General features: G+C 62.1%; 57 protein-coding genes and 1 pseudogene (2 of these 58 only partly in view). 32 read left to right on the top strand and 26 right to left on the bottom strand.

Annotated elements, in window-relative coordinates; genetic code table 11:
- Positions 1-947 carry the 3' portion of an aliphatic amidase gene (locus CWE01_RS16310; RefSeq protein WP_100941561.1) on the top strand. 97 nt of this gene lie to the left of the window's left edge, so the window shows 947 of its 1,044 coding nt (coding positions 98-1,044); its start codon lies beyond the left edge, outside the window; it ends in the stop codon at positions 945-947.
- Between the two features lie 3 nt (positions 948-950).
- Complete coding sequence (locus CWE01_RS16305; RefSeq protein WP_256579367.1) at positions 951-1,964, top strand: AAA family ATPase; 1,014 nt, start codon at positions 951-953, stop codon at positions 1,962-1,964.
- Here the strand turns inward: CWE01_RS16305 and CWE01_RS16300 are convergent.
- Positions 1,961-3,115 (bottom strand): GGDEF domain-containing protein, encoded by a 1,155-nt coding sequence (locus CWE01_RS16300; RefSeq protein ID WP_100941560.1) that lies wholly within the window; start codon positions 3,113-3,115, stop codon positions 1,961-1,963. The genes CWE01_RS16305 and CWE01_RS16300 overlap by 4 nt on opposite strands.
- 343 nt (positions 3,116-3,458) lie before the next feature.
- Between CWE01_RS16300 and CWE01_RS16295 the strand changes: the two genes are divergently transcribed.
- From CWE01_RS16295 to CWE01_RS16275, 5 genes and pseudogenes are all read left to right on the top strand, one after another.
- Positions 3,459-4,073 (top strand): hypothetical protein, encoded by a 615-nt coding sequence (locus tag CWE01_RS16295; RefSeq protein WP_157815227.1) that lies wholly within the window; start codon positions 3,459-3,461, stop codon positions 4,071-4,073.
- The gene (locus CWE01_RS16290) at positions 3,967-4,914 is read left to right on the top strand and encodes a DUF6883 domain-containing protein (RefSeq protein WP_177410484.1); all 948 of its coding nucleotides are present in this window, start codon (positions 3,967-3,969) and stop codon (positions 4,912-4,914) included. The genes CWE01_RS16295 and CWE01_RS16290 overlap by 107 nt, the downstream gene beginning before the upstream one ends.
- A 10-nt stretch (positions 4,915-4,924) precedes the next feature.
- Complete coding sequence (locus CWE01_RS16285; protein WP_100941583.1) at positions 4,925-5,125, top strand: DUF4926 domain-containing protein; 201 nt, start codon at positions 4,925-4,927, stop codon at positions 5,123-5,125.
- A 177-nt stretch (positions 5,126-5,302) separates the two neighbouring features.
- Positions 5,303-5,755: a hypothetical protein gene (locus CWE01_RS16280; protein ID WP_100941557.1), complete on the top strand. Its 453-nt coding sequence runs from the start codon at positions 5,303-5,305 to the stop codon at positions 5,753-5,755.
- Between the two features lie 174 nt (positions 5,756-5,929).
- A pseudogene (locus CWE01_RS16275) lies at positions 5,930-6,485 on the top strand (DUF1016 N-terminal domain-containing protein).
- A 339-nt stretch (positions 6,486-6,824) separates the two neighbouring features.
- Here the strand turns inward: CWE01_RS16275 and CWE01_RS16265 are convergent.
- From CWE01_RS16265 to CWE01_RS16225, 9 genes are all read right to left on the bottom strand, one after another.
- The gene (locus tag CWE01_RS16265; protein WP_177410483.1) at positions 6,825-7,583 is read right to left on the bottom strand and encodes a helix-turn-helix transcriptional regulator; all 759 of its coding nucleotides are present in this window, start codon (positions 7,581-7,583) and stop codon (positions 6,825-6,827) included.
- Positions 7,584-7,811: 228 nt separating this feature from the next.
- Positions 7,812-8,339: an inorganic diphosphatase gene (gene ppa / locus CWE01_RS16260; protein ID WP_100941554.1), complete on the bottom strand. Its 528-nt coding sequence runs from the start codon at positions 8,337-8,339 to the stop codon at positions 7,812-7,814.
- 198 nt (positions 8,340-8,537) lie between these two features.
- On the bottom strand, positions 8,538-9,377 hold the full coding sequence (locus tag CWE01_RS16255; protein ID WP_100941553.1) for a zinc-dependent peptidase: 840 nt from the start codon (positions 9,375-9,377) through the stop codon (positions 8,538-8,540).
- Between the two features lie 4 nt (positions 9,378-9,381).
- Positions 9,382-10,038 carry a DedA family protein gene (locus CWE01_RS16250; RefSeq protein ID WP_100941552.1) on the bottom strand — a complete coding sequence of 219 codons (657 nt, stop codon included), beginning with the start codon at positions 10,036-10,038 and terminating at the stop codon, positions 9,382-9,384.
- Positions 10,039-10,322: 284 nt separating this feature from the next.
- Positions 10,323-10,781, bottom strand: coding sequence for an N-acetyltransferase (locus tag CWE01_RS16245; RefSeq protein WP_100941551.1), 459 nt, complete (start codon positions 10,779-10,781; stop codon positions 10,323-10,325).
- Between the two features lie 103 nt (positions 10,782-10,884).
- Positions 10,885-11,715, bottom strand: coding sequence for an ethanolamine ammonia-lyase subunit EutC (eutC, locus tag CWE01_RS16240; protein WP_100941550.1), 831 nt, complete (start codon positions 11,713-11,715; stop codon positions 10,885-10,887).
- Entirely contained in the window at positions 11,712-13,106 is a 1,395-nt protein-coding gene (locus CWE01_RS16235; RefSeq protein ID WP_100941549.1) for an ethanolamine ammonia-lyase subunit EutB, read from the bottom strand. The genes eutC and CWE01_RS16235 overlap by 4 nt, the downstream gene beginning before the upstream one ends.
- Before the next feature lie 93 nt (positions 13,107-13,199).
- Positions 13,200-14,570, bottom strand: coding sequence for an ethanolamine permease (eat, locus tag CWE01_RS16230; protein ID WP_100941548.1), 1,371 nt, complete (start codon positions 14,568-14,570; stop codon positions 13,200-13,202).
- 246 nt (positions 14,571-14,816) lie between these two features.
- Positions 14,817-16,337: an aldehyde dehydrogenase family protein gene (locus CWE01_RS16225; protein WP_100941547.1), complete on the bottom strand. Its 1,521-nt coding sequence runs from the start codon at positions 16,335-16,337 to the stop codon at positions 14,817-14,819.
- 401 nt (positions 16,338-16,738) lie between these two features.
- Between CWE01_RS16225 and CWE01_RS16220 the strand changes: the two genes are divergently transcribed.
- From CWE01_RS16220 to CWE01_RS16205, 4 genes are all read left to right on the top strand, one after another.
- Positions 16,739-18,655: a sigma-54-dependent Fis family transcriptional regulator gene (locus tag CWE01_RS16220; RefSeq protein WP_100941546.1), complete on the top strand. Its 1,917-nt coding sequence runs from the start codon at positions 16,739-16,741 to the stop codon at positions 18,653-18,655.
- A 211-nt stretch (positions 18,656-18,866) separates the two neighbouring features.
- Positions 18,867-20,216, top strand: coding sequence for a UDP-N-acetylmuramate:L-alanyl-gamma-D-glutamyl-meso-diaminopimelate ligase (gene mpl, locus CWE01_RS16215; protein WP_100941545.1), 1,350 nt, complete (start codon positions 18,867-18,869; stop codon positions 20,214-20,216).
- Complete coding sequence (ubiX, locus tag CWE01_RS16210) at positions 20,213-20,845, top strand: flavin prenyltransferase UbiX (RefSeq protein WP_100941544.1); 633 nt, start codon at positions 20,213-20,215, stop codon at positions 20,843-20,845. Before mpl ends, ubiX begins: the two co-directional genes overlap by 4 nt.
- Positions 20,838-21,125: a YceK/YidQ family lipoprotein gene (locus CWE01_RS16205; protein WP_100941543.1), complete on the top strand. Its 288-nt coding sequence runs from the start codon at positions 20,838-20,840 to the stop codon at positions 21,123-21,125. The genes ubiX and CWE01_RS16205 overlap by 8 nt, the downstream gene beginning before the upstream one ends.
- Before the next feature lie 189 nt (positions 21,126-21,314).
- Here CWE01_RS16205 and CWE01_RS16200 read toward each other — a convergent pair whose 3' ends face one another.
- The 3 genes from CWE01_RS16200 to CWE01_RS16190 form a co-directional block, all read right to left on the bottom strand.
- Complete coding sequence (locus CWE01_RS16200) at positions 21,315-21,956, bottom strand: NAD(P)H-binding protein (protein ID WP_100941542.1); 642 nt, start codon at positions 21,954-21,956, stop codon at positions 21,315-21,317.
- 27 nt (positions 21,957-21,983) lie between these two features.
- Positions 21,984-23,702 carry a C13 family peptidase gene (locus CWE01_RS16195; RefSeq protein WP_100941541.1) on the bottom strand — a complete coding sequence of 573 codons (1,719 nt, stop codon included), beginning with the start codon at positions 23,700-23,702 and terminating at the stop codon, positions 21,984-21,986.
- A gap of 102 nt (positions 23,703-23,804) precedes the next feature.
- The gene (locus tag CWE01_RS16190; RefSeq protein ID WP_100941540.1) at positions 23,805-24,260 is read right to left on the bottom strand and encodes a MaoC family dehydratase; all 456 of its coding nucleotides are present in this window, start codon (positions 24,258-24,260) and stop codon (positions 23,805-23,807) included.
- Between the two features lie 163 nt (positions 24,261-24,423).
- Here CWE01_RS16190 and CWE01_RS16185 point away from each other — a divergent pair, with 163 nt between their 5' ends.
- The 5 genes from CWE01_RS16185 to CWE01_RS16165 all read left to right on the top strand — a co-directional run bounded on the left by CWE01_RS16185 (position 24,424) and on the right by CWE01_RS16165 (position 26,818).
- A complete protein-coding gene (locus CWE01_RS16185) occupies positions 24,424-24,786 on the top strand; it encodes a CidA/LrgA family protein (RefSeq protein WP_100941539.1) in 363 nt (120 codons plus the stop codon).
- Positions 24,783-25,499 (top strand): LrgB family protein, encoded by a 717-nt coding sequence (locus CWE01_RS16180; RefSeq protein WP_100941538.1) that lies wholly within the window; start codon positions 24,783-24,785, stop codon positions 25,497-25,499. The genes CWE01_RS16185 and CWE01_RS16180 overlap by 4 nt, the downstream gene beginning before the upstream one ends.
- Before the next feature lie 10 nt (positions 25,500-25,509).
- Positions 25,510-26,100, top strand: a complete 591-nt coding sequence (locus CWE01_RS16175) for an LON peptidase substrate-binding domain-containing protein (RefSeq protein ID WP_100941537.1) — start codon at positions 25,510-25,512, stop codon at positions 26,098-26,100.
- Positions 26,101-26,282: 182 nt separating this feature from the next.
- Positions 26,283-26,495 (top strand): cold-shock protein, encoded by a 213-nt coding sequence (locus CWE01_RS16170; RefSeq protein ID WP_100941536.1) that lies wholly within the window; start codon positions 26,283-26,285, stop codon positions 26,493-26,495.
- 101 nt (positions 26,496-26,596) lie between these two features.
- Positions 26,597-26,818, top strand: coding sequence for a cold shock domain-containing protein (locus CWE01_RS16165; protein WP_100941535.1), 222 nt, complete (start codon positions 26,597-26,599; stop codon positions 26,816-26,818).
- Between the two features lie 5 nt (positions 26,819-26,823).
- Here the strand turns inward: CWE01_RS16165 and CWE01_RS16160 are convergent, their stop codons facing one another.
- The gene (locus CWE01_RS16160; RefSeq protein ID WP_100941534.1) at positions 26,824-28,140 is read right to left on the bottom strand and encodes a bifunctional DedA family/phosphatase PAP2 family protein; all 1,317 of its coding nucleotides are present in this window, start codon (positions 28,138-28,140) and stop codon (positions 26,824-26,826) included.
- A gap of 15 nt (positions 28,141-28,155) precedes the next feature.
- Positions 28,156-28,842, bottom strand: a complete 687-nt coding sequence (locus CWE01_RS16155; protein WP_100941533.1) for a DNA-3-methyladenine glycosylase — start codon at positions 28,840-28,842, stop codon at positions 28,156-28,158.
- A 180-nt stretch (positions 28,843-29,022) separates the two neighbouring features.
- Here CWE01_RS16155 and CWE01_RS16150 point away from each other — a divergent pair, with 180 nt between their 5' ends.
- The 13 genes from CWE01_RS16150 to CWE01_RS16090 all read left to right on the top strand — a co-directional run bounded on the left by CWE01_RS16150 (position 29,023) and on the right by CWE01_RS16090 (position 41,473).
- On the top strand, positions 29,023-30,294 hold the full coding sequence (locus tag CWE01_RS16150; protein ID WP_100941532.1) for a glutamate-5-semialdehyde dehydrogenase: 1,272 nt from the start codon (positions 29,023-29,025) through the stop codon (positions 30,292-30,294).
- A gap of 4 nt (positions 30,295-30,298) precedes the next feature.
- Complete coding sequence (nadD, locus tag CWE01_RS16145; RefSeq protein WP_100941531.1) at positions 30,299-30,985, top strand: nicotinate-nucleotide adenylyltransferase; 687 nt, start codon at positions 30,299-30,301, stop codon at positions 30,983-30,985.
- Between the two features lie 70 nt (positions 30,986-31,055).
- Complete coding sequence (rsfS, locus tag CWE01_RS16140) at positions 31,056-31,550, top strand: ribosome silencing factor (protein WP_100941530.1); 495 nt, start codon at positions 31,056-31,058, stop codon at positions 31,548-31,550.
- A gap of 9 nt (positions 31,551-31,559) precedes the next feature.
- The gene (rlmH, locus tag CWE01_RS16135; RefSeq protein ID WP_040071182.1) at positions 31,560-32,027 is read left to right on the top strand and encodes a 23S rRNA (pseudouridine(1915)-N(3))-methyltransferase RlmH; all 468 of its coding nucleotides are present in this window, start codon (positions 31,560-31,562) and stop codon (positions 32,025-32,027) included.
- 9 nt (positions 32,028-32,036) lie between these two features.
- The gene (mrdA, locus tag CWE01_RS16130) at positions 32,037-33,923 is read left to right on the top strand and encodes a penicillin-binding protein 2 (RefSeq protein ID WP_100941529.1); all 1,887 of its coding nucleotides are present in this window, start codon (positions 32,037-32,039) and stop codon (positions 33,921-33,923) included.
- A 38-nt stretch (positions 33,924-33,961) separates the two neighbouring features.
- Complete coding sequence (gene rodA / locus CWE01_RS16125; protein WP_177099602.1) at positions 33,962-35,065, top strand: rod shape-determining protein RodA; 1,104 nt, start codon at positions 33,962-33,964, stop codon at positions 35,063-35,065.
- Between the two features lie 17 nt (positions 35,066-35,082).
- Positions 35,083-36,093, top strand: a complete 1,011-nt coding sequence (gene mltB, locus CWE01_RS16120) for a lytic murein transglycosylase B (protein ID WP_100941527.1) — start codon at positions 35,083-35,085, stop codon at positions 36,091-36,093.
- Entirely contained in the window at positions 36,093-37,115 is a 1,023-nt protein-coding gene (locus tag CWE01_RS16115) for a septal ring lytic transglycosylase RlpA family protein (RefSeq protein ID WP_100941526.1), read from the top strand. The genes mltB and CWE01_RS16115 overlap by 1 nt, the downstream gene beginning before the upstream one ends.
- Positions 37,116-37,297: 182 nt before the next feature.
- Positions 37,298-38,461 (top strand): D-alanyl-D-alanine carboxypeptidase family protein, encoded by a 1,164-nt coding sequence (locus CWE01_RS16110; protein ID WP_100941525.1) that lies wholly within the window; start codon positions 37,298-37,300, stop codon positions 38,459-38,461.
- 99 nt (positions 38,462-38,560) lie between these two features.
- Complete coding sequence (locus tag CWE01_RS16105; RefSeq protein ID WP_100941582.1) at positions 38,561-38,836, top strand: DUF493 domain-containing protein; 276 nt, start codon at positions 38,561-38,563, stop codon at positions 38,834-38,836.
- Positions 38,836-39,486 (top strand): lipoyl(octanoyl) transferase LipB, encoded by a 651-nt coding sequence (gene lipB / locus CWE01_RS16100; protein ID WP_100941524.1) that lies wholly within the window; start codon positions 38,836-38,838, stop codon positions 39,484-39,486. The genes CWE01_RS16105 and lipB overlap by 1 nt, the downstream gene beginning before the upstream one ends.
- A gap of 1 nt (position 39,487) precedes the next feature.
- Positions 39,488-40,513, top strand: coding sequence for a lipoyl synthase (lipA, locus tag CWE01_RS16095; protein ID WP_100941523.1), 1,026 nt, complete (start codon positions 39,488-39,490; stop codon positions 40,511-40,513).
- 3 nt (positions 40,514-40,516) lie between these two features.
- A complete protein-coding gene (locus CWE01_RS16090; protein ID WP_100941522.1) occupies positions 40,517-41,473 on the top strand; it encodes an LD-carboxypeptidase in 957 nt (318 codons plus the stop codon).
- 116 nt (positions 41,474-41,589) lie between these two features.
- Here the strand turns inward: CWE01_RS16090 and CWE01_RS16085 are convergent, their stop codons facing one another.
- The 5 genes from CWE01_RS16085 to leuS form a co-directional block, all read right to left on the bottom strand.
- On the bottom strand, positions 41,590-42,906 hold the full coding sequence (locus CWE01_RS16085) for a lytic murein transglycosylase (protein ID WP_100941521.1): 1,317 nt from the start codon (positions 42,904-42,906) through the stop codon (positions 41,590-41,592).
- A gap of 79 nt (positions 42,907-42,985) precedes the next feature.
- The gene (arfA, locus tag CWE01_RS16080; protein WP_100941520.1) at positions 42,986-43,147 is read right to left on the bottom strand and encodes an alternative ribosome rescue factor ArfA; all 162 of its coding nucleotides are present in this window, start codon (positions 43,145-43,147) and stop codon (positions 42,986-42,988) included.
- A gap of 78 nt (positions 43,148-43,225) precedes the next feature.
- Positions 43,226-44,263: a DNA polymerase III subunit delta gene (gene holA, locus CWE01_RS16075; RefSeq protein WP_100941519.1), complete on the bottom strand. Its 1,038-nt coding sequence runs from the start codon at positions 44,261-44,263 to the stop codon at positions 43,226-43,228.
- 40 nt (positions 44,264-44,303) lie between these two features.
- Positions 44,304-44,909: an LPS assembly lipoprotein LptE gene (gene lptE / locus CWE01_RS16070; protein ID WP_100941581.1), complete on the bottom strand. Its 606-nt coding sequence runs from the start codon at positions 44,907-44,909 to the stop codon at positions 44,304-44,306.
- Positions 44,910-45,001: 92 nt separating this feature from the next.
- Complete coding sequence (gene leuS / locus CWE01_RS16065; protein WP_100941518.1) at positions 45,002-47,608, bottom strand: leucine--tRNA ligase; 2,607 nt, start codon at positions 47,606-47,608, stop codon at positions 45,002-45,004.
- A gap of 223 nt (positions 47,609-47,831) precedes the next feature.
- Here leuS and CWE01_RS16060 point away from each other — a divergent pair, with 223 nt between their 5' ends.
- Both CWE01_RS16060 and CWE01_RS16055 read left to right on the top strand, forming a co-directional pair.
- Complete coding sequence (locus tag CWE01_RS16060; protein ID WP_100941517.1) at positions 47,832-48,149, top strand: hypothetical protein; 318 nt, start codon at positions 47,832-47,834, stop codon at positions 48,147-48,149.
- A gap of 121 nt (positions 48,150-48,270) precedes the next feature.
- A complete protein-coding gene (locus CWE01_RS16055; protein WP_100941516.1) occupies positions 48,271-49,032 on the top strand; it encodes a YdcF family protein in 762 nt (253 codons plus the stop codon).
- Between the two features lie 118 nt (positions 49,033-49,150).
- On the opposite strand, the gene lnt is transcribed toward CWE01_RS16055, so the two are convergent.
- The 5 genes from lnt to miaB all read right to left on the bottom strand — a co-directional run bounded on the left by lnt (position 49,151) and on the right by miaB (position 54,411).
- Positions 49,151-50,674: an apolipoprotein N-acyltransferase gene (gene lnt, locus CWE01_RS16050; RefSeq protein ID WP_100941515.1), complete on the bottom strand. Its 1,524-nt coding sequence runs from the start codon at positions 50,672-50,674 to the stop codon at positions 49,151-49,153.
- Between the two features lie 8 nt (positions 50,675-50,682).
- Entirely contained in the window at positions 50,683-51,522 is an 840-nt protein-coding gene (locus CWE01_RS16045) for an HlyC/CorC family transporter (protein ID WP_100941514.1), read from the bottom strand.
- Between the two features lie 34 nt (positions 51,523-51,556).
- Complete coding sequence (gene ybeY, locus CWE01_RS16040; protein ID WP_100941513.1) at positions 51,557-52,015, bottom strand: rRNA maturation RNase YbeY; 459 nt, start codon at positions 52,013-52,015, stop codon at positions 51,557-51,559.
- Positions 52,008-53,009, bottom strand: a complete 1,002-nt coding sequence (locus CWE01_RS16035; protein ID WP_100941512.1) for a PhoH family protein — start codon at positions 53,007-53,009, stop codon at positions 52,008-52,010. Before CWE01_RS16035 ends, ybeY begins: the two co-directional genes overlap by 8 nt.
- A 73-nt stretch (positions 53,010-53,082) precedes the next feature.
- A complete protein-coding gene (gene miaB, locus CWE01_RS16030) occupies positions 53,083-54,411 on the bottom strand; it encodes a tRNA (N6-isopentenyl adenosine(37)-C2)-methylthiotransferase MiaB (RefSeq protein WP_100941511.1) in 1,329 nt (442 codons plus the stop codon).
- A gap of 133 nt (positions 54,412-54,544) precedes the next feature.
- Between miaB and CWE01_RS16025 the strand changes: the two genes are divergently transcribed.
- Positions 54,545-54,871, top strand: coding sequence for a DUF1820 family protein (locus CWE01_RS16025; RefSeq protein WP_064052965.1), 327 nt, complete (start codon positions 54,545-54,547; stop codon positions 54,869-54,871).
- Positions 54,872-54,962: 91 nt separating this feature from the next.
- Here the strand turns inward: CWE01_RS16025 and CWE01_RS16020 are convergent, their stop codons facing one another.
- Positions 54,963-55,441, bottom strand: partial view of a tetratricopeptide repeat protein gene (locus CWE01_RS16020; protein WP_100941510.1) — the 3' portion only. It continues 70 nt past the right edge of the window; the window shows 479 of its 549 coding nt (coding positions 71-549); its start codon lies beyond the right edge, outside the window — the gene reads right to left on this strand; the stop codon is at positions 54,963-54,965.

Genomic DNA, 55,441 nt, shown 5'->3' with positions numbered 1-55,441 from the left:
ACAATGCCCGCAAGATCGCCGAGGTGATCAAGGGCATGAAGCAGGGGCTGCCCGGGATGGATCTGGTGGTGTTCCCCGAGTACAGCACCATGGGCATCCTCTATGACCATGACGAGATGATGGCCACCGCCGCGACCATTCCCGGCGAAGAGACCGCGATCTTTTCCGCGGCCTGTCGCGAGGCCAATACCTGGGGCGTGTTTTCCCTGACCGGCGAACGCCACGAGCAACACCCGTACAAGGCGCCCTACAACACCCTGGTGCTGATCGACAATCAGGGGCAGATCGTCCAGCGCTATCGCAAGTGCATTCCCTGGTGTCCTATCGAAGGCTGGTACCCCGGCGACCGCACCTATGTCTGCGACGGCCCCAAGGGCATGAAGATCAGCCTGATCATCTGCGACGACGGCAACTACCCGGAGATCTGGCGCGACTGCGCGATGAAGGGGGCGGAGCTGATCGTCCGCTGCCAGGGCTATATGTACCCGGCCAAGGAGCAGCAGGTGCAGATGTCCAAGAGCATGGCCTGGGCCAATAACTGCTATGTCGCGGTGGCCAACGCCGCGGGTTTCGACGGGGTGTATTCGTACTTCGGGCACTCGGCGATCATCGGTTTCGACGGCCGGACCCTGGGCGAGTGTGGCGAGGAGGAAATGGGCATCCAGTACGCCCAACTGTCGATCTCGCAGATCCGTGATGCGCGGGCCAACGACCAGTCGCAGAACCATCTGTTCAAGCTGCTGCACCGTGGCTACACCGGCATCTACGATTCCGGCGATGGTGACAAGGGTATCGCCGACTGCCCGTTCGAGTTCTACCGCACCTGGGTCCTGGATGCGGAGAAGGCCCGGGAGAATGTAGAGAACATCACCCGGCGCACGGTGGGCGTGGCGGACTGCCCGGTGGGGCAATTGCCCCACGGCGGTAAAGAAAAGACCGCGGGCTGAAACATGTCATCGATCCAGCAGGTCCCCGCGCCGGGGCCGCCCGAGGTGCGCCCGCTGACCTCGCGGTTCGTCTTCGAACCGCAGCAGGTGATGGCGCTGCTGCACAAGCGCATCGTCGGCCAGGACGCGGCGCTGGCGGCGGTGGAGGCGCAGCTCAAGGTGCTCAAGGCGGACATCGGCGACCGCGAGCGGCCGCTTGGGGTCAACCTGTTCATGGGCCCGACCGGCGTCGGCAAGACCGAGATCGTCCGTCTGCTGGCCCAGGCCATTCATGGTCGTAGCGATGCGATGTGCCGCATCGATATGCAGACCCTGGCCCAGGAGCATTACGCAGCGGCGCTGACCGGGGCGCCGCCGGGTTATGTGGGCAGCAAGGAAGGCGTCAGCCTGTTCGACAGTGAGTTGATCGAGGGCACTTACAGTCGTCCGGGCATCGTCCTGTTTGATGAGCTGGAAAAGGCCAGCGACGAGGTGTTGCGCAGCCTGTTGGGGATTCTGGAAAGTGGCAGGCTGACCCTGGCGGGCGGCAGCCGTACTTTGGATTTTCGTAACAGCCTGATCTTCATGACCAGCAACATCGGGGCGCGCCAGGCCAACGCTCGACGGCAGCGTTTGAGTGGGGGCTGGAGACGTTTGCTGGGCTGGTTCGCCGAGGCTGAATCACGGCTGCTGGAGCGGGCGTTGCACAGCCGTTTCGAGCCGGAATTCCTCAACCGGATCGATCGTATCCTGGTGTTCGAACGCATCGAGGGTCGCTGGCTCGACGCACTGTTGGATATCGAACTGAGCAAACTCAATCAGCGCCTGGGGCCGCATCGCCAACTGTGGGTGGACGAGTCGGCCCGTGCCTGGTTGGGACGCGATCACGATCCGCGCTTCGGTGCCCGCGACCTGGTGCGCAGGGTGCGGGTCGAGCTGGAACCGGCGATTGCCGATTGCCTGCTGGCCTGGGCCGACGCCGGGCAGATGACGGCGACAGTGCAGGGGCAGCGATTGGTGGTGTTGCCGCAGGGCTAGCTTTCAGCAATCTCTACTCGATTGCGGCCTTTCCCCTTGGCCGCGTAAAGCGCCTCATCCGCCACCGACAGCAACCGCGAGAGTTCGTACCCGGATTCCCCTGTGGTGACCAGCCCGATACTCACGCTGAGAAATCCGGGTTCCAGTAGCGTCAGCCCGGCAAACCCGGCGCGAATCCGCTCCGCCACTTCAAGCGCGCTGGTTTCGTCGCTATTACCCAGCACGCAGGCAAACTCCTCCCCACCAATACGCCCGAAGACATCCGCCGGGCGCAGGATGTGCGTCGTCACCCGGCTGAAGGCGATCAACGCCTGGTCGCCCACGGCATGGCCGAAGGTGTCGTTCAGGCGCTTGAAGTGGTCCAGGTCGCAGAGCAGCAGTGCCGCTGTCGTGCCTTGACGCCCACAGTCGGCCAGCAGCTTTTCGCCTTTGTGCATGAATGACCGCCGGTTGCCGACGCCGGTCAGGGGGTCGCTGTAGGCCGCGGCCTTGAGCTGGCGTTCGGCGCGCTCCTTGACCATGGTCAGGGTCACGTAGCCGATCCCGACCACATAAAGCATGGATTCGAACAGCATGAAGGAGAAAAACGGCACGCCTTCGCCACTGCCCACAAGCGCCTGGTCCAGGCCCATGCCAGCATCGACAAAGATCCTCACGCAGTAGAACAGGGTGTTCAGCGCCGTCAGGGTCAGGGCGGGCAGGTAGGAGGCTTCGAGGCTGTGGCGACTGCGCCAGAACTCCAGCAGGGTCAGCCCACCGTAGCAGGCCGCGAGAGCCGAGTAGGCGGCCACCCGCAATGTCAGCGACTCCAGGAAGTCTGGCAGCGGGCACAGCGCCAGCCAGACCAGTGCGCCTGCGAGCATGCCCGGAACCGAGGGCGCGCGTCCGGCAAACACCCGCATGGCGGTCCAGTTCATCGCCGCGCTCAGCAACAGGACCACGTTGCCGATTATCAGCGGCACAAAGTCGACGCCCAGGCCGCGCAAGCTCACCAGCAGGACGCCGAGGGACGCCAGCAACATCATGCTGCCCAGGTAGGCGAGGCAGCGTTCGCGGGTTTCACGCATCCAGGCGTGCAGGCTCAGCAACCCCATCAGGCAGAAGATGAAGACCGAGACCAGCAGCAGGGTGGGGATGTGCAGGAGCGTCATGTTCGGGCAAGCCTGTTCAGCCAGCCACCGGAAATAGCCCGGGGCGGCGGCGGTGGGTGCCAGGGAACACCGCGAGGTGGAGAGCAGGACTTGGCACGTTAGTGAGCTGCTTGGGCAATCACTCGGCGGGATTGTAGCGGTATCTCGGTGGGGCTGCCTGCTTGTTGAGTGGGTCTTAAGGTTGGATTCCTACAGTTGGCGTTGAGTTGTCTGGCACGCAATGCGGTCACTTCCTTTTGGCCCCGACCGTAAGCTTCGACGACTGGGCCGGATAGCTGATTTTCTGTTTTTGTCGGTCCCTCTCAAGGAGTGAACGACCGTTGAAACAGGGATCTCGTTAACCGTGGGCCATTACGATTCCAGGGGCAATTATTCGCCCACGCCCGGCCCGTGTATTCCTTTGCCGTCGCGTAATACTGAGCGTCGCGCGCCGCCCCCAGAGCCTTATAACGGCGACTTCTACAGCCAGGCAAAGCGGACCATTGAGCGCCAGATTCCGACCAGCACCTGCCATATCGGTTTGAAGTTCATCTGGGATAACGGCGAAGGCTCGGGGTGTGATTTGCCTTGCGTGCTGACCCCGGCCGGCGGCGAGCCCATTCGGACACGGTTGGATGAGTACAGCCGGTTTGTCGGCAGCATTCCCGATGGGGCTTATCAGGCGCAGATGCTGGCGGAGGTCGACACCGAAGGGATGGTGATCCGCAGCCGTGCCGAGGTGCAGGCCGCGTTGGAGGCGATTCTCGAGGCAGAACGTGCCGAAGCGGCGGCGTTGGCGGCCATTCAGGATGAGCACAGTTTTGCCGCCAACGCGTTTTATACCCATTTAGCGATAGGCAAGGGCGCGCTTTATGGCGCTTGGCGCTTGGGGGTTGGTCGAGAGCGTCAAGGAATATGGCGATCTGATCAATCCCTTCGTTACCTTTTCCAATTTTGTGGTGGCGGCTTGGAACGCTGATGCCTCCAATGGCGGCAGTTGGATCGCCTCCTTTCGCAACGGCTTTTCCCAGGAGCAGCATCGCGAACTGGTAGAGGCCCTGGGCTTCGACCCAAGCAAGATCACCCGTGAACAATTGGCCGAAAGCTACGAAACGGCGTGCTTCGTGATGGAGGACGGGCCGAGCCGGGACCTGCTGGCGCGATTTGCCGTCGACTATGTAAAAGCCCAGAACCGCGAAGAGATCGCCGAGTTCAGCGGCGCGGTGGTCTTCGAGATTGTGCTGATCGGGCTCTTGGTCATGCACAGCGGTGGTGCCGGTTTAGCGGCGAAAGGCGCGGCGTCGGTGCGCAACCTGGCATTGACGCAACGTCTGGGCACTGGACTGAAACGGCTCGGCCAAGGCCTCAAGAACGCTAGAATCAAAAAGGCGGGAAGGGCCGAAGGGAAGGGGGCTGGGGCGCAGGTTGTTGAGCTTGAGCGCCCAAAGGCGCTCAAGCCTAAAGTTGGCGTAGCGCCAATAAGCGCGGGTGTTCTACGAGGTGCTAGCCGAGCAATTATTGATAAAAGAAAACTGACAAGCTATGCATTGAATCCAGTTCATCCGACGGGTGGTAATAAAGCTCGTGTATTTGAGTCGGCTCTCGGCTTCACAGTGGAGCATGCAGACGATTTACTGAAACAGCTAAAGAAAGGTGTTTTGATGCAGGAGTCAATTGTTGGCAAGGTTGATAGTCATGGCTCTCGTTTTACAGTGGATATTTCAGTTGTTGGTCCAAAAAGAAATGGAGTTGTTCGCACTGGGTGGATTTATGTAGATGGGGCGGATGCTCCGACATTAACTACTCTTTTTGTACGGTGAGGTCGAGTTCGTGCTGAAGTTATTGGATGTTGTTAAGCTTCTTGTGGATTATCCAGAGCATGGTTTGCTCAGAGGGGCAGTAGGGACCGTGATTTATGAGTTTCCAGCGTCGGAGTTAGTGTATGAAATTGAGTTTTCAAATGATAAAGGGGAAACCATTGTTCAGATTGCGTTGCGTTCTGAAGACGTTGCCCTGTACTTAGAACCCTGATTGAGTGGCGGACTGGTAGGGTGCCAAACAAGTCATTCGATTTGCGGAGCCTTAGGGCGGTGTTGATGCCCTTGTAAAGTATCTTCTACCTATCGCTGTAGGGTGTAAATATACGAGTGAGAAACTCTTGTGGGGTCTAAAGGGGTCTTTAAAGTTAAAGTTGGAGATGGCTCTTGGGTGAATGATGATCAAGGTTGTGCTCAAGGCTATTCGGGTTTTCTGGCGGACAATGGAGGGCGAAGCCTCTCGAAATTCGAATATCTTTATATGGTGATGAAGACGAACACCATAAGTAGTGATTTTTATTTGTTTTTTACCAAGCTGTTTCATCCGACTATTGCTGTAAAAGGGGAGAGCTATTTTATAGAGGAAAACTTTGATAGTGATCGCTATCAAGAGTGCATTGCTCAGGGGCAGGCAAGCTCAGAAATCGCCGGCTGGCTGAATTTAGTGGAAATTACTGCTTTCTTCGAGGACATGTCCTATGAGGAGGCTGGCGCATTGGCAAGCGTTGTCAGTGATTGTTGGAATGCCACGCTGGTTCGGGAATTTCCCGAGTCGGGGTTTATTTCAAAAGTTCTATTCGAGGAGGAGTTGGGTGAGGTTTATGTCACTTTGTGTAAGGCCTGAATCTGGAGTCATGAAGAGGACGGTAAACGCAGAGAAGTCTGAATCGAAAAAACACGAGAAAAAGACATTGGCGATACTCCTGTTAGCCTGAGCACGCCACCTGAAGGTTACAGCGACTGACTGGTCGACCTCAAAGGCTGCATCCACAACGTCTAGCAGCTCGCCGCGCTGACAGTGAACCGTGAGCTGGTTCTGCTCTACTGGCAGATCGGCCACGATATTTTGACCCGTCAGGCAGAGCAGGGCTGGGGTACCAAGGTTATTGAGCGCCTGGCGCAAGATTTACACGCAGTTCTCTCCCGATATGAAGGGTTTTTCACCACGCAATCTCAAATACATGCGCGCGTTTGCCGAGGCGTGGCCGGACGCGGAATTTGTGCAACAGGCTGCTGCACAATTGCCCTGGGGCCACAATCTGGTGCTGCTGGACAAGCTGCCCAGTCCCGGAACCCGCCGCTGGTATGTCGCCAAGGCCATCGAACACAACTGGTCGCGCAACATTCTGGTGATGCAGGTCGAGAGTGGTCTGCTGGAACGCAGTGGCAAGGCGGTCAGTAACTTCAAGAGTCTCCCGCCCAAACCGCATTCCGACCTGGTCCGTGAGTCGCTGAAGGACCCTTACCGTTTCGACTTCCTCGGCCTGACCGTCGATGCGCAGGAGCGTGAAATCGAGCAGATCGAGCGCGAGCTGGCCGGTGATGACGCCTCCATGGAAGAGGGCTCGCAATGACCCGGCGCAATCGAAACCCTCGATCCAGCGAGCTCGCAGCGGCTTTCAGAAAATAAGACAGCTTTCCAACAGGCATTAAAAAGCCGGCTTGTGGCCGGCTTCTCGGGGACGGGTTTGGCTTATTTTTGGTAAGCCTCGCTCGCCTTCAAAATGTACATCCAGAATAAATCTGGTTGTGGGACGCCGCGCAGTTGTCTCGCGCCGCGTCGTGGGCAATCTGGCCTGCTGGAAGCAGGACGCTGCCCAAATGTGCCGCGCAGAATACCGGCATTTACGACAGATTCCCAGCGAAAACCTCACTCCAGAGCTGTCGTTTTCAGACAAGAAGTGTCTTGTCCCCTATTTTGAGGGCACCGGCGGCCGTCGTTTGTTTAACGTCGACCACCAGAACACCCAACCCAGTATCTGGATGTTCTGCTCGTCGATCTGTTCCGCCGTGAACACTTCGTCCGGGTACTCGGCGCTGTTGTGGCTGCGCAGCCGCAAGGCCCCCGCCGGCAGGCGATAGACATACTTCACCCGCAACATGCCGTCGTGCTCCAGCGCGTAGATCTCGCCATCCACCACCTGGGTCAGGCTGCGATCGACGGCAATGGTGGAGCCGTCCTGGATCTTTTCCGCCATGCCAGTGCCGGTCATGGGCGCGCAAATCGCCTGGTCCGGCTCGACGCCCATGGCCTGCAGGATGCGATAGGGCAGGCGTACCTTGCGCCCGGGGATGATCGCAACCTGGGTCAGGCTCGATCCTGGGGCCGTCGGCGTCTCCTTGTACAGCGGCACCTGCACATCGTTGCGCTCGGTCGCTGCCAGATCGTCACGGGACGAGTAGGGCTCCCTGTCATGGAGCGTCATCCCTTCGTGTTCACCTTGCGCCTCGTTGGCCGAACCGCCGGGGTGCTTGGGGCCGTCGCCGGTGCGCAGCCAGCGGCTGTTGACGCACAACAGCTCGGCTATCTCGTCCAGTCGCGCCATGGGAATGCCGCGCTTGAACCAGTTATTGACGTGCTGCGGCGTCACTTGCCGGTTGGCAGCGAAGTCCGAAGCAGATAGGTGGCACTCCCGCAGGAGGGCCCTTAAGCGATCACCTGATGTATTCATGAACACAGAGTTTACTGGCGTGCTACACCTGTTTAAATAAACGAGGTGTTCAAAAATTGTCCCCGCCAGCACACGAACTGATTGGGTTTGTTCAGAATTCCTACACTCAAATAGCTGAATCTGAATCGTCGTGTTTACCCATTAAAGCTCTTGTTTGTTTATTGGTAAACAGGCACAAAAAAACCCCGGCAAGCCGGGGTCTTTCAATTCGCGCCAGGGCGCGGCGGATCAGCCCTTGTAAGCGGCGACCGACTTCATGATTTCGGCACGGGCGGCTTCGGCATCGCCCCAACCTTCGATCTTCACCCACTTGCCCTTTTCGAGATCCTTGTAGTTCTCGAAGAAGTGCTTGATCTGCTCCAGCAGCAGCGGTGGCAGGTCAGTGTATTCCTTCACGTCGACGTACAGCTGGGACAGCTTGTCGTGCGGGACCGCGAGGACCTTGGCGTCGCCGCCGCCGTCGTCGGTCATGTGCAGGATGCCGACCGGACGGGCACGGATGACCGAGCCTGGGGTGACCGGGTACGGGGTCACGACCAGCACGTCGAGGGGATCGCCGTCGTCAGCCAGGGTGTTGGGGATGAAACCGTAGTTGGCCGGGTAGAACATCGGGGTGGCCATGAAACGGTCAACGAACAGGCAATCGCTGTCTTTGTCGATTTCGTATTTGATCGGCGCGTGGTTGGCCGGAATCTCGATCGCGACGTAGATGTCGTTCGGCAGGTCTTTGCCAGCCGGAATCTTGCTATAGCTCATTGGGCGATGCCCCCGTTGGTTGATCAGAAAACTTGGCCGGTTTGACCAAAAAGTGGCGGGGATTATAGGCATATTCCGGGGGCGATGCCACGGTCGGCGGGACGTGTGGAATACCACCTTGGTCGGGGGCTGCTGGGTAGTGTGAGGTCCCGAAGCCCTGTGGTGTGCTGACGACTGCTATCGCCAGCAAGCCGGCTCCTACAGGTGCGGTGTGGCGTCGGGGCCTTGTGCTTCGGGCTGGTAGCGCGGGTCGTGGGCCTGCAGATGTTGCAGCCGCGCCAGTGGGTCCTGGCGGTAGAACGCGCGCAATTGCTCGTACACCTGCGGGTAGGCGGTGGCCAGGATATCCGGGGCACTGAAGAAATATTCGCTGGTCACCGCGAAGAATTCCGCCGGGTTTTCCGCTGCATAAGGATCGATCGCGGTGTCGGCGTCGGGGTTGCGGTCCAACTGGCGGTTGAGGTCGTCGTAGGCATGTTGCATGACCTTGGCCCAATCGCCCACGCGCATGTCGCCGTGCAACGGTGGCAGGCCGTTGGCGCTGCCGCTGAGCATGTCGAGCTTGTGCGCCAGCTCGTGGATCACCAGGTTGTAGCCTTCCCAGCCACCGCTGGCCTGTACCCCGGGCCACGCGAGGATGATCGGGCCCTGTTGCCAGGCTTCGCCGCTGTGCTCGGCATCCCATTCGTGTTCCACGCCGCTGGCGTCGCGATGGCGCTGGGGGCTGAGGAAGTCGTCCGGGTAGAGGACGATTTCATGGAAACCCTGGTACCAGTTCAAGTCCCCCAGGTGCAGCAGCGGCAGTTGCGCCTGGGCCGCCAGCAGCAGGCGGCTTTCCTGGTCCAGTTCCACGCCTGGCAAGGCGCTCAGGTGCTTGTCGTCGAGGAACAGCACGCTGTGCTCCCGCAGCCAGCGATCCTCGGCGGCGCTCAGGCCGTCGAGGAAGCTCAGGTGTTCACGGACCCGTTGCCAGGTTTCATCGGTAACCGGATGGCGGGCCAGGGTTCGCCGGCGACGCCAGGCACTCAGCGACCACACGGGATCAGTGGGTGCCGGCTTTGGACGTGGTGTTGCCGAAGCGGCTACGGACCACGCCGACGATCATCGGCAACAGCGACAGCAGGATGATGCCGATCACCAGCAGCGACAGGTTTTTCTTGATGAACGGCACGTTGCCGAAGAAGTAACCCAGGGTCACCAGGCCGCCGACCCAGAGAATGGTGCCGAGGATGCTGAACATGAAGAAACGCGGGTAAGGCATTTTGCCAACGCCGGCGACGAACGGTGCGAAAGTCCGCAGGATCGGCAGGAAGCGCGCCAGGGTCACGGTCTTGCCGCCATGGCGGTCATAGAAGTCGTGGGTCTTCTGCAGATAGTCGCGGCGGAAGATCTTCGAGTTCGGATTGCTGAAGAGTTTCTCGCCCGCCGTTCGGCCGATGATGTAGTTGGTGCTGTCGCCGAGAATCGCCGCCAGCATCAGCAGGCCGCCCAGCAGCACCGGGTCCATGCCGCCGCCCGCGGCCACCGCGCCGGCGATGAACAGCAGCGAATCGCCCGGCAGGAACGGCATCACCACCAGGCCGGTTTCGCAGAAGATCACCAGGAACAGGATGGCGTAGATCCAGGGCCCGTAGTTGTTCACCAGCATGTCGAGGTAGACATCGAGATGCAGGACTATGTCGATCGGGTTGAAATCCATGGGTGGCACCTGTGTGGACGGTCCGACTCGGCGGACCCGTGCAAGGAAAATAGATATGCGCAGTTAACTACAAGGAATGTAGTTTTTTCGTACATTCCGTGGGAAAGCGGGATTATAAGAGTTGGAGAGATTTCTGCCTGCTGAGTTTGTAGCGGGGGATGTCGGGCGAAGGTTATGCACACGTCTGTGAGAGCGCCGGTCGACGCTCGACTGCCAGTGATTGCGATGTGATATTCACTACCGCTATCGCTGGCAAGCCAGCGCCTACAGGGCGCGTCTGGTGATCACTTTTCGTCGATCGGCAACACGTAGTTCTTGAATTCGCTGTCTTCGCGAAAGCCAATGGATTCGTAGGTTTTCTGCGCCACCAGGTTGTCGCTGCTGGTGGATACGCGCAGACGAACGGCGTGGGTGTCACGGGCCATTTTCTTCGCCGCGCGCATCAAATTGTCGGCCACCAGCTGGCGACGGGCGTCCTCGGCGACGTAGATATCGTTGAGAATCCATACCCGCTTGAGCGAGAGCGAAGAAAAGCTTGGGTACAGCTGGCAGAAACCGAGCACCTTTTTGTCGTCATCGTCGGCCAACGCCAGGTAAATCACCGACTCTTTGCGGCGTAGGCGTTTTTCCAGAAAGCTGCGGGACGAATCAGGGAAGGGCAGTGCGCCGTAGAATTCACGGTATTTGACGAACAGGGGCGTCAGCAGGTCCAGATGTTCCAGGGTCGCTTGAGTAATCCGCATAGATCAGGCCTCAACTTCGTGGATATGACGGCAAACGGTTCACTCGGGCAGCCGCAGCGTCGATGCTGCCCAAAGCGCGGGAAAAGCGCAATCCGGATGACGGTCAGTCTTGGGGCGGGCCCAGTAGGAAGTTGCCGTTCGAATGGACATCCGAATCACTCTCCAGCGTTTGCACTTGAGCCTCGTCCTTGAGATTGACCCCCGATAATTGTCGGCGGCAGGCTTCTTTCATCAGGTACAACAATTTGTGCGCGGCCATGCCGTAGCTCATGCCCTCCAGGCGTACGTTGGAGATGCAGTTGCGGTAGGCGTCGGTCAGGCCGACCTTGGGATTATAGGTGAAATACAAACCCAGGCTGTCCGGCGAGCTCAGGCCCGGGCGTTCGCCGATCAGGATCACCACCATTTTCGCCCCCAGCAGTTCGCCGACCTCATCGGCAACCGCCACGCGGCCCTGTTCCACCAGGACGACCGGCGACCGTGACCAGCCTTCGGCCTCTATCTGTTCTTCCAGGCGGGTCAGGAACGGCACCGTGTGGCGATGTACAGCGAGTGCCGACAGGCCGTCGGCGACGACAATGGCCAGGTCGACTCCGCCGGGGTAAGCCTGCGCATGCTCGCGTAGCTGCTGGGCCGACGCGCTGTTGAGCTTGCGGCCCAGGTCCGGGCGTTGCAGGTAGCTGTGGCGGTCATCGGCGGCGCTGTGCAGCAGCAGGGTTTCCTGACCGCGTTCGGCGAGCTGGGCACTCAAACCCGCGTGGTCGAACGGCAAGTGCACCGCATCGCGGGCCTGGGCGTGGGCGAACTGAAAATCCAGTTGCGCGCTAGTGGGCAGGCTGGTGCCGGTGCGTCCCAGGGCGATACGCGCCGGGGTCAGGCGGCGCAGTTGCAGCCAGGGGTTGTCGTTGTCGATCTCTTTGGCCATGTCGTTCATCCGAGCTGCGCCAGTGCCTGGCGAAACGCCGGGGGCAGGCTGTTGCCAAAGTGCACCTTGCCATCGGCCTGGGTAAAGATGCCCATCTTCGCCAGCCACTGTTCGAACTCCGGCGCGGGCTTCAGGCCCAGGGTCTGGCGGGCATACAAGGCATCGTGGAACGAGGTGGTCTGGTAGTTGAGCATGATGTCGTCGGAGCCGGGGATACCCATGATGAAGTTGATCCCGGCCACCCCCAGCAGGGTCAGCAGGGTGTCCATATCGTCCTGGTCGGCTTCGGCGTGGTTGGTATAGCAGATGTCGCAGCCCATGGGCACGCCCAGCAGCTTGCCGCAGAAGTGATCTTCGAGGCCGGCGCGGATGATCTGCTTGCCGTTGTAGAGGTATTCCGGGCCGATAAAGCCGACCACGGTGTTGACCAGGAAAGGTTTGAAATGCCGGGCCACGGCGTAGGCGCGGGTTTCGCAGGTCTGCTGGTCGACGCCGAAGTGGGCGTTGGCCGACAGGGCACTGCCCTGGCCGGTCTCGAAATACATCAGGTTTTGCCCGAGGGTCCCGCGATTCAGGCTCAGGCCGGCGTCGTAGCCTTCCTGCAGGACGCTCAGGCTGATGCCGAAACTGGCGTTGGCCGCTTCGGTGCCGGCAATCGACTGGAACACCAGGTCCAGGGGAACGCCGCGGTTGATCGCCTCGATGGAGGTGGTGACGTGGGTCAGCACGCAGGCCTGGGTGGGGATTTCGTAGCGCTTGATCACTGCGTCGAGCATGTTCAGCAGGTCGCAGATCGAGGTCAGGCTGTCGGTGGCCGGGTTGATCCCGATCATCGCGTCGCCGTTGCCGTAGAGCAGGCCGTCGAGGACGCTGGCGGCGATGCCGGCCGGATCGTCGGTGGGGTGGTTGGGTTGCAGGCGGGTCGACAGGCGACCGCGCAGGCCCAGGGTGCCGCGGAATTTGGTCACCACGCGAATCTTCTGGGCGACAAGTATCAGATCCTGCACACGCATGATCTTCGACACGGCGGCGGCCATTTCCGGGGTCAGGCCCGGGGCCAGGGCGCGCAGGCTCTGTTCGTCGGCGGCGTCGCTGAGCAGCCAGTCGCGCAGGCCGCCGACGGTCAGGTGGCTGACGACGGCGAAGGCCTGTTTGTCGTGGGTGTCGACGATCAGCCGGGTGACTTCGTCGGATTCGTAGGGGATGAGCATCTCCTCGAGGAAATGCTTGAGGGGAATATTGGCCAGGGCCATCTGGGCCGCGACCCGTTCGCCGTCATTGAGGGCGGCGACCCCGGCCAGGAAATCACCGGAGCGGGCGGGGCTGGCCTTGGCCATGACATCCTTGAGGCTGTCGAAGCGATAGGTCTGGGCGCCGACGGAATGGGCGAATGTGGCCATGGGGCGGGGTCCTCCTGAACCTTTGCAGGCGATGAATGTAGCCGGTGTTCATATGTACAGCGTCGGGGCGCGGGACGCCCCGCGCTGGTGCAATCAGTTACCCGTGAGCATAGCGTCCGCCGGCGCGTCCAGGCGCTGGCTGGCGGTCAATTGGAAGTAGATGAAACCTACCACCATGAAACCGAGGAAAATCAGGCCGATCAGCGTGTTGAACCAGGCCATTGCAATCAGGCACACCACCGCCAGGACCAGCGCGATACCCGGGACGATCGGGTAGCCCGGGGCGCGGAAGCTGCGTTCCAGGTTCGGCTCGGTTTTACGCAGTTTGAACAGGCTCAGCATACTGATGATGTACATCACGATGGCGCCGAATACCGACATGGTGATCATCGCCGCCGTCAAACTCATGCCCTGCAGGTTGACCAGGCCGTCGCTGTAGATCGCCGCGATGCCGACTACGCCGCCGGCCAGGATGGCCCGGTGCGGGGTCTGGAAACGTGACAGCTTGGCCAGCGAACGTGGCAGGTAACCGGCCCGGGCCAGGGCGAAGAACTGCCGCGAGTAGCCGAGGATGATGCCGTGGAAACTCGCCACCAGGCCGAACAGGCCGATCCACACCAGCATGTGCATCCAGCTGGAGTTGTTGCCGACCACGGCTTTCATTGCCTGGGGCAACGGGTCGTTGATGTTCGACAGCTGGCGCCAGTCGCCGACGCCGCCGGCCATCACCATCACGCCGAGGGCCAGGAATACCAGGGTCAGGATGCCGCCGACATAGGCTTTGGGAATGGTGCGCTTGGGGTCCTTGGCTTCTTCGGCGGCCATGGCCGCGCCTTCGATGGCCAGGAAGAACCAGATCGCAAAGGGGATCGCGGCAAAGATGCCGGGGATCGAGTCGATGCTGAAGTTGGTCGAGCCGGACCAGCCGTTGAGCACGAAATTGCTGAAACTGAAGCCCGGCGCGACCACGCCCATGAACACCAGCAACTCGGCGACCGCGAGCACCGTCACCACCAGTTCGAAGGTGGCGGCGATGCTGACGCCAAGGATGTTCAGGCCCATGAACACCACATAGGCGCCGACGGCGGCCAGGCGCGGGTCGAGGTCCGGGTACTGGACGTTGAGGTAGGCGCCGATGGCCATGGCAATGGCCGGTGGAGCGAAGACGAATTCGATCAGGGTGGCGATCCCGGCGATCAGTCCGCCGCGTTCGCCAAAGGCCCGACGGCTGTAGGCAAAGGGCCCACCAGCGTGGGGAATCGCGGTGGTCAGTTCGGTGAAGCTGAAGATGAAGCAGGTGTACATGGTCGCCACCAGCAGGGTGGTGACGAGAAAGCCCAGGGTACCGGCGGTGCCCCAGCCATAGCTCCAGCCGAAGTATTCGCCGGAGATCACCAGGCCCACGGCAATGCCCCATAGATGCAGCGTGCCGAGGGTGGGTTTGAGTGCTGTTTGGGTTGTCATAAGTCCTCGCTTGTCATTTTTATTGTTGGGTTGTTGGACTTGCGGGTGTCGATTTTCTGTACAGCGTGCACGCAAAGCCCGTGCCAGAGCGGCCAGGCGTTGTTTTTGGGGTGTCAGTGGGGGCCTCTTCGCGGCGGTTCGGCGCCCCGACAAGCCCTGCTCCTACAGGATTTGTGTTGTAACGCCGTAGTGCATACGACGCATAACTGTAGGAGCAGGGCTTCCCCGCGAAGGCGGCCTCAGGGTTTAGAAGAACCCAAGCGGATTGATGTCATAGCTCACCAGCAGGTTCTTGGTCTGCTGGTAATGATCGAGCATCATTTTGTGGGTTTCGCGACCCACGCCGGACTTCTTGTAACCGCCGAACGCCGCATGCGCCGGGTACAGGTGGTAGCAGTTGGTCCAGACGCGACCGGCCTTGATCGCCCGGCCCACGCGGTAGGCGCGGTTGATATCACGGGTCCACAGGCCCGCACCCAGGCCGAACTCGGTGTCGTTGGCAATCGCCAGGGCTTCGGCTTCGTCCTTGAAGGTGGTGATGCTCACCACCGGGCCAAAGATTTCTTCCTGGAACACGCGCATCTTGTTGGTGCCCTTGAGCAGGGTCGGCTGGATGTAATAGCCGGTGGCCAGATCGCCCTCGAGTTTTTGCACCTGGCCGCCGGTCAGCAACTGCGCACCTTCCTGCTTGGCGATTTCCAGGTAGGAGAGGATCTTGTCGAACTGCTGCTCGGAAGCCTGGGCGCCGACCATGGTGTCGGTGTCCAGCGGGTCGCCCCGTTTGATCTGCTCGACTTTCTTCATCACCACTTGCATGAACTCGTCGTAGATCGACTCTTCAATCAGGGCGCGGGACGGGCAGGTGCAGACTTCGCCCTGGTTGAAAAAGGCCAGGACCAGGCCTTCGGCGGCTTTTTCAATAAAGCTCGGCTCGGCTTTCATGATGTCGGCGAAGAAGATGTTCGGCGACTTGCCGCCCAGTTCCACGGTGGACGGGATGATGTTCTCGGCCGCGCATTTCATGATGTGCGAGCCGACCGGGGTCGAGCCGGTAAAGGCGATCTTGGCGATACGCTTGCTGGTGGCCAGGGCTTCGCCGGCTTCTTTGCCGAACCCTTGCACCACGTTCAATACGCCGGGTGGCAGGAGGTCGCCGATCAGTTCCATCAGCACGGTGATGCCCAGTGGAGTCTGCTCGGCCGGTTTGAGCACCACGCAGTTGCCGGCGGCCAGGGCCGGGGCGAGTTTCCAGGCGGCCATCAGGATCGGGAAGTTCCACGGGATGATCTGCCCGACCACGCCCAGTGGTTCATGGATGTGATAGGCCACGGTGTTGCCGTCGATTTCCGCGGCACTGCCTTCCTGGGCGCGCAGGCAACCGGCGAAGTAACGGAAGTGGTCAGCGGCCAGCGGGATATCGGCGTTGAGGGTTTCGCGCACGGCCTTGCCGTTGTCCCAGCTTTCGGTGATGGCCAGCAGTTCGAGGTTCTGTTCGATACGGTCGGCGATTTTCAGCAGGACCAGTGAGCGCGCCTGGACCGAAGTGGCACCCCAGGCATCGGCCGCGGCATGGGCGGCGTCGAGGGCCTTGTCGATGTCCTTGGCGTTGGAACGGGGGAACTCGGCGATGGCCTTGCCATTGACCGGAGAAGTATTGGTGAAGTACTGGCCGTCGACAGGCGCGACGAATTCACCATTGATGTAGTTGCCGTACTTGGACTTGAACGTAACGATGGCGCCGGCAGTACCAGGGTGGGCGTAACGCATGGTGTGTCTCCTTGGCTATTGTGCTTATAAGGGAGTACGCGCTTGAGCGCTTGATAAGCGTAGAGCAAAGGTCGGGCCAGTGCGTCGTGGACCGGGCGCCAGAGCGGTTGCCAGGTGTGTTCGATGACGGATGGCGGGGGTATTGCGACAGGGGTGACACAGTCAGGGGGACAGTTTGTGCCACTCCTGGCACAGCCTGTGACTCGCCAGTCGCAGGGTGATTGCATTGCGTGGGTGGCTGGAGGATGCTGGGCATCCAGGTGAATGTGCACGATATTTTCGGACACCACGAAACCTTGTAGGAGCCGGCTTGCTGGCGATAGCGGCCGATCAGGCGATGCAAGGCTCATTGGCCCCATCGCCAGCAAGTCGGCTCCTACAGGTCGGGAGAATAATAAGAAATGCAGAACAACCATCTGAGTCGCCATGCCCAGCAGGTGCTGACCGTGACCCAGGGCAAAGCCCACCCGGGTGGCCCCGGCAGTGACCCGTCCATCGCCCGCTCCTGGCTGCGCTGCCTGGAGGACTATCACCTCGACCCCTCGCTGAGCATCGCCCCCACCGTGCTCGAGCATGGTCGCCTGCTGGAAAGCCGCGAGCACCTGCGCCAGGTCCTGCAGATCGCCGGCAATGAAATGACCAGCCTGCACCAGCAGCTCTCCGGCGCCGGTCACGCGGTGCTGCTCACCGATGCCCGCGGGGTGATCCTCAACTGCGTCACCGCCCCCGCCGAACGCAAGATCTTCGAGCGCGCCGGTCTCTGGCTCGGCGCCGACTGGAGCGAGGCCTGCGAAGGCACCAACGGCATCGGCACCTGCCTGGTGGAGCGCCAGTCTTTGACCATTCATCAGGATGAACATTTCCGTGGCCGCCACACCGGCCTGACCTGTTCCGCCAGCCCGGTCTTCGATCCTCATGGCGAATTGATGGCGGTGCTCGACGTGTCTTCGGCCCGCCCGGACGTGTCGCGCCAGAGTCAGTTCCACACCATGGCGCTGGTCAACCTCTCGGCGAAGATGATCGAGAGCTGCTATTTCCTCCGCCATTACGACAACCACTGGCTGCTGCGCTTCCATTTGCAGGCCGAGTCGGTGGGGCTGTTCAGCGAAGGGTTGCTGGCGTTTGATGGCGAAGGGCGGATCAGTGCCGTCAACCAGAGTGCCCTGAACCTGCTGGGGCAGGGGCGCAGCGGTTTGCTGGGCCAGCCGGTGGAGGCGTTCTTCGACTGCTCGCTGGATGAACTGCTCGGCCGCGCCAGTGCCCAGGCCAGCGCCAGTTGGCCGTTGCGCACCCGTGATGGCCGGGCCCTGTTCGCGGTGTTGCGTGGCCAGCCACGCAGTGTGCCCAAGGTGTTGGCAGCGACGCCGATGCCGCTGGAGCGACCGAAGCTGTCCAACATCTGCCTCGGCGATCCGGCCTTGCAGACGGATTTTCGCCGGGCGCTGCGGGTTTTCGAGCGTGATGTACCGTTGTTGATCAACGGCGAAACCGGCTCGGGCAAGGAGGCCTTCGCCAAGGCGGTGCACCAGGCCAGCCAGCGCGCCGAGAAGGCCTTTGTCGCCCTCAACTGCGCGGCGATTCCCGAGAGCCTGATCGAAAGCGAACTGTTCGGTTATCGCGGCGGCAGCTTTACCGGCGCGCGCAAGGAAGGCATGCGCGGCAAGCTGCAACAGGCCGATGGCGGCACGCTGTTTCTCGATGAGATCGGCGATATGCCGCTGGCCTTGCAGACCCGACTGCTGCGGGTGCTGGAGGATCGCCAGGTGGTGCCCATCGGCGGCGAACCGGAGGCGGTCAATGTGCGCATCATCAGCGCCACGCACCGCAACCTGATGGAGCGGGTCGGCGACGGCAGCTTCCGCGAGGATTTGTACTACCGGCTCAATGGGCTGGAGGTCGGCCTGCCGGCGTTGCGTGAGCGCAGCGACAAGTCGCAGTTGCTGGATTTCCTGCTGGCGGAGGAGGCCGGCGAGCAGCCCGTATTGATCGACGCGGCCGCGCGCCAGGCGCTGCTGGCGTTCGAATGGCCGGGCAATGTGCGGCAGATGCGGACGGTGTTGCGCACGCTGGCGGCGTTGTGCGAGGACGGTCGGATCGGTCTTGAGGACCTGCCGACGCTGATCCGCCAGGCGCGGCCGAGCCTGGTTGCGGTGGCGGTTGATGAGCCGTCCGCACATCCCCTCGAAGACGCCGAGCGCCTGGCTTTGCTCAATGCCCTGGAGCAGCAGCGCTGGCATATGACCCACACGGCGGAGCAGTTGGGCGTGAGTCGCAACACCTTGTATCGCAAGCTGCGCAAGCACGGGATCGCTCGCTAGGCCTGCTTCGGTCTCGAGTACAAGTGTGCCTGTACTGACGCCTTCGCGGGCAAGCCCTGCTCCTACAGGATTTGTGTTGTAACGCCATGGTGCGTATGGCGCATAACTGTAGGAGCCTGGCTTGCCAGCGAAGGCGTCCTTGAGCCAGAAACACCAGGTGCGATTTCCCCCGCCCTGGGCTAACCTGCGACCACGTTTTACGAGGTCGACTATGCACATTCATATTCTGGGTATCTGCGGTACGTTCATGGGTTCGATGGCCGTGCTGGCCAAGGAACTGGGCCATCACGTCACCGGTTCCGATGCCAACGTCTATCCGCCGATGAGTACCCAGCTCCAGGCCCAGGGCATCGAGCTGACCCAGGGCTACGATCCGGCACAACTCGATCCGGCCCCGGACCTGGTGGTGATCGGCAATGCCATGTCCCGTGGCAATCCAGCGGTCGAGTACGTCTTGAACAAGGGCCTGCCCTATGTGTCCGGCCCGCAGTGGCTGGCGGACCATGTGCTGCAAGGCCGCTGGGTCCTGGCCGTGGCCGGCACCCATGGCAAGACCACCACCAGCAGCATGCTCGCCTGGGTCCTGGAACACGCCGGCATGAGCCCGGGTTTCCTGATCGGCGGCGTGCCGCAGAACTTCTCGGTGTCGGCCCGCCTGGGCAGCACGCCGTTCTTCGTGATCGAAGCCGATGAGTACGACAGCGCCTTTTTCGACAAGCGCTCGAAGTTCGTCCACTACCGTCCGCGCACCGCGATCCTGAATAACCTGGAATTCGATCACGCGGATATTTTCCCGGATCTGGCGGCGATCGAGCGGCAATTCCACCATCTGGTGCGGACCATCCCGAGCGAAGGCCTGGTGATCCACCCGACCACCGAGCCGGCGTTGCAGCGGGTGATCGAAATGGGCTGCTGGACCCCGGTGCAGACCACCGGCGCCGGCGGTCAGTGGCAGGTCAAGTTGCTCAGCGAAGATGGCTCGCGCTTTGAAGTGATGTTCGAAGGCGTGGCCCAAGGTGTGGTCGAGTGGGATCTGACTGGCCAGCACAACGTTGCCAATGCCCTGGCCACCCTGGCGGCGGCGCGGCATGTCGGTGTGGTGCCAGCCATGGGCATTGCCGCCCTCAGTGCGTTCAAGAGCGTGAAGCGGCGGATGGAAAAAGTCGCCGAAGTCCACGGGGTGACGATCTATGACGACTTCGCCCACCACCCGACGGCGATTGCCACCACCCTGGATGGCCTGCGCAAGAAAATCGGCGATGCGCCCTTGATCGCCATTATCGAGCCGCGCTCCAACTCGATGAAGCTCGGTGCCCACCGCGACGGTTTGCCGGACAGCGTGGTCCAGGCCGACCAGGTGATCTGGTATGCGCCGGCCAATCTCGGTTGGGACCTGGGCGCCACCGCGGCGTTGTGCTCGGTACCGTCCATCGTCAGCGATTCCCTGGAAGGCATTATCGAACGGGTGAAAAGCCAGGCCAAACCCGGCACCCACGTGGTGATCATGAGCAACGGCGGCTTTGGCGGCCTGCACGGCAAACTGGCCGAGGCGCTGCAATGAACAACGGACCGGAACGCATCACCCTGGCGATGACCGGCGCTTCCGGCGCGCCCTATGGTCTGCGCCTGCTCGATTGCCTGGTGCGTGAGGACCGCGAGGTGCACTTCCTGATCTCCAAGGCCGCGCAGTTGGTGATGGCCACCGAGACCGACGTGGCGCTGCCGCCCAAGCCGCAGATGATGCAGGCTTTTCTCACCGAGTACACCGGCGCGGCCGCCGGGCAGATTCGGGTGTATGGCAAGGAAGACTGGATGTCGCCGGTGGCTTCGGGCTCCGGCGCGCCGGCGGCGATGGTGGTGGTGCCGTGTTCCACCGGGACCTTGTCGGCCATTGCCACGGGGGCCTGCAACAACCTGATCGAGCGGGCGGCGGATGTCACCCTCAAGGAGCGCCGCCAGTTGATCCTGGTGCCGCGCGAGGCGCCGTATTCGAGTATTCACCTGGAGCACATGCTCAAGCTGTCGAATATGGGGGTGACCATCCTGCCGGCGTCGCCGGGCTTTTATCATCAGCCACAGACCATCGATGACCTGGTGGATTTTGTCGTGGCGCGGATTCTCAATCTGTTGAATATCCCCCAGGACATGCTGCCACGTTGGGGTGAGCATCATTTGAGCAGTGATGAGTAGGTCGCTGCTGTACCTGTTGCTGGCGCTGCAGCTGGCCGGCTGTGCGACCGTGCGGACCCTGGATGCCGGGAAGACCGGAGCACCCATCGTGTATTCGGGAATGCGCCTGGATTTGTATGCGTTGCAGGGTGGTTGTTGCGCTTATGACCACTTTGGCGCGGAGGCGCCGAGTTATCCCGGGGTGGATCTGCCGGCCAGCGCGTTGCTGGATACGCTGTTGTTGCCGTTGTCGGTGTTGACGGTGCTGGGCGTGGGGTATCAGGCGACGGGTGGGTTGTAGAACCGGGTGCCCTGCACCCGGATCGCCAGCAAGCCGGCTCCGACAGGTTAAATCGGTGTTCCAGCACAAAAACATCTTCGTGCCCAACCCTGCAGGAGCCGGCTTGCTGGCGATGGCGTCCGGATAGGCACCGCAAGACTCAAGAGCCTCATTGCTGCGTCCCGACAAGCCAGCTCCTGCAAGGTGAGGTTACTTGCCCAACCGGCGCAATTCGTCCGACTCGACAACCCGCACCCCGTCCTGCTCTTCCAGCGCCAGGCGCCACAGCGCTCGCGCCAACTGGCAGGCTTCGATACCGCGATACTTCCCTGGAATCAGCTTCGACAGCGGTGCCGCCAACTGTTCCGCCAGGCGCGGCTCGATCCGCTCGCCCAGCAATAACGAGGGTCGGGCGATGGTCAACTGCGGCCAGTTCTGCGCTCGCAGTGACTGTTCCATCTCGCCCTTGACCCGGCTGTAGAACACCTTGGACTTCGGATCGGCATCGATGGCACTGACCACGATCAGGTGCCGCGCGCCCATTTCCCGCGCGCGCTTGCCGAAAGCCACGACCATGTCATGGTCCACGGCACGAAACGCTTCCTCGGAACCCGCCAGCTTGATGGTGGTGCCCAGGCAGCAGATCGCCAGGTCCACGCGGCCACTCAATTGCGGCAGGAAAATCGCTGGATCGCCCACCGGATTTTCCAGGTGCGGATGCTCGGCCAGCGGTCGGCGCGACGGCGCCAGTACACGGGTAACCGTCGGCTCGTTGAGCAGGCGGTCGAGTAGATGTTCACCGGTCAGACCGGTGGCTCCAGCGAGCAGGATATGCTGAGGCGTCAAGTACATAAAATACCCCTCTTGATACAGTTCAGCTTAGTTGCTCTTGGCAGTCTTGCTGTCTAGCGAAGCGCTTTGCAACGCTTTTCGTGCCTGTTGTTTACGCAGTGCCTGCCAATGTGCCAGCACACCCTTGGGGGCCCAGATCTGTGGTTCCGATGCTTCGAAATTATCCGCCTGTTCGCGCTCGGCGACATGGGCCTTGGCCAGGGCGAAAGCTTGCTGCAGGTCGTCGGTCTGGTTCAGCGCCTGGGCGAACAGGGCGTCACCGAAATAGGTGAAATCCGCCTCCTCGGAGCAACCGAAGGAGACCCGGTCTTCGCGGGACGCGGTCATGATCAGGGTTCTTTCATCCTTGAGCGCCGGGATGAAACCGCCGGAGTAACAGGCGGAAATCACGATGACCTTGTCGCGGTTCTTCAGCGGTGCCAGCGCCGAGGCCAGTTCGTCGGCCGGCAGGTCGGCCAGTTCCAGGCGCGGCTGATCGAGGACCAGCTCATGTTCATGGGTGCCATGGCTGGTCAGGTAGATGAAGATCAGGTCTTCCGGCCCGCTGCGCTCGGCCAGGGTCTGGGCGGCGCGGCGCAGGTTCTCGCGGGTGGCCATCGGGCGATCGCCAAGGTGGTCGCGATGGTTCACCAGGCTGATCTGGCCATAGGCGCCGAAGCGGGTGGCGAGCATCTGGTTGACGTAATCGGCCTCGCGCATGAAGACGCTTTGCTTGCCGTCGCCGGCCAGCACCAGGCTGTAGAGTTCGATGGCCGGAGTCGAGGCCGGCACGGCGGCCAGGGCTTTTTCCAGCAGCGGGCCCTGGGCCAGCAGGCCGAGCTCCAGCAGATCGGGCAGCAGCTTGCCGTCGGCATCGCGGACCCGCTGGCCGTTGGTCCAGGTGCCGCTTTGCACTGTGCCGTCGGCCAGGGTCAGGCTGCCACGGCCGTTATAGGTGTCGCTGGCGAATTCGCCGATGTAGACGCTGCCGTCGGCCAGGGTCAAATGCCCCTCGCCGTTGAAGCGCCACTCGCTGAACTCGCCGCGATAGTGGCTGCCGTCGACGCCGATCAGTTGGCCCTTGCCGTTGAGCACGCCTTCCTTGAACTCACCGATCCAGACATCGCCATCGGCGTTTTCGTAGCGGCCCTTGCCATTCAGCTGGTTGCGCTTGAAGCCGCCGGCATACTGGTCGCCGTCGGCGCTGTTGAAGGTGCCGACCCCTTCCAGTTGACCGTTGACGAAGTGGCCGGTGAACAGGTTGCCGTTGGCATCGCTGCGCTGGCCTTCACCGTTGGGCTTGCCGTGGGCGAACTCGCCCTGGTATTGGCTGCCGTCTTCCAGTTCCAGGTGGCCGAGGCCGGAGTACTGGTCGTCCTTGAATTCGCCACGGTAGGTCATGCCGGCTTCTTTGAGCGTGCCTTCGCCGTCGCGCCGGCCCTGCTTGAAGCCGCCGGTGTAGTTGCTGTCGTGCACGGTCAAGGTGCCCTGGCCGTGGAACAGGCCCTGCTGGAACTGGCCCTTGTAGACCTCGCCATTGCTGCCATGCCACTCGCCGTCGCCTTGCCACTGGCCATGGTCGAACTGGCCGGCGTACCAGCTGCCGCTGGGGTAGTCGATGCGTCCCTGGCCTTGCAGCAGCCCATTGACCACTTCGCCGCGATAGCGACCGCCGTCCGGCAGACGAGCGTCCGGCGGCAGTAGCGATTCGCCATCACCGCAGGCGGTGAGCAGCAGGGTCAAAGCAAGGGGTACGAGTGGGCGCATAACGGGATCCGGATAATTAGGGGACCGAGTATGCCGTAGCAATATGGCGTGTCCAGTGTCCTGCACGAAACAGAGTGCACTCTGTTTCGTGAGTACTGGTTATCAGACGAAGCAGAGTGACAGGGGTTCAGCGATATAAGCGGGTTTTTCCTGGCCTTCGATTTCCAGCGTGGCGGTGGCTTTGAGCAACCATTGGCCGGGTTTCTTCTCGGTGACCTCGGTCAGGGCGACCTTGAGGCGCACCCGCGAGTCGACCTTTACCGGCTGGATGAAGCGCACGCTGTCCAGGCCGTAGTTGACCGCCATCTTCAGGCCTTCGGGCATGATGAAGATGTCTTCCATCAGTTTTGGAATCAGCGACAGCGACAGGAAACCGTGGGCGATGGTGCTGCCGAACGGGGTTTGCGCGGCCTTGACCGGGTCGACATGGATGAACTGATAGTCGCCGGTGGCTTCGGCGAAGAGGTTGATCCGCGCCTGGTCGATGGTGAGCCATTCGGAATGTCCGAGTTCCTTGCCGACATAATCGTTGAGCTGCGCTACAGGTACATAGGGCATTGACACACTCCTTGGTCTATCGAGTTATCGGGCCTCGGGTTGCAGCCCTTGGCAACCACTGTAGATCATCATGGGACATGTGCCCGGTCAAGCCACCATACCTTTGGCGAATGGCGGTGTATGGGCATGCTTATAATGCTGGCATCTTCAGGGGAGAGTTCGGATGTTGTTACGCGGCCTGACCTGGCTGGTGCTGTTTCAGTTGCTCGGCACCGCCCTCAATCATTTGTGTGTGCCGGTGTTGCCGGGGCCGATTATCGGTCTGTTGCTCTTGCTGGTGTTTCTGATGCTGAACGGTGAAGTCAGCGCGCCGCTGAGCGAGGCGGCGTCCAGCTTATTGCGTTATCTGCCGTTGTTGCTGGTGCCGCCGGCGGTGGGGGTGATGGTCTATGCCAAACAGATCGCTGCGGACTTCTGGGCGATTGCCGGTGCGCTGGTGTTGTCGGTGCTGATCTCCATGGCATTCGCCGGGGTGTTGATGAATGCCCTGATCAAACGCCACGCCAGGCGTGGAGAACAACCATGAACTTCGATTGGCAGGGGGCCTGGACGGCGGTGATCCATCATCCGCTGTTCGGCATCGGCATTACCCTGGGTACCTATCAACTGGTGCTGGCGGGGTTCGAGAAGACCCGCTGGGTTTTCCTGCAGCCGGTCCTGGCCTCGATGGCGCTGGTGGTCGCTATCCTGTTGCTCTGCGACCTGGAGTACGCCGAATACCGCAGGAGCACCGAGATCCTCGGTATTCTGCTGGGGCCGGCGACGGTGGCGCTGGCCGTGCCGCTGTACTTGAACCTGAGGCGAATCCGGCAGTTGTTCTGGCCGATTTTTACTACGCTGGTGATTGGTGGGATATTGGCGACAGGCTTGGGCGTGTTCTTCGGTTGGTTGTTCGGGGCCGACCACATGATCCTCATGACCCTGCTGCCCAAGTCGGTCACTTCGCCCATCGCCATGCTGGTGGCCGAGCAGATCGGCGGCGTGGCGGCCCTGGCGGCGGTGTTCGTGTTGATCACCGGGGTAATTGGCGCCATTGCCGGGCCCTGGTTGCTGACGCGGCTGGGTGTCCATGCACCGGAAGCCCGGGGCATGGCCCTGGGCATGACCGCTCATGCGGTGGGCACCTCGGTCGCCTTGCAGGAAAGTGAAGAATGCGGCGCTTTCGCGGCGCTGGCGATGAGCCTGATGGGCGTGGCCACGGCAGTCTTGCTGCCGTTGGCGGTGACTTTGGTGGTTTAAGGAAATCGTTATGAATCTGGCGTTGTTTCCCCTGAGCACCGTGCTGTTTCCCGGTTGTATCCTCGACTTGCAGATTTTCGAGGCGCGTTACCTGGACATGATCAGTCGCTGCATGAAACAGGGCAGCGGTTTTGGTGTGGTCTGCATTCTTGAGGGCCAGGAGGTCGGCGATGCGCCGGAAGGCTTTGCCCTGGTCGGCTGCGAAGCCCTGATCCGCGATTTCCAGCAGCAGGACAACGGCTTGCTGGGCATTCGGGTCGAAGGCGCTCGGCGTTTCCGCGTGCTGAGCAGTGAGTTGCAGCGCGATCAACTGACGGTCGCCGAGGTCGAGTGGCTGGATGAAGCCCCCGAACAGCCGTTGCAGGAGGAGGACGAGGACCTGGTGGCGCTGCTCAAGGCACTGGCCGAACACCCGATGGTCGCGGCCTTGAATATGGGCAGCGAAGCGACCGGACAGCAATCGCTGGCCAATCAGTTGGCCTATCTGCTGCCGTTTTCCGAACTGGACAAGATCGACCTGCTGGAACTGGATGACCCTCAGCAGCGCCTGGATGCGATTCAGGTGTTATTGGACGAATTGCAGGGCGAGTTGTTTGCTTGAGTGCGCCCATGTAATGACATGGAATAACCGTTATATAAAAATAATCTGAAAACCTGTCAGAAATGACAGTAGCCGGCCGTGCGTAATGGATCCAGTCTTGACATGAGTCAATATGGAAAGCTCGTAGGACGAAAGTTGTCCACGAACGAGCTTGCGTCATTCAGCAGCTGGGAAGATTGGAAATGTCAGATCGAAAAAATGGTACGGTCAAATGGTTCAATGATGCGAAAGGCTTTGGGTTTATCACGACAGATGATGGTAGCCCGGATGTTTTTGTGCATTTCAAAGCCATCCAGGGGACTGGTTTTAAAAGTCTCGCTGAGGGGCAGAAAGTGAGCTTTAGAACTGCCCAAGGGCAAAAGGGTCTGCAAGCGGAAGAAGTTCAAATACTTTGAGAATTTGCCGTGTAGACAGGGCTGTCCAAACATCCCCTGGATGATCGAGCTTTATAAGTTCGGCGTCCGAGTGTGCCTCTTCCTTTTTGGGAGAAACAGTGATGGATAAGCACGGAGAAGAACGTTATGACTCCGCCCGAGGCGGAGTGGGCGTGATCACAGCGCACCTGGACGGACGAGAGCTTTTCTTTCACGTGAAATCGGCTGCTGACGGTGGACCGACCTTGAAGGCCGGCGATACCGTGACCTATGAAGTCGTGCAGGGCGAGGACGGTCGGTTTTATGCCATCAACCTTGCAGTCGTGGAAAGCGACCCGCCCTAAACCCCTCAATAGGCGTATCGGCCGATCTCATGCTGCAAATGCCACAGCGCATGAAACCCGTAGATCGCCACCGCGGCCGGCAGGATCAGCCACCAGGCCCGTGGAGGCATGGCCGGTAGCGGCATGAAACGCTGGCTGAGGCTCAGGCTGGCGGCGAGCACCGTGATGGCGAGCAGGGCGCCGGCCAGGACGTCGGTGGGCCAGTGCGCGCCCAGGTATACCCGTGACAGCGCCACCACCAGCGCCGGCAGGCAGCCGAGCAATAGCCAGGTCATGCGCATCCGTGGCGGTTGTTCGCGCCCGGCCAGTACCGCGAGCATCAGGAAAAACGCGAACGAGCCCGAACTGTGGCCGCTGGGCATGCTGAAGCTGGTGATCGGCTCGGCCAGGACTTCCGGGCGGATCCGCGCGAAGAAGTATTTGGCGGCGGTGTTGCCCAGCGCCGTTACCGCCAGGGTGGCGCCGAAAAACAGTCCCTGGCGCCATTGGCGGGCGAGAAACAGCAGTGCGGTCAGTGTTCCGGCGACGATGAACTGGATGCGGAAGTCGCCCAGGCGCGTGGCGACAACCGCCGCCACGTCCAGCGCCTGGTCGCGATGTTCCTGGACCAGCGCCATCAGGCCCTGGTCGAAGGCCTTGAGGTGGGGGTAGCCGATAAACAGGCTGACCAGCAATGCCAGGCTCAAGCCCGAAATCAGCAGGGTGGCCCGGGGATGGCGTTTCACGCTGCAATGGATGCACAGCCCGAGCAGCGCGACGAGGCCGAACGCGACCACGCCGGTCTGCGCCCAGAACCCTTCGGGCAAAGGCAGGCGGATGGCCGCACCGGTGGCCCAGCCCGGCAGCAGGTAGACCACCGACCAGCCGGCGCCGGCGATCAGGCTGACGCCGATAAAGCGCGGCAAGGGCATGTCGCACATGCCCGCGATCATGGGCAGCATCGGGCGCAGGGGGCCGATAAAACGTCCGACCAGCAGGCTGGCGATGCCGTAGCGCTGGAAGTAGCTTTCGGCGCCGCTGATCCACTGCGGGTGACTGCGCAGGCCCGGCAGGCGCCGGATGTTCTGGTGGAAGCGGCGGCCCAGGGTGTAGGAGATCACATCACCGATCAGGCCACCGATGAACCCCAGCAGCAGGGTTTCCCCCAGGGGCAGGGCGCCGCTGCCGGCCAGTAAGGCGATGGCGAACAGCGTGACCGTGCCCGGCACGATGCTGCCGACGATGGCCAGGCATTCGAGGCAGGCGACGATGACAATCGCCACGCCCAGCCATTGTGGGTTGGCGGTCAGCCAGCCGGTGATGCTATCGAGCCATGGGCCCATGGAAGACTTCCTTTTTCAACCGTGCAAAAAATAGTCGCGACCTTCGACCTGCCCCCGCCGGAGCGGGTTGCGCGTGCAATATGCCGCATGAGTCGCGTCGACGAAGCGGTACATCAGTTGTTCGTCACGCCCGTCGGGAATGCCCAGGCGGGTGGTCTGGATGATCTGTGTCACTTGGACGCCGACATCCTCGACCACCAGCCCCTGTGGGTCGAAGCGCTTGGCGTCCCACATCGGCACCTTGAGCCCGAGGGCCTTGCACAGCAGGGTCTGCCCCGCGCACAGCTTCTGCGTGGGGCGCGCGGTGCCATTGGCCGCCGGATTGTTCAGCAGCATCTGCGCCAGGCTGGCCGCGCCAGACAGCTCGTCGACCCACGGATAAGCCGATTTGATCAGTACCGCGTTGCCCGGCCCGTGGGCGCTGACGTTCAGCGAATCGCCGCCACGGGAGTAATACATATAGATATGTCCGCCATCCAGAAACAAAGCCTTACGCTTTTCTGTATAGCCGAGGGAGGCATGGCTGCCTTTTTCCTCGAGGTAATAGGCTTCGGTCTCGATGATCCGCGCGGCCAGCCAGAGCTCGCCGACTTTGTGACGAACGACTTTGCCCAGCAATTCACGGGCGAGCAACTGCGCATCACGGTCGAAAAAGGCGTCGGGCAGGGCGTTCGGCAAGGGCGCTGGAGTGAGGCTGGACATCGTGGGCGCGAGACTGTTGATGGCTGATGGGAGGGCAAGCATAACGTTTTATGCCTTAATCGAGTCTGAACACCGGCTATTTGCCCTCCATTTCGACCATCCGCCCGGCACCGCTGTCCGTGAGGCGGCGCGACAGCTATAATCGGCCGCTTTCCTCTTTGCCAAGTCCCCCTTAGAGCCATGACTGAGTCCGTTCTCGACTATATGACCCGTCTGGGTCGCGCTGCCCGCGAGGCTTCCCGCGTGATCGGCCGTGCCAGCACCGCGCAGAAGAACCGCGCCCTGCTGGCCGCCGCCGCTGCGTTGGACGCTGCCCGCGCCGAGCTGAGTGCCGCCAACGAACTCGATCTGGCCGCCGCCCGCGCCAATGGCCTGGAGCCTGCACTGGTTGAACGTCTGGCCCTGACCCCTGAGCGCATCGACGGCATGATCGTCGGCCTGCGTCAGGTGGCGAGCTTGCCGGACCCGGTGGGGGCGATCCGCGACATGAGTTACCGGCCATCGGGGATTCAGGTCGGCAAGATGCGCGTGCCCCTGGGCGTGATCGGCATCATTTACGAGTCGCGGCCGAACGTGACCATCGATGCCGCCAGCCTGTGCCTCAAGTCGGGTAACGCGACCATCCTGCGCGGCGGCTCCGAGGCCATTCATTCCAACCGTGCCATTGCCGCCTGTATCCAGCGCGGCCTGGACGAGGCCGGTCTGCCGGCCGCCGTGGTGCAGGTGGTGGAAGTCACCGACCGCGCCGCCGTTGGCGCGCTGATCAGCATGCCCGAGTACGTCGACGTGATCGTGCCGCGCGGTGGCAAGGGCCTGATCGAGCGGGTCAGCCGCGAGGCGCGGGTGCCGGTGATCAAGCACCTGGACGGCATCTGCCACGTGTATGTCAGCGCCCACGCCGACCTGGCGAAGGCCCGTGACATCGCTTTCAACGCCAAGACCTACCGTTATGGCATCTGTGGCGCCATGGAAACCCTGTTGGTGGATAAGGCGGTCGCCGCCGAATTCCTCCCGGCCATGGCCGAGCGCCTGCGCGCCAAGGGTGTCGAGCTGCGCGGTTGCGAGCGGACCCGTGCGGTGATCGAGGCGGTCGCCGCCACCGAAGAAGACTGGAGCACCGAATACCTGGCGCCGATCCTGTCGATTCGTGTGGTCGACGGGCTGGACGCGGCCATCGAGCACATCAATCACTATGGTTCGCACCACACCGACGCCATCGTCACTGAAAACCTGGCGCAGTCCCGGGCCTTCATGGCCGAAGTCGACTCCAGTTCGGTGATGCTCAATGCCCCGACCTGCTTCGCCGACGGCTTCGAATACGGATTGGGTGCCGAGATCGGCATTTCTACTGATAAGCTGCACGCCCGCGGCCCGGTAGGGCTGGAAGGCCTGACCTGCGAGAAGTACATCGTGGTCGGCGACGGGCAGTTGCGCGGTCAGGTCGCGGTCTGAACGAGTGAGTAAACGTCCGTCAGCCGTCGTCAGCCCGCGCCAGGTTTCGCCCCGGCGTATCGGCGTGCTCGGCGGAACCTTCGACCCGGTGCACATCGGCCATTTGCGCAGTGCCCTGGAAGTCGCGGAACTGATGGACCTCGATGAGTTGCGCCTGACCCCCAGTGCCCGGCCGCCCCATCGTGATACACCGCAGGTCTCGGCCATCGATCGATTGGCGATGGTCGATTGCGCGGTGGCCGGCGTCAGCCCGCTGGTGGTGGACGACCGCGAGCTGCAACGGGACAAGCCGTCCTACACAATCGACACCCTGGAACTTATGCGCGCCGAGCTGGCCGCCGATGACCAGTTATTCTTGTTGTTGGGCTGGGACGCATTTTGCGGCCTGCCCACGTGGCACCGCTGGGAAGAATTGCTCCAGCATTGCCATATCCTGGTGCTGCAACGCCCGGATGCCGACAGCGAACCGCCGGATGCCTTGCGCAACCTGCTGGCCGCGCGGTCGGTCAGCGACCCGAAGGCCCTGCCGGGGCCTGGCGGGCATATTACATTCGTCTGGCAGACACCCCTCGCGGTGTCGGCCACCCAGATCCGTCAACTGCTGGCCAGCGGTAAGTCGGTACGTTACCTGGTGCCTGACGCGGTCCTGGCCTATATCGATGCGCACGGGCTGTACCGTGCGTCGAACTGAAACGGCGCGCTTGAAAGCACGAATAGTCGTGTATTGAAGCGCCCGAACATATGAGCAAAACGAGTTTTATATGACCAACAACGACGTAAACAAAGTAAAGCGCAAAGGCACGTTCAAGAGTGCTCCGCTGCCGGAGAAAGTCCTCAGCGGCGAGCCGCTCAAGGGTGAAGAGCTGGTCAAGGTTGCCGTAGCGGCCCTGGAAGACGTCAAGGGCCAGGACATCCTGGTGATCGACGTTCGCGAAAAGCAGAGCATCACCGACTTCATGATCATCGCCACCGGTACCTCCAACCGCCAGATCGGCGCGATGCTGGACAAGGTCCGCGAAGCGGTCAAGGCCCTGGGCATCAAGCCATTGGGTGAAGAAGGCAAGGGCGACAGCGACTGGGTGCTGTTGGACATGGACGACGTGATCGTCCACATGATGACCGCCAGTGCTCGTCAGTTCTATGACCTGGAGCGTTTGTGGCAGGGTGCCGAGCAGAGCCGTTCGGCCAGCGCCGCGCACCACAGCCCGGAAAACACCCATGAGCACTTCATCAAGCTCAACAAAGATCAGGAATAAGGTGGCGTTGTGCGCCTGCGCCTGATTGCTGTCGGTTCACGCATGCCCAAGTGGGTGGAAGAGGGTTGGCATGAGTATGCCAAGCGTCTGCCATCCGAACTGGCGCTGGAACTGGTGGAAATTCCGCTCAATACCCGGGGCAAGAACGCCGACGTGACGCGCTTTATCCGTCAGGAAGGCGAAGCGATGCTGGCCAAGGTCGGTCCGAACGAGCGGATCGTCACGCTGGAGGTCCATGGCAAGCCATGGAGCACCGAGCAGTTGGCGGTCGAGCTGGATCGCTGGCGGCTGGATTCGCGCACGGTCAACTTCATGGTCGGCGGCCCCGAGGGGCTGGCGCCGGAAGTCTGTGCGCGGGCCGATCAGCGCTGGTCGCTGTCGCCGCTGACCTTGCCGCACCCGTTGGTGCGGATCCTGATCGGTGAACAGCTGTATCGCGCCTGGACCGTGCTGTCCGGGCATCCTTACCATAAATAAGCCTGCCGAATGACCCAGCCGATTCGCCTCAAGGACCACGAGAAAGACGCCCGTCTGGTGCGTAACCGTGTCGTGGTCGGCGCAATTGTGGTGGTGGCGCTGATCGGCGTGCTGATCGCCCGGCTGTATTTCCTCCAGGTGGTCCAGTACGACTATCACTCGACCAAGTCGGAAAACAACCGCGTCCATGTCCAGTCGATTCCACCGAGCCGCGGCCTGATCTACGACCGTAGCGGCCTCGTGGTGGCGGATAACCGACCCAGTTTCAGCCTCAGCGTGACCCGTGAACGCTCGGGTGACTGGCGCCAGGTGCTGGATGTGCTGGTCGAGGTCCTGCAGCTCACCCCGGACGATCGCGTCCTCTTCGAAAAACGCGTGCGCCAGGGCCGGCGGCCGTTCGAGCCGGTGCCGATCCTGTTCGAGTTGACCGAAGAGCAGATCGCCCGCGTGGCCGTGAACCAGTTCCGCCTGCCGGGCGTCGAGGTGGTGGCGCAATTGGTTCGCCACTATCCCCAGGGTGCGCACTTCGCGCACTCGGTAGGTTATATGGGGCGGATCAACGAGGCCGAACTCAAGACCCTGGATCCGGTGAACTACAGCGGTACCCACCATATCGGCAAGACCGGCATCGAGCGTTTCTACGAGGCCGAGCTGCACGGCCAGGTCGGTTACGAGGAAGTCGAGACCAACGCCCGCGGGCGTATCCTGCGGGTGCTCAAGCGCACCGACCCGGTGCCGGGCAAGGACATCGTCCTGAGCCTGGACATCAAGTTGCAGGAAGCCGCCGAAGAGGCCCTCGGCGGCCGCCGTGGCGCCGTGGTGGCGCTGGACCCGGCCACTGGCGAGGTGCTGGCGATGGTCAGCCAGCCGAGTTTCGACCCGAACCTGTTCGTCACCGGGATCGGCTTCAAGGCCTACGCCGAGTTGCGCGACTCCATCGACCGGCCGCTGTTCAACCGGGTGCTGCGTGGCCTCTATCCGCCGGGCTCGACCATCAAGCCGGCGGTGGCGATTGCCGGGCTCGACAGCGGCGTGGTCAGCCCGTCGACGCGGGTCTTCGATCCCGGTTATTACGAACTGCCCAACTACGATCACAAATACCGCAACTGGAACCGCACCGGCGATGGCTGGGTGGACCTGGACACGGCGATCATGCGTTCCAACGACACCTACTTCTATGATCTGGCGCACAAGCTGGGCATCGACCGGCTGTCCACCTACATGAACAAGTTCGGCCTGGGCCAGAAGGTCTCCCTGGACATGTTCGAGGAATCGCCGGGGCTGATGCCTTCGCGCGAATGGAAGCGCAGCACCCGGCGCCAGGCCTGGTTCCCGGGGGAAACCCTGATCCTCGGGATCGGCCAGGGCTATATGCAGGCCACGCCCCTGCAACTGGCCCAGGCCACGGCGCTGGTGGCGAACAAGGGGGTGTGGAACCGTCCGCACCTGGCCAAGACCATCGAAGGCCAGAAACCGCTGGATAACGACCCGATGCCGGATATCGTCCTGCGTAACCCATCGGATTGGGAAAAGGTCAGCCACGGTATGCAGCAAGTGATGCACGGCGCCCGTGGCACCGCGCGCAAGGCGGCCGTCGGTTCGCAGTACCTGATCGCCGGCAAGAGCGGGACCGCCCAGGTCGTGGCGATCAAGCAGGGTGAGAAGTATGACCGCTCGAAAGTCCAGGAACGTCATCGCGATCACGCCCTGTTCGTCGGCTTCGCCCCGGCCAACAACCCGAAAATCGCCGTGGCGGTGATGGTCGAGAACGGCGAGTCCGGTTCCGGCGTCGCCGCGCCGGTGGTTCGCCAGGTCATGGACGCCTGGTTGCTCGGCCCGGATGGCAAGCTAAAACCTGAATATGCCGACTCAACCCCCTTGCAGGTGATGCCTTGATCGCCAATTTCGACCGCATCCTCTCCAGTGAAGATGTGATGCGCCGCCGGGCCACCTTGTTGCAACGCATGCACATCGACGGTCCCTTGCTGGTCCTGCTGCTGACCCTGGCGGCCGGCAGCCTGTTCGTCCTCTATTCGGCCAGCGGCAAGAGCTGGGACCTGCTGATCAAGCAGGCCACCTCCTTCGGCATCGGCCTGGTCTCGATGTTCGTGATCGCCCAGCTCGAACCGCGCTTCATGGCCCGCTGGGTGCCACTGACCTATGTGCTGGGGGTGATGCTGCTGGTGGTGGTGGATGTCATGGGCCACAACGCCATGGGCGCCACACGCTGGATCAACATTCCCGGGGTGATCCGCTTCCAGCCGTCGGAATTCATGAAGATCCTGATGCCGGCGACCATCGCCTGGTACCTGTCCAAGCGCACCCTGCCGCCGCAGCTCAAGCACGTGGCCATCAGCCTGATGCTGATCGGTGTGCCGTTTATCCTCATCGTCCGCCAGCCCGACCTCGGCACCTCGCTGCTGGTGCTGGCCGGCGGCGCGTTCGTGCTGTTCATGGGCGGCCTGCGCTGGCGCTGGATCATCAGCGTGCTGGCGGCGGCGATCCCGGTGGCGGTGGGCATGTGGTTCTTCATCATGCACGATTACCAGAAGCAGCGGATCCTGACCTTCCTCGACCCGGAAAGCGATCCGCTGGGCACCGGCTGGAACATCATCCAGTCCAAGGCCGCCATCGGTTCCGGCGGCGTATTCGGCAAGGGCTGGCTGCTGGGCACCCAGTCGCACCTGGACTTCTTGCCGGAAAGCCACACCGACTTCATTATCGCGGTGATGGGCGAAGAGTTCGGCCTGGTGGGCATCTGCGCCTTGCTGCTGCTCTACCTGCTGCTGATCGGACGCGGGCTGGTGATCACCGCCCAGGCCCAGACACTGTTCGGCAAACTGCTGGCCGGCAGCCTGACCATGACGTTTTTTGTGTATGTTTTCGTCAACATCGGTATGGTCAGCGGTCTGCTGCCAGTGGTGGGAGTGCCGTTGCCATTCATTAGCTACGGCGGAACTTCGCTGGTGACACTGCTGTCAGCGTTTGGGGTTTTGATGTCGATCCATACCCACCGCAAGTGGATCGCACAGGTTTGAGCAAGGTGAACAATTCAATGCAAGTATTGCGCGGTTGGGCGGCTCGATGTGCGCCATGGATAGGCCTGGTCGGCTGTCTGGGTGCAGGGACGGGCGCGCTGGCCGGTGACTACGAAGGTTCGCCGCAAGTGGCCCAGTTCGTCGCGGAAATGACCCGCGACTACGGCTTTGCCGGTGAGCAACTGATGGAGGTGTTCCGTCAGGTCGAGCGCAAGCAGAGCATTCTCGACGCGATTTCCCGCCCGGCGGAACGGGTCAAGCCGTGGAAGGAATACCGGCCGATCTTTATCACCGATGCGCGGGTGGCCCGTGGCGTCGACTTCTGGCGCCAGCATGAAGCGGCCCTGGCCCGTGCCGAGCAGGAATACGGCGTGCCGGCCCAGGTGATTGTCTCGATCATCGGCGTGGAAACCTTTTTTGGCCGTAATACCGGCAATTACCGGGTGATCGACGCCTTGTCGACCCTGGGCTTCGACTATCCGCCGCGGGCCGATTTTTTCCGCAAGGAGTTGCGCGAGTTCCTCCTGCTGGCCCGCGAAGAACAGCTCGACCCGCTGAGCCTCAAGGGCTCCTACGCCGGGGCCATGGGCCTGCCGCAGTTCATGCCGAGCAGTTTTCGTGCCTATGCGGTGGATTTCGACGGCACCGGGCATATCAATATCTGGACCAACGCCGACGACGCCATCGGCAGCGTGGCCAGCTATTTCAAGCGTCACGGCTGGGTTGCCGGGGAGCCGGTGGTCAGTCGCGCGGACGTGCGTGGCGACCAGGTCGACCAGGGTTTGAGCCCGGGGCTTGAGCCGGTCAAGACCGTTGGGGAGTTGCGGGCGCTGGGCTGGTCGAGTCATGATGCGCTACGCGATGATATGCCAGTGACGGCGTTTCGCCTGGATGGCGACAATGGCCCGGAATATTGGATGGGCCTGAAGAATTTTTATGCGATCACGCGCTATAACCGCAGCGTAATGTACGCCATGGCCGTGCATCAGCTGTCTGACCTGTTGGTCCAAGCACGGGGCGTCAAGTAATGCAGGCTTTGCCGATTCCAAAACCACTGAAGCTGTTGGCTTACACCGCGTTGGCGGTGCTGGTGGTCAGTTGTTCGACCAGCCGCTCGCCGTATCAGTCGTCGTCCGCCTCCAATACCATCCGCGCCAAGCCGGGCCTGGACATCAACCGTGCCCACAAAGATGGTGCGCCGTGGTGGGACGTCGACGTGTCGCGTATCCCGGATGCCACGCCGACCCTGCACACCGGGCCGTACAAGGCCAACCCCTACACGGTGCTGGGCAAGACCTATTTCCCGCTGACCGACTCCAAGCGCTACGTGGCCCAGGGCACGGCGTCCTGGTACGGCACCAAGTTCCATGGCCAGAACACCGCCAATGGCGAGGTGTATGACCTGTATGGCATGAGTGCCGCGCACAAGACCCTGCCGTTGCCCAGCTATGTGCGGGTGACCAACCTGGACAACAACCGCAGCGTGATCCTGCGGGTCAACGACCGCGGGCCGTTCTATTCGGACCGGATCATCGACCTGTCCTACGCCGCCGCGAAGAAGCTCGGTTATGCCGAGGTCGGCACGGCGCGGGTCAAGGTCGAGGGCATCGACCCGCAGGAATGGTGGGCCCAGCGTGGTCGTCCGGCGCCGTTGATGCTCAACGAACCGCAAGTGGCGCAGGCCCAGGCCCCGGCCCTGACCGCGTCCACCGGGACGATCGAGCAGTGGACGCCGCCACCGCAGCAACACGCCACCGACGTTGTGCCCGTACAGGCACAGGCTGACGCAAAAAAAAACGGTTCTGCACAAGCCTCTGGCCAGTATCTCCAGGTGGGCGCGTTCGCCAACCCGGACGCTGCCGAACTGTTGAGGTCGAAGCTAAGCTCGATGGTGAAGGCGCCGGTCTTCGTCAGCTCGATCGTGCGCAACCAGCAGACCCTGCATCGGGTGCGGATGGGGCCGATCGGCACGCCGGGTGAAGTCCAGCAAGTGCAGAACAGCGTACGTCTGGCCAATCTCGGTTCACCAAGTGTGGTGACGTCGGAGTAACACAGGCACAATTGTGGATTGGGCTGCTTTTCAAGGGCCGGGTCCTGGGTTGTTGGTTCGTTTGATAATAAAAGCCTGGAAAGGGTGGTGGAGCGAGCAACCTGACACGGGGCAGTTGGAAAAACTGCCGGATTTATTTTTGCCCGCGAGGGCAAGTTTCCATTAGCGATTTCGAGAGACGGATGAACATCACCACCTTTGCCAAACGTTTGTGCCTGCTTGTACCCCTGATCGTTGCGCCTGCCGCCTGGGCCGCCGATGAAATGGCCCTGCCGGCTTCGCCGCAACTGGCCGCCAAAGCCTACGTACTCATGGATGCCGCCAGCGGCAACGTGCTGGTCGAGAACAACGGCGACCAGCGCCTGCCCCCGGCCAGCCTGACCAAACTGATGAGCGCCTACATCGCGACCAAGGAAATCCGTCGCGGCCAGATCGGCGAGAACGATATGGTGACCGTCAGCGAAAACGCCTGGCGCACCGGCGGCTCGCGGATGTTCATCAAGGTCGGCTCGCAGGTGACCGTCAGTGACCTGCTGCACGGCATCATCATCCAGTCCGGCAACGATGCCACCGTGGCGCTGTCCGAGCACATCGCCGGTAGCGAAGACGCGTTCGCCGACATGATGAACAAGACGGCGGCCGAACTGGGCATGACCAACAGCCACTTCATGAACCCGACCGGCCTGCCGAACCCGGATCACTACTCGTCGCCTCACGACATGGCGATCCTGGCCCGGGCGATCATTCGTCTCGACCCGGTGCACTATGCGATCTACTCGCAGAAAGAGTTTTTCTGGAACGGCATCAAGCAGCCTAACCGCAACCTGCTGCTGTGGCGCGACAAGACCGTCGACGGCCTGAAAACCGGCCACACTGAAGAGGCCGGCTACTGCATGGTGGCCTCGGCGGTACGTGACGGCCAGCGCCTGATCGCCGTGGTGTTCGGCACCAACAGCGAATCGGCCCGCGCCTCTGAAACCCAGAAGCTGCTGACCTACGGTTTCCGCTTCTTCGAAACCCAGACCTTCTACCAGAAGGGCGCGGAACTGGCCCAGGCGCCGGTCTGGAAAGGCACCACCCACCAGGTCAAGGCCGGCCTGGCCGAAGACCTGACCATGACCATGCCTAAAGGCCAGCTCAAGAAGCTCGTGGCCAGCATGACCATGAACCCGAAACTGGTCGCCCCGATTGCCAAGGGAGACGTGATCGGTAAAGTTGAAGTCAGACTGGACGACAAAGTGGTACACAGCGCCGATCTGATCGCGCTGGACGCGGTCGAGGAAGGTGGTATCTTCCGTCGCCTGTGGGACAGCATCCGTATGTTCTTCTACGGCATGTTCAACTAAGGCATTCGACTGCTGACAGAGAGTGTCGATTTGCGTACCTCGCGCCTGACCCGGGCGTGAGGTATGTCCGTTGCCTGGGCTTACGAGGCCGTTATTGTCATGACAGACACTGAAGTAAAAGCACCGAAAATCGAATTTCCCGTTACCGACTACCCGGTCAAGGTCATCAGCGACACGGGTGTGGGCAACAAGGACAAGATCGTCGAGATCGTCAAGAAACACGCCACGATCAACGATAACCGGGTGGACGAGCGCCAGAGCACCAACGGCAAGTACACCACGATCCAGCTGCACATCGTGGCCACCGGCCAGGACCAGCTGTACGACATCAACAGCGAGTTGCGGGCCACCGGTTTCGTACACATGGTGCTCTGATGACTGGCGTGCTGGGCTTTCGCGAGCTCGGCCAGGCCCCTTACGAGCCGGTCTGGCAGGCAATGCAGCGTTTCACCGATGCGCGCAAGAGCGCGGACGTGCCGGACGAAATCTGGCTGGTGGAGCATCCGCCGGTGTTCACCCAGGGCCAGGCCGGCAAGGCCGAGCATGTGCTGCTGCCGGGGGATATTCCGGTGGTCAAGGTCGATCGTGGTGGCCAGGTGACCTATCATGGTCCCGGCCAACTGGTGGCCTACCTGTTGCTGGACGTTCGCCGCCTGGGTTTTGGCGTGCGCGAACTGGTCAGCCGGATGGAGCGTTGCCTGATCGAACTGTTGGCCGGCTATGGCGTGAGCGCCGAGGCCAAGGCCGACGCCCCCGGCGTGTATGTCGACGGGGCGAAGATCGCCTCCCTGGGCCTGCGGATTCGCAACGGCTGTTCGTTCCATGGCCTGGCGCTGAATGTCGATATGGACCTTGGGCCGTTTCGACGGATTAACCCCTGCGGTTATGCGGGGCTGGCGATGACCCAGCTGCGTGACCACACAGGACCGATTGAATTTGCCGAGGTAAGTGCCCGGCTGCGCGCGCAGCTCGTCAAACACCTCGACTATGCTGAGCAGACGACCCTCACGGGCGGAATCGATTGATATGACTACTGCGCAAGACGCTGTGCAAACCCTGATCCCGACGCTGGACGTTTCCGAGCGCCCGGCCCGTGCGAAAGTCGAAACCGGCGTCAAGCTGCGTGGCGCCGAGAAAGTCGCACGCATTCCGGTGAAGATCATTCCGACCACCGAACTGCCGAAGAAACCCGACTGGATTCGCGTGCGTATCCCGGTTTCGCCGGAAGTCGACCGTATCAAGCAACTGCTGCGCAAGCACAAGCTGCACAGTGTCTGCGAAGAGGCCTCCTGCCCGAACCTGGGCGAGTGCTTCAGCGGCGGTACCGCGACCTTCATGATCATGGGTGATATCTGCACCCGTCGTTGCCCGTTCTGCGACGTCGGCCACGGCCGGCCGAAGCCATTGGACGTCAACGAGCCGCAAAGCCTGGCCATCGCCATTGCCGACCTGCGCCTGAAGTACGTGGTGATCACCTCCGTGGACCGCGACGACCTGCGTGACGGCGGTGCCCAGCACTTCGCCGACTGCATCCGCGAGATCCGCAAGCTGTCGCCGAACGTGCAGCTCGAGACCCTGGTCCCCGACTACCGTGGGCGCATGGACATCGCGCTGGAAATCACCGCCGCCGAGCCGCCGGATGTGTTCAACCACAACCTGGAAACCGTGCCACGCCTGTACAAGGCTGCACGTCCGGGTTCCGACTACCAGTGGTCGCTGACCCTGCTGCAACGCTTCAAGCAGATGATGCCGCACATTCCAACCAAATCCGGCTTGATGCTGGGCCTGGGCGAGACTGACGAGGAAGTCATCGAAGTCATGCAGCGCATGCGCGAGCACGACATCGACATGCTGACCCTCGGCCAGTACCTGCAACCGTCCCGCAGCCACTTGCCGGTGCAGCGTTTCGTGCACCCGGACGTCTTCGCCTGGTTCGCCGAGGAAGGCTACAAGATGGGCTTCAAGAACGTGGCTTCCGGGCCGTTGGTGCGTTCGTCCTACCATGCCGACGAGCAGGCCAGGCTGGTCAAGGCTGAACTGATCGGAGCGTAACCCTTGAACCGTCGTCGACCCGTGCAGGCTTCCTATCAGGTCCAGAGCGCGGTGCCGGCGCTACGGCAGGGCGGGGTGATCGGTTTGATCGCCCCGGCCGGTCCTGCGGCCCTTGACCCGCTCAAGGCGCAGGAGTGGGTACAGGCCCGCGGCTACGAGCTGCGGATCTTTCCGGGTGTCTCGCAACGGGACGGTTACCTGGCCGGCAGTGATGAGGTCCGTCTGCGGGACCTGCATGACGCCTTTGCCGATCCTGAAATCGATGTGATTCTCTGCCTGCGCGGGGGGTATGGTTGTCCGCGCCTGTTGGACGACATTGATTTCGAATTGCTCAAAAAACATCCAAAAGCCTTGGTCGGTTACAGCGACATCACCGCGCTGCACCTGGCGATTGCCCGTTATGCGGGGTTCATGACCTTTCACGGGCCGCTGTTCAATGCGGATCTGCTGGGGGAGAAGCTGCCGCCGACCGAATCCTCGTTGTTCAATCTGCTGACCGGGCAGGTGCGCGCGGGTAGCGTGTTTGAACATCCCGCGGCGTTTCCACTGACTACGGTTGTCCCGGGCGTCGCCTCGGGGCGTTTGCAAGGTGGCAACCTGTCGTTGATCTGCGCCACCCTGGGCACACCCTATGAAATCGATACCAATGGCTTGATCCTGCTGATCGAGGACGTCAACGAGCCGCTGTACCGGGTTGACCGGTTGCTCACGCACCTGCGCCTGGCAGGCAAGCTGGAAGGCCTGAATGGCGTGCTGGTGGGGGATTTCGCCGGGGTCGACCCGGATGCACTGACGCGCCTGCTCAAGCAGGAGCTGGGGCCCTTGGGCATTCCGGTGCTGGCGGGTTGGCGCAGCGGGCATTGCGACCCGAACCTGACGTTGCCGCTGGGAGCGCAGGTGCGCTTGGACGCCGATGCACGGCAGGTGGTGTTGGAGCAGGATGTGGTGCGGGCCGAGTAACCTGGCTTGTCGGGACGCCGCATCGCAGCGACGAGGCCCGGAAGTCTTGCATCGACTATACGGCCGCCATCGCCATTGCTGACAGCCCGGCTCCAACAAGGGACACGGGATCGCGTCTAGCGGCTACGCAAGCTCTCCAGCAGCTTGTGATTCGGATACCCGTCCGCCGGCCAGCCCAACACTTGCTGGGCCCCACGAATCGCCTTGCGGGTATTCGCCCCGATAATGCCGTCGGGATTGCCGGCGTCATAACCCTTGGCGCTGAGCTGGGTCTGCAACTCGATCCGCTCGGAACGGCTCAACGGCAGGTCATCCTTCGGCCAGTCGCCACGAATCAGACCCGCACCATTGAAGCGCTGGGACAACAAGCCCACCGCCAGCCCATAGGACGACGAATTGTTGTACTTGAGGATGGCGCGGAAGTTGTCCAGCACCAGGAACGCCGGGCCGCGATAGCCCGCTGGCAGCAGCAGGGCGGCGGACAGTGTTGCCGAGCCATTGGGCAGCGCGGCGCCCACTGGCAAGCGAATGCCCATCTGCAGCCACTCGTTCACGGTCTTGCGGATCGCGCCGTCGGCCTGGGCGTAGTCGAAAGCCTGTGGCAACACCACTTCCAGCCCCCACGGCTGCCCACGCTGCCAGCCGGAGCTTTGCAGGTAGTTGGCGGTCGAGGCCAGGGCATCGGCCGAGTCGTTCCAGATATCGCGGCGACCGTCGCCGTCGAAATCCACCGCATAGCTGTTGTAGGTGGTGGGGATGAACTGGGTCTGGCCCATGGCCCCAGCCCAGGAGCCGAGCATCTGCTCAGGCTGGATATCGCCATGCTGGATAATCTGCAGCGCCGCCAGCAACTGGGCCTGGGCGAATCCCGGGCGACGGCCTTCGTAGGCCAGGGTCGCCAGCGAACGGATCACCGACTTGTCGCCCTGGAACTGGCCGAAATTACTCTCCATGCCCCACACCGCCACCAGCGCTTCGCGGTCGACGCCATAACGTTGTTCGATGCTCGTCAGCAGCGCGCTGTTCTGCGCCAGCAGGGCCTGGCCCTTGCGTACACGCACGGGGGACAGGGCGCCGTCGAGGTATTCCCAGACCGGGCGGGTGAATTCCGGTTGGCTGCGGTCGGCCTTGATCACGCTCATGTCCGGGGTGACGCCGGCAAAGGCGGCATCGAAGATGGCGGGGGTGATACCGGCTCTCAGGGCTTCGACACGGAACGCGGACATCCATTCGTCGAAGCTTTGCGTAGGCTGGATCGTCAGGTCGTCATTGACCTGTGGCTGGGCGGGGACCGGGGCCGGGGCTGCGGGAAGGGGTTGCAGCGGTTCGGCGTCGGCTGCGGTGGGCTTTTCCGCGCAGGCAACTAACAGGATAAAGCTGGTGGCGGCGAACAGTCGGCGTAGGGGACGACGAAGGGTAAGGCAAAAGGGCATGCGCGGGTCCGGAGAATGCGAATCAGGTGCTGACCTTACCATGCTTGAGGGGGTGGAGTCGTGATGGTGCTCTATGCTTTCAGGCCGCCAGAAAGTAAGAAGCCTCCCAGCTTTTAGACTGGAAGGCTTCGCGGCGGTAGCTGCCTTTGCCCTTCGCCGGTTGTTCCTGACGGCTGCGGAACAGTGGCTGGGCGATGATGGATTTGGCTTTATTGGGACGGTGCCGGGACGGCTTGCTCATGGACATGCACTCTTGGGGTGTGTGGAAGAGTGCGAATCATCGGGCAGATTTTTATCGCTGTCCAGTGGGGGCTTTTGGCTATTCCGCCGGCAATGCCAGTCGCTGGCCACACATCAACAGGCTCAGGCGGCTCAGGCTGCTCCACGGCGAGCCCGCCGCCTGGCCCTTGATCTGCGCGTCGACGCGTTGCGCGTCCAGCAACAGCTGGCTCCAGCGTTGTGCCGAGTGCCGTTGCAGGGCTTTGCTCATCAGTGGCTTGCGCTTGTCCCAGACCGGTGGCCGGGCCTGGCTGAAAGCCTTGTCCAGCGGTGTGCCCTGGCTGTATTGCAGCGACAGGTTGGCCAGCAGCCGCAGTTCCCGGGCCAGGGCCCAGAGAATCACCGGCGGCTCGACCCCTTCGCCCCGCAGCCCTTCGAGCATCCGCAGGGCGTGGGCCGCTTCGCCGTTGAGTACGGCATCGACCAGGCCAAAGACATCGAAACGAGCGCTGTCGGCCACGGCAGCCTGCACCGTTTCCACGGTGATCTGCCCACCCTCGGCCATCAACTTGAGCTTTTCGATTTCCTGGGCCGCCGCCAGCAGGTTGCCTTCGACCCGCGCGGCAATCAGTTCCACCGCGTCCTGCTGGGCCGAAAGACCGGCCTGGGACAGACGCTGGCGAATCCACTGCGGCAACTGGGCGGCGTCCACCGGCCAGATCTGGACGAACTGGGTGTCCTGGCCTTCGACTAGGGCCTTGCCCCACTTGGTCTTCTGCGCACTGCCATCGAGCTTGGGCAGGCTGATCAGCAGCAGGGTGTCTTCAGCCGGACGCGAGCAGTATTCGATCAGTGCCGCGGCGCCTTTATCCCCGGGCTTGCCCGAAGGCAAACGCAGTTCCAGCAGGCGCTTTTCGGCGAACAGCGACATGCTGGCACCGGCTTGCAGCAGCGTGCCCCAGTCGAAGTTGGCATCGGCGCTGAACACCTGGCGTTCGTCGAAGCCCTGTTGGCGAGCGGCGCTACGGATAGCATCGGCGGCTTCCTGGCACAGCAGCGGATCGTCGCCGCTGATGACGTAGACCGGCGCAAGGCTGCCTTGCAGGTGTTTGGCGAGTTGGGCGGGGGCGAGTTTCATAGGCGGGCAAAGGCGGGGCGCCGAGGGCGCCCCGGCCTGCTTACTGCTTAGGCAGTTGCAGCGGCGATTGCTGCGGCTGCGACGCTTCGTACTTGCGCGCGGCTTCCAGGGCGTCGGCGTCGGCCTTGGCCTTGTTGTCGGCGGTCTGTTGCAGGGCATCCAGTTGCGCCGGTGTCAGCAATTGCAGGCGCAGGACCATCTGCTGGATCAGGTCGCGACGCATTTCCTTGCGCAGTTGGCCCGCTTCGGTATCGCCGGCAGTGATGTTGTTGCCGTCGTGCATGTAGTACTTCTGCACTTGCAGCTTGCCGGTCAGCAGTTGCAGGTCGTGGTCGCCACGGACTTCATAGTACAGCGTGGTATTGAGCTCGTACTCGGCGTTACGGCCGGAGCCCGAGTAGGTCGCGTCACGCTGGGTTTCCTGTTCGTCGGTCAGGATCAGCTTGTAAGGCGCGCCGGTATAGACCTTGACGCCGCTGTGCTCGAGGACCTGGGTCAACTGCTTGACCGTCTCGCCATAGGAGTTACGGGCGCTGACCGACAGTTCCTTGATGGTCAGTTCGTTGGTGCCGGTGCCGCGCAGCTGGAAGCCGCAGGCGCTCAGCAGCACGGCGAGGCCCATTACCAGCAGATTGCGTTTGATCATCTTGTTGCTCCCCTTGAAACCCTGTGGGTCGACGGTGCGACCTCGGAAGTCCTGCAAGGCGCCTGCGATAGCAGGCGCCCGATCCCATTTAGTTAGCTGGCGACGATATTGACCAGTTTGCCGGGCACGACGATCACTTTGCGAATCGTCAGGCCATCGGTGAAGCGCAGTACGTTTTCGTTGACCCGTGCCGCCGCTTCGATTTCTTCACGGCTGGCGCTGGCCGGCATGTCGATCTGGCCGCGCAGCTTGCCGTTGACCTGGATCACCAGTTGCAGGCTGTCCTGGACCAACGCGCTGTCATCCAGCACCGGCCAGCCGGCGTCGATGATGGCGCCTTCGTGCCCGAGGCGGTTCCACAGCTCGTGGCTGATGTGCGGGGTGATCGGGGCCAGCAGCAGGGCCACGGTTTCCAGGCCTTCCTGGACCAGGGCACGATCCTGCGCGGTGACTTGCGGGGCTTTTTCCAGCACGTTCATCAGCGTCATCACCTGGGCGATGGCAGTGTTGAATTTGTGGTGCTGGCCGACATCCTGGCTGGCTTGCCTGATCGCCAGGTGGATCGAACGACGAATGGCTTTCTGCTCATCGCTCAATGTCGCCAGTTCCAGCTTGCCCGGCAGACCCTGGGTCACATGGGCCTGGGCCAGGCGCCAGACGCGCTTGAGGAAGCGGTGCGAGCCTTCGACGCCGGAGTCGGACCATTCCAGGCTCATGTCGGGCGGCGAGGCGAACATCATGAACAGGCGGCAGGTGTCGGCACCGTACTGCTCGATCATCGACTGCGGATCGACGCCATTGTTCTTCGACTTGGCCATCTTCTCGGTGCCGCCGATTTCCACCGGCAGGCCATCGCTGATCAGCTTGGCGCCAATGATCTTGGCCTTGCTGTCGCGCTCGAGTTCGACGTCCGCCGGGTTGAACCAGGTGTAGCCGCCGTTGGCTTCGCGGCGGTAGTAGGTCTCGGCGACCACCATGCCCTGGGTCAACAGGTTCTTGAACGGTTCGTTGGAACTGACCAGGCCTTCGTCGCGCATCAGCTTGTGGAAGAAGCGCGCGTAGAGCAGGTGCAGGATCGCGTGTTCGATACCGCCGATGTACTGATCCACCGGCAGCCAGTGGTCGGCGGCTTTCGGATCGACCAGGCCACCCTCGTAGTGCGGCGAGGCGTAGCGGGCGTAGTACCAGGACGACTCGACGAAGGTGTCCATGGTGTCGGTTTCACGCTTGGCCGGTGCGCCACATTTCGGGCAACTGCACTCGTAGAACTCGGGCATGCGCGCCAGCGGCGAACCGGCGCCGTCCGGCACCACGTCTTCCGGCAGCACGACCGGCAGCTGGTCTTCCGGGACCGGCACGTCACCGCAGGTGTCGCAGTGGATGATCGGGATCGGGCAGCCCCAGTAGCGTTGGCGGCTGATGCCCCAGTCGCGCAGGCGGAACTGGGTGCGCGAGGCACCGAGGTTCTTCTTGATCAGCGCGACTTCCATGGCGTCGAACGCGCCGGCGAAGTCGAGGCCGTCGAACTCGCCGGAGTTGATCAGGCTGCCATGTTCGGCGTAGGCGTCCTGCCACGGAGCCGGGGTGGTATCGCCCGAACTGGTGCGCACCACGGATTTGATCGGCAGGCTGTACTTGTGGGCGAACTCGAAATCACGTTCGTCGTGGGCCGGTACGGCCATGACCGCGCCGTCGCCGTAGTGCATCAGCACGTAGTTGGCGACCCACACCGGTAGTTGCTCGCCGGTCAGCGGGTGCTCGACGAACAGTCCGGTCGGCAGGCCTTTCTTTTCCTGGGTGGCGACGTCGGCTTCGGCGACGCTGCCGCCCTTGCATTCGGCGATGAACGCCTGCAGCTCGGGGTTGTTGCGTGCGGCCAGGCTCGCCAACGGGTGCTCGGCGGCCACGGCGACGTAAGTCGCGCCCATCAGGGTGTCCGGACGGGTGGTGAAGACTTTCAGGCTGCCGGCTTCGCCGATGGAGTCGACGTGGTACGGGAACTGGACTTCCATGCCACGGGACTTGCCGATCCAGTTGCGCTGCATGGTCTTGACCTGCTCGGGCCAGCCCGGCAGTTCGTCGAGGCCTTCCAGCAGCTCATCGGCGTAGGCGGTGATCTTGAAGTAGTACATCGGGATTTCGCGCTTTTCGATCAGCGCGCCGGAACGCCAGCCGCGGCCGTCGATCACTTGCTCGTTGGCCAGTACGGTCTGGTCCACCGGGTCCCAGTTGACGGTACCGTTCTTGCGGTAGATCACGCCTTTTTCGAACAGGCGGGTGAACAGCCATTGTTCCCAGCGGTAGTAATCGGGCTTGCAGGTGGTCACTTCGCGGGACCAGTCCACCGCCAGGCCCAGGCTGCGCAGCTGGGTCTTCATGTAGGCGATGTTTTCGTAGGTCCACTTGGCCGGCGCGACGTTGTTCTTCATCGCGGCGTTTTCCGCCGGCATGCCGAAGGCGTCCCAACCCATGGGTTGCAGGACGTTCTTGCCTTGCATGCGCTGATAACGCGCGATCACGTCACCGATGGTGTAGTTGCGCACGTGCCCCATGTGTAGCTTGCCGCTGGGGTAAGGGAACATCGACAGGCAGTAGTACGTCTCCTTGCCTGGCTGTTCACTGACTTCAAAGGACTTTTGCGCATCCCAGAACGATTGGGCGGCGTTTTCGATTTCACGGGGCTGATAGTGTTCGTGCATGGCTACTTGTACTGGAAAGGGTGGCCTAATCCTCTTCAACGCATCCGTCAGGCGGTGCTGGAAGTGGAGTTACAGGAAGCGCCGTAGCATACATGACGCCGCTCTATCGAGGGAAACCCTGATTGCACCGCCGCAGCCGTTGGTCGCGGCGGTCGGCTGGTTTGCCGGGCGCCGCTAAGCTTGGGAGAGGGGGAGTGATTCTTGTCTTCAATGAGGTGAGCGGATGGTGGAGTCGCAGCGATATGTCATGAAACCCGAGTTGTACGAACGTTTGATCGTCCGTCTGGGGCTTGCCCTGGACGCAGCCAACACGGCGGTTCGATTGCGTGATGAGCGGCCTGCCGAGTTGGAACTGCGTGGCTTGAGCCACGCCGAGTTCGAATTGATCAGGGCTTACCTGGATCTCAGTGGGCAGGATGTACCTGTGCCGCCTTCCGTTGTGGAGCACAAGGTGTCACCGCGTTCGGCCGAGATTATCTGGTTGAAGGACAAAATGCCCCGTCCGGGTTCGGCGAAGTTCAAATCCGTGGGGGTCAAGTAAGGTTCATCCGACGGCACACGGTTGTCTGTCGCTAACCAGGCTTCGGTTTGAAGTCATTGTTCCAGAGGTTGTTGATTGACCCCGATGCACTTAGGCTTCGGGCATCTTCTGGAGGTGCCCGATGCCTGTTCGTTACATCCTCAAACAATTGTTCATGCCGCCCGGCCTTCTGTTGCTGTTGCTGCTGTTTGCCTGGTGGTTTCGTCATCGGCGCCCGCGTCTGGCGGGTGTGTGCTTTGTCCTCGGCCTGGGCGGATTCTGGTTGATGAGCCTGCCGGTGGTGGTGGAGTGGGGAGCGCGGGCGCTGGAGACGGTGCCGCCGCTTGAGCGCAGTGAGTGGGCGGGGCTGGCGCAGCGGGCCGATGCCATTGTGGTGTTGGGCTCGGGGCGCGAGCGCGGTGATCCGGCGTGGGGCGACGATCAGCCGACCGGGATCGGTCTGGAGCGCCAGCGCTATGCCGCGCGCCTGGCCAAGGCTTCGGGGTTGCCGGTGCTGACCAGTGGCGGTTTGCACTACGGTACGCCGCCGAGTGAGGCGGCGTTGATGGCGGCGTCGATGCAGAGTGATTTCGACGTGACGGTACGCTGGCAGGAAGGGCGCAGCACCACGACCTGGGAAAATGCCAGGTTCAGTTATGAACTGCTCGCGCCGCTGGGCATCAAGCGAGTGGTGGTGGTGACCCATGCCGCGCATATGCCGCGTTCGGTGTGGAGCTTTGAGCAGGCCGGTTTTACCGTGGTGCCGGCGCCGGTGGGGTTTCTCGGGCGGGACAATGCCAGGCCGCTGGGTGGCTGGCTGCCGGAGTTCAATGCGATCTGGCGCAGTGGGCAGTTGATCAATGAGGCGGTGGGACAGGTGGGTTACAGGCTGTTCTACCGCTAGGCCGCAGCCTTTGTAGGAGCCGGCTTGCCGGCGATGACGGCCGATCTGGCGATGCAAGGCTTACTGGCCTCATCGCCAGCAAGCCGGCTCCTACAGGGGGATACGGTGTTTGGTGGGCTCAGACCGTCTTGGCAATACGGCTGGCCAGCAAGGCCCAGCCGAACAGCAAGCCACACAGGATGATCAGCGGCCACGAACGCCAGTGCAGGTAAGGCGTCAGTTCGTGCATCGGTACCACTTCGCCATACAGGATGCCCTGTTCGAACTGTGGGATCCGCGTGGTGATCTCGCCGAAGGGGTTGATCAAGCCGGTGACGCCGTTGTTGGTCGCCCGAATCATCCAGCGTCCGGCTTCCAGTGCACGCATCTGGGCCATCTGCAGATGCTGCAAGGGGCCGATCGAGGTGCCGAACCAGGTGTCGTTGCTGATGGTCAGCAGCAGGTCGCTGCGCGCCGAGAGGCTGGCGGCGAACTCCGGGTAGACCACTTCGTAGCAGATGAACGGGGCGATCTGGTAACCCTTGGCTTGCAGCAACGGCTGGTCAGCCGGGCCACGGGCGAAGTCGGACATCGGCAGGTTGAAGAAGTCGATCAGCCCGCGCAGCAGTTCCTGCAGTGGTACGTATTCACCAAACGGCACCAGCTTCTGCTTCAGGTAGGTGCCATCGCCTTCGCCGGTCACGGTGATGCCGTTGTAATAGCGCTTCTCGTTGTTCACCACCTGGCGGATCGGTACACCGGTGATCAGCGCCGAATGCCGGTCCGCGGCAAAGCGGCCCATCATCGCCAGGTAACCCTCGGCGGACTCCTTCAGCACCGGCACGGCGGTTTCCGGCCAGACCAGCAGGTCCACGCGCTTGGAGCGGAAGCTCAGGTCGCGGTACAGCGCCAATTGGGCATCGACCTGCGCAGGGTCCCACTTCATGCTCTGTTCGATATTGCCCTGGACCGCCGCCACCGTCAGCGGCTCGCCCGCCGGGCTGGTCCAGGCGTGATGCTTGAGCGCGATACCCGCCACCCAGGGACCGACCAGCAGCACTGCGCCCGCTGCGATAAAGCCCTTGCGTCCGGCCTTGAGCACGCGGCGGGCGTTGTACAGCAGGGCGGCGGTCAGGGCCAGGGTGAAGGAGATCAGCCAGATCCCGCCCAGCGGTGCCAGGCCCGCCAGCGGGCCGTCGAGCTGGCTGTAGCCGGAATAAAGCCAGGGGAAGCCGGTCAGGAACCAGCCGCGAAAGGCTTCCTGGCCCACCCACAAGGCAGCAAAGGCCAATGCATCGGCCAGCGGTGCTTCGTTGCGGCGTATCCAGCGCGCCCAGAGCCAGGCAGGCAGGGCAAAGAACCAGGCAATGGCCGCCGTGAACGCGAGCATCAGGAAGCCTGCCAGCAGCACAGAAGCATCGCCGTAGGTATGAATGCTCACATAGATCCAGCTGGTACCGGCGCCGAACAGGCCGAAGCCGAAGCACCAGCCGCGCCACAGCGCCTGGCGCGGCGACAGCTCGCGCAGGCCGGCATAGAACACACCCACCGCCAGCAACGCCAGGGGCCAGATATCGTACGGCGCCAGGGCCAGGGTAGTCAGTGCGCCGGCCACCACGGCCAGCAGATTACCGGGCCAGCCGGGGCGGGTTAAGCGCAGCATGTCAATCCTTAGCGGCTAATGGGGGTCAGGCGGATCAGGTGGATGCGACGGCTGTCGGCATTCAGGATGCGGAAACGATACGCGCCGATTTCGGTGATTTCATTACGCTTGGGCAGGTGCCCGAACGCACTCATCACCAGGCCGCCAACGGTGTCGAACTCATCATCGGAGAATTCGCTGTCGAAGAACTCGTTGAAGTTCTCGATCGGCGTCAGTGCCTTGATCAGGAAGTCGCCGCTGGGCAGGGGCTTGATGTAGCTGTCTTCCTCGACATCGTGCTCGTCCTCGATATCGCCGACGATCTGTTCCAGCACGTCCTCGATGGTCACCAGGCCAGCCACACCGCCGTATTCGTCGATGACGATGGCCATGTGATTATGGTTGGCGCGGAACTCGCGCAACAGCACGTTGAGGCGCTTGGACTCGGGGACGAAGGTTGCCGGACGCAGCAGGTCCTTGATGTTGAAGCTGTCGCCGTTTTCCTGCAGCACCAGCGGCAACAGGTCCTTGGCCAGCAACACACCCATGACATCGTCATGGCTTTCGCCGATCACCGGGTAGCGCGAGTGCGCGGCGTTGATGACCGCCGGGAGGAATTCACGGGGAGTCTGGGTCGCCTTGATGCTGATCATCTGCGAGCGCGGGACCATGATGTCCCGGACCTGCAGGTCAGCGACCTGGATGGCGCCTTCGACGATGGCCAGCGCTTCGCTGTCCAGCAATTTGTTCTGGTGGGCTTCGCGCAGCAGCTCCAGCAGCTCCTGGCGGTTTTTCGGCTCATGGGCAAAAGCCTGGGTCAGTTTACCCAGCCAGGACTTCTGCCCGTTGCTCGATCGATCTTCGCTCATAGCGATTTACTCGTATCCCTTGGTGGTGGAGTGATCAGTGTTCGTCATCGATATAGGGGTCGGGATGACCCAATTCGGCAAGCAACGTTCGTTCCAGTGCTTCCATTTCCTCGGCTTCCTCGTCATCTATATGGTCGTAGCCCAATAGATGCAGGCAGCCGTGAATGACCAGATGGGCCCAATGGGCCTCCAGTGCCTTGCCTTGTTCGCTGGCTTCGCGTGTCACCACGGGAATGCAGATCACCAGGTCGCCCAGCAGCGGGATATCCAGCAATTCGTCCGGCACGTCGGCGGGAAAGGACAGCACGTTGGTCGCGTAGTCCTTGTGCCGCCAGGTGTGGTTGAGTTCGCGGCCCTCAGGTTCATCCACCAGGCGGATGGTCAGCTCGGAGTCGGCCGTGCGCTGGCGCAGGGCCAGTTCGCACCAGCGGCGAAACTCGGCGTCGGTCGGGGCGGGAGCGTCAGAGGCCCGTTGCAGATCAAGCTCAAGCATCGCGGCGGGCACCCTGGGTGTCTGCGTCGGCGCTGTTTTCAAAGCGCTCGTAGGCTTCGACAATCCTTTGCACCAACGGGTGGCGGACCACGTCCTTGGGCATGAAATGGGTGAAGCTGATGCCCGGCACGTCCTTGAGGACCTTGATCACGTGGGCCAGCCCGGATTTCGTGCCCTTGGGCAGGTCGACCTGGGTGATGTCGCCGGTGATCACCGCCGTCGAGCCGAAGCCGATGCGGGTCAGGAACATTTTCATCTGTTCGACGGTGGTGTTCTGGCTTTCGTCGAGGATGATAAAGCTGTTGTTCAGGGTCCGACCGCGCATGTAGGCCAGCGGCGCGACCTCGATGACCTGGCGTTCGATCAGCTTGGCCACGTATTCGAAGCCGAGCATTTCATACAGGGCGTCGTAGAGCGGGCGCAGGTACGGGTCGATCTTCTGGGCCAGGTCGCCGGGCAGGAAACCGAGCTTTTCACCGGCTTCGACCGCCGGGCGCACCAGCAGGATGCGGCGTATCTGCTCGCGCTCCAGGGCATCCACGGCGCAGGCCACGGCGAGGTAGGTCTTGCCGGTACCGGCCGGGCCTATCCCGAAGTTGATGTCGTTGCCGAGGATTTCCTTCACGTAGAGCTGCTGATTCAGGCCGCGAGGGCGAATCATGCCTTTCTTGGTGCGCAGGGCCACGCTGGCTTCGGCCACCGGGTTGTTGCGCAGGTCGTCGTCGCCCGATTCCTGCAGGAACAGGTGGACCATGTCCGGCGACAGCTCGGTACCCTTGGTTTCCCGGTACAGGCGGCGCAGCAGGTTTTCCGCGGAGGAGGTGAGCTTGGGTTCGCCGATCAGTTCGAACTGATTGCCGCGATTGCGGATCTCGATGGCCAGGCGTTGTTCGATCAAGCGCAAATGCTCGTCGAACTGCCCGCACAGATTGGCGAAGCGGCGAGCCTCGAAAGGCTCGAGGATGAAACGATGAGGTTCGATGGGTGCGTTCAAGGTCGTTTTTAGCCGCCCGACGGCAATTGAGATGAAATCAAGGATAACGCTAGCAGCCCGGGGGTGAAAGCTCTCATTGCAGCATCGAGCCGCGCAGCGAATGGGGTTGTGCCGCATCGATGTGCACGTCGATAAACTGCCCGATCTGCTGGGGATTGTCGCAGCGGAAGTTGACGATACGGTTATTCTCGGTGCGGCCCTGCAATTCTCCAGGGTCTTTCTTCGAATAATCGGTCACCAGGATGCGCTGGATCGTACCGACCATTTGTCGGCTGATCTCGAATCCCTGCTGGTTCAGGCGATGTTGCAGGGCGTTGAGGCGCTCTTTCTTCACCGCTTCCGAGGTTTCGTCCGGTAAATCCGCCGCAGGCGTGCCGGGACGCTGGCTGTAGACGAAGGAATAGGAGAAGTCGAAACCGACGTCTTCGATCAGCTTCATGGTCTGCTGGAAGTCTTTCTCGGTTTCGCCGGGGAAGCCGACGATAAAGTCCGAGCTGATGCAGATGCCCGGCACGGCGGCGCGCAATTTGCGCAGCTTGGACTTGTATTCCAGTGCCGTGTGGTTGCGTTTCATCGCCGAAAGGATCCGGTCCGAGCCCGATTGCACCGGCAGGTGCAGGTGTTTGACCAGCTGCGGAACCTCGGCGTGGGCCTGGATCAGGCTGTCGGAGAACTCCAGCGGGTGCGAGGTGGTGTAACGGATTCGCTCGATGCCGTCGACGGCGGCGACCACGCGGATCAGTTCCGCCAGGTCCGCCAGGCGGCCGTCATGGGTGGTGCCGCGATAGCCGTTGACGTTCTGCCCCAGCAGGGTCACTTCGCGTACGCCGTGTTCGGCCAGGTGGAGGATCTCGGCGATCACGTCGTCGAACGGCCGGCTGACTTCTTCGCCACGGGTGTAGGGCACCACGCAGAAGGTGCAGTACTTGCTGCAGCCTTCCATCACCGAGACATAGGCACTTGGACCGTCGATGCGTGGTTCGGGCAGGTGGTCGAACTTTTCGATTTCCGGGAACGACACGTCCACCTGGGGCAGTTTGGTCAGGCGCGCGGCGTCGATCATTTCCGGCAGGCGGTGCAGGGTCTGCGGGCCGAAGACCACGTCGACATAGGGGGCGCGGTCGCGAATGGCGGCGCCTTCCTGGCTGGCGACGCAGCCGCCGACGGCGATCACCATCTCCGGATTCGCCAGTTTCAGTTCGCGCCAGCGGCCCAACTGGGAGTAGACCCGGTCCTGGGCGCGCTCGCGGATCGAGCAGGTGTTGAGCAGGATGACGTCCGCGTCTTCAGCGCGGGCGGTGACTTCCAGGGCCTGGTGTTCGCCCAGCAGGTCGACCATGCGCGAGCTGTCGTACTCGTTCATCTGGCAACCGTGGGTTTCGATGTAAAGCTTCTTGGCCATGGAGTTTCATCAGGTGGTTCAAAGAACCGCGCATTATAGTGGTCATCGCGCTTGCTTCCTAGCGCTGTGCGTTCGGCGGCTATGCTATAGTTCGCGCCCTCTTTTTTATCCCCCGATGTGTTGCCCGCCCACCATGACCAAACGTGAAGCCCCCATCTACAAGGTGATTTTCCTCAACCAGGGCCAGGTGTTCGAAATGTACGCCAAGCAGATCTATCAGAGCGATCTGTGGGGCTTCCTGGAAGTCGAAGAATTTGTCTTTGGCGAGCGCACGCAACTGGTGGTCGATCCCGGCGAGGAAAAGCTCAAGGCCCAGTTCGAAGGCGTGGTGCGCAGTTTTGTGCCGATGCACTCGATCGTGCGCATCGACGAGGTCGAGCGCCTGGGCACGCCGAAGATCAGCGAGGCGCGCGGCACGAGCAATGTGATGCCATTCCCGATGCCGATGCCCGACAAATAAAAAGCGCGAAGTCCCTTCAAGTAGGAGCCGGCTTGCTGGCGATGAACGATAACGCGATTCAGCAGATGTAATGTCTGCTCAAGCGATGGCTTCAGGGCAGCGGCGAAAACGGTGTACGCCCGTCAGCCGTCTGCAATTCCAGCAGGTATTTGCGGAAGATCTGCCCCAGCACCTGGGTTGCCATCTCCAACTGGTCGCGGGGCATCTGCGCTGCGACCTCATCCGCCGTGTCCAGTGCCTCCTCGGCACCGTTGACCGCCGCCATCTTCAGCACGATATAGGCCTGGACGTTATTGGCCGGCACGCCTTCGCCCTTGTAGAACATGGTGCCGAGCTGGAACTGCGCCTGGGCGTGACCCTGCAGGGACGCCTGTTCGAAATGACTCAGGGCCTTGTTGAGGTCGTGTTGCGGATTTTTCTCGTCGTGATAGAACGCGCCCAACTCGTATTGCGCTTGCGCATCGCCGCCCTTTGCCGCTTCTTCGCAGGCGGCCAGGGCCTCGGCGAGGTCCTGTGGCTGGGAGTTGAGGGTGCAACGGCCCATCGCCGGGATCAACAACGAGTTACCGC

Origin of the sequence: Pseudomonas sp. QS1027, assembly GCF_002814235.1 — a bacterium.
Taxonomy (GTDB): domain Bacteria; phylum Pseudomonadota; class Gammaproteobacteria; order Pseudomonadales; family Pseudomonadaceae; genus Aquipseudomonas.
This window is presented reverse-complemented; position numbering and strand designations above follow the sequence as displayed.

Excerpts from the sequence above, each read along its gene's own strand:
- CWE01_RS16305 (WP_256579367.1), top strand. The coding sequence starts at position 951 with ATGTCATCGATCCAGCAGGTCCCCGCGCCGGGGCCGCCCGAGGTGCGC.
- CWE01_RS16300 (WP_100941560.1), bottom strand. The coding sequence starts at position 3,115 with ATGACGCTCCTGCACATCCCCACCCTGCTGCTGGTCTCGGTCTTCATC.
- CWE01_RS16290 (WP_177410484.1), top strand. The coding sequence starts at position 3,967 with ATGGCGCTTGGCGCTTGGGGGTTGGTCGAGAGCGTCAAGGAATATGGC.
- CWE01_RS16265 (WP_177410483.1), bottom strand. The coding sequence starts at position 7,583 with ATGAATACATCAGGTGATCGCTTAAGGGCCCTCCTGCGGGAGTGCCAC.
- ppa (WP_100941554.1), bottom strand. The coding sequence starts at position 8,339 with ATGAGCTATAGCAAGATTCCGGCTGGCAAAGACCTGCCGAACGACATC.
- CWE01_RS16250 (WP_100941552.1), bottom strand. The coding sequence starts at position 10,038 with ATGGATTTCAACCCGATCGACATAGTCCTGCATCTCGATGTCTACCTC.
- CWE01_RS16245 (WP_100941551.1), bottom strand. The coding sequence starts at position 10,781 with ATGCGGATTACTCAAGCGACCCTGGAACATCTGGACCTGCTGACGCCC.
- eutC (WP_100941550.1), bottom strand. The coding sequence starts at position 11,715 with ATGAACGACATGGCCAAAGAGATCGACAACGACAACCCCTGGCTGCAA.
- CWE01_RS16235 (WP_100941549.1), bottom strand. The coding sequence starts at position 13,106 with ATGGCCACATTCGCCCATTCCGTCGGCGCCCAGACCTATCGCTTCGAC.
- eat (WP_100941548.1), bottom strand. The coding sequence starts at position 14,570 with ATGACAACCCAAACAGCACTCAAACCCACCCTCGGCACGCTGCATCTA.
- CWE01_RS16225 (WP_100941547.1), bottom strand. The coding sequence starts at position 16,337 with ATGCGTTACGCCCACCCTGGTACTGCCGGCGCCATCGTTACGTTCAAG.
- CWE01_RS16220 (WP_100941546.1), top strand. The coding sequence starts at position 16,739 with ATGCAGAACAACCATCTGAGTCGCCATGCCCAGCAGGTGCTGACCGTG.
- mpl (WP_100941545.1), top strand. The coding sequence starts at position 18,867 with ATGCACATTCATATTCTGGGTATCTGCGGTACGTTCATGGGTTCGATG.
- ubiX (WP_100941544.1), top strand. The coding sequence starts at position 20,213 with ATGAACAACGGACCGGAACGCATCACCCTGGCGATGACCGGCGCTTCC.
- CWE01_RS16205 (WP_100941543.1), top strand. The coding sequence starts at position 20,838 with ATGAGTAGGTCGCTGCTGTACCTGTTGCTGGCGCTGCAGCTGGCCGGC.
- CWE01_RS16200 (WP_100941542.1), bottom strand. The coding sequence starts at position 21,956 with ATGTACTTGACGCCTCAGCATATCCTGCTCGCTGGAGCCACCGGTCTG.
- CWE01_RS16195 (WP_100941541.1), bottom strand. The coding sequence starts at position 23,702 with ATGCGCCCACTCGTACCCCTTGCTTTGACCCTGCTGCTCACCGCCTGC.
- CWE01_RS16190 (WP_100941540.1), bottom strand. The coding sequence starts at position 24,260 with ATGCCCTATGTACCTGTAGCGCAGCTCAACGATTATGTCGGCAAGGAA.
- CWE01_RS16185 (WP_100941539.1), top strand. The coding sequence starts at position 24,424 with ATGTTGTTACGCGGCCTGACCTGGCTGGTGCTGTTTCAGTTGCTCGGC.
- CWE01_RS16180 (WP_100941538.1), top strand. The coding sequence starts at position 24,783 with ATGAACTTCGATTGGCAGGGGGCCTGGACGGCGGTGATCCATCATCCG.
- CWE01_RS16175 (WP_100941537.1), top strand. The coding sequence starts at position 25,510 with ATGAATCTGGCGTTGTTTCCCCTGAGCACCGTGCTGTTTCCCGGTTGT.
- CWE01_RS16170 (WP_100941536.1), top strand. The coding sequence starts at position 26,283 with ATGTCAGATCGAAAAAATGGTACGGTCAAATGGTTCAATGATGCGAAA.
- CWE01_RS16165 (WP_100941535.1), top strand. The coding sequence starts at position 26,597 with ATGGATAAGCACGGAGAAGAACGTTATGACTCCGCCCGAGGCGGAGTG.
- CWE01_RS16160 (WP_100941534.1), bottom strand. The coding sequence starts at position 28,140 with ATGGGCCCATGGCTCGATAGCATCACCGGCTGGCTGACCGCCAACCCA.
- CWE01_RS16155 (WP_100941533.1), bottom strand. The coding sequence starts at position 28,842 with ATGTCCAGCCTCACTCCAGCGCCCTTGCCGAACGCCCTGCCCGACGCC.
- CWE01_RS16150 (WP_100941532.1), top strand. The coding sequence starts at position 29,023 with ATGACTGAGTCCGTTCTCGACTATATGACCCGTCTGGGTCGCGCTGCC.
- rsfS (WP_100941530.1), top strand. The coding sequence starts at position 31,056 with ATGACCAACAACGACGTAAACAAAGTAAAGCGCAAAGGCACGTTCAAG.
- mrdA (WP_100941529.1), top strand. The coding sequence starts at position 32,037 with ATGACCCAGCCGATTCGCCTCAAGGACCACGAGAAAGACGCCCGTCTG.
- rodA (WP_177099602.1), top strand. The coding sequence starts at position 33,962 with ATGCGCCGCCGGGCCACCTTGTTGCAACGCATGCACATCGACGGTCCC.
- mltB (WP_100941527.1), top strand. The coding sequence starts at position 35,083 with ATGCAAGTATTGCGCGGTTGGGCGGCTCGATGTGCGCCATGGATAGGC.
- CWE01_RS16115 (WP_100941526.1), top strand. The coding sequence starts at position 36,093 with ATGCAGGCTTTGCCGATTCCAAAACCACTGAAGCTGTTGGCTTACACC.
- CWE01_RS16110 (WP_100941525.1), top strand. The coding sequence starts at position 37,298 with ATGAACATCACCACCTTTGCCAAACGTTTGTGCCTGCTTGTACCCCTG.
- CWE01_RS16105 (WP_100941582.1), top strand. The coding sequence starts at position 38,561 with ATGACAGACACTGAAGTAAAAGCACCGAAAATCGAATTTCCCGTTACC.
- lipB (WP_100941524.1), top strand. The coding sequence starts at position 38,836 with ATGACTGGCGTGCTGGGCTTTCGCGAGCTCGGCCAGGCCCCTTACGAG.
- lipA (WP_100941523.1), top strand. The coding sequence starts at position 39,488 with ATGACTACTGCGCAAGACGCTGTGCAAACCCTGATCCCGACGCTGGAC.
- CWE01_RS16085 (WP_100941521.1), bottom strand. The coding sequence starts at position 42,906 with ATGCCCTTTTGCCTTACCCTTCGTCGTCCCCTACGCCGACTGTTCGCC.
- arfA (WP_100941520.1), bottom strand. The coding sequence starts at position 43,147 with ATGAGCAAGCCGTCCCGGCACCGTCCCAATAAAGCCAAATCCATCATC.
- holA (WP_100941519.1), bottom strand. The coding sequence starts at position 44,263 with ATGAAACTCGCCCCCGCCCAACTCGCCAAACACCTGCAAGGCAGCCTT.
- lptE (WP_100941581.1), bottom strand. The coding sequence starts at position 44,909 with ATGATCAAACGCAATCTGCTGGTAATGGGCCTCGCCGTGCTGCTGAGC.
- leuS (WP_100941518.1), bottom strand. The coding sequence starts at position 47,608 with ATGCACGAACACTATCAGCCCCGTGAAATCGAAAACGCCGCCCAATCG.
- CWE01_RS16060 (WP_100941517.1), top strand. The coding sequence starts at position 47,832 with ATGGTGGAGTCGCAGCGATATGTCATGAAACCCGAGTTGTACGAACGT.
- CWE01_RS16055 (WP_100941516.1), top strand. The coding sequence starts at position 48,271 with ATGCCTGTTCGTTACATCCTCAAACAATTGTTCATGCCGCCCGGCCTT.
- lnt (WP_100941515.1), bottom strand. The coding sequence starts at position 50,674 with ATGCTGCGCTTAACCCGCCCCGGCTGGCCCGGTAATCTGCTGGCCGTG.
- CWE01_RS16045 (WP_100941514.1), bottom strand. The coding sequence starts at position 51,522 with ATGAGCGAAGATCGATCGAGCAACGGGCAGAAGTCCTGGCTGGGTAAA.
- ybeY (WP_100941513.1), bottom strand. The coding sequence starts at position 52,015 with ATGCTTGAGCTTGATCTGCAACGGGCCTCTGACGCTCCCGCCCCGACC.
- miaB (WP_100941511.1), bottom strand. The coding sequence starts at position 54,411 with ATGGCCAAGAAGCTTTACATCGAAACCCACGGTTGCCAGATGAACGAG.
- CWE01_RS16025 (WP_064052965.1), top strand. The coding sequence starts at position 54,545 with ATGACCAAACGTGAAGCCCCCATCTACAAGGTGATTTTCCTCAACCAG.